General features: G+C 65.4%; 54 protein-coding genes (1 of these 54 running past the window's edge). 25 read left to right on the top strand and 29 right to left on the bottom strand.

Annotated features, from left to right (window positions below; translation table 11 throughout):
* Positions 1-26: 26 nt before the first annotated feature.
* The 3 genes from JLZ96_RS01965 to sthA all read right to left on the bottom strand — a co-directional run bounded on the left by JLZ96_RS01965 (position 27) and on the right by sthA (position 3,834).
* On the bottom strand, positions 27-1,067 hold the full coding sequence (locus tag JLZ96_RS01965; protein ID WP_027496867.1) for an alpha/beta fold hydrolase: 1,041 nt from the start codon (positions 1,065-1,067) through the stop codon (positions 27-29).
* Positions 1,068-1,292: 225 nt separating this feature from the next.
* Positions 1,293-2,237, bottom strand: a complete 945-nt coding sequence (locus JLZ96_RS01960) for a proteasome assembly chaperone family protein (RefSeq protein ID WP_201009407.1) — start codon at positions 2,235-2,237, stop codon at positions 1,293-1,295.
* Positions 2,238-2,418: 181 nt separating this feature from the next.
* Positions 2,419-3,834: a Si-specific NAD(P)(+) transhydrogenase gene (sthA, locus tag JLZ96_RS01955; RefSeq protein ID WP_094652933.1), complete on the bottom strand. Its 1,416-nt coding sequence runs from the start codon at positions 3,832-3,834 to the stop codon at positions 2,419-2,421.
* Between the two features lie 164 nt (positions 3,835-3,998).
* Here sthA and JLZ96_RS01950 point away from each other — a divergent pair, with 164 nt between their 5' ends.
* From JLZ96_RS01950 to JLZ96_RS01935, 4 genes are all read left to right on the top strand, one after another.
* A complete protein-coding gene (locus JLZ96_RS01950; protein WP_201009406.1) occupies positions 3,999-5,084 on the top strand; it encodes an S-(hydroxymethyl)mycothiol dehydrogenase in 1,086 nt (361 codons plus the stop codon).
* Positions 5,081-5,713: an MBL fold metallo-hydrolase gene (locus JLZ96_RS01945; RefSeq protein WP_045841624.1), complete on the top strand. Its 633-nt coding sequence runs from the start codon at positions 5,081-5,083 to the stop codon at positions 5,711-5,713. Before JLZ96_RS01950 ends, JLZ96_RS01945 begins: the two co-directional genes overlap by 4 nt.
* 145 nt (positions 5,714-5,858) lie before the next feature.
* Positions 5,859-6,533 (top strand): DUF5642 family protein, encoded by a 675-nt coding sequence (locus tag JLZ96_RS01940; protein WP_371129016.1) that lies wholly within the window; start codon positions 5,859-5,861, stop codon positions 6,531-6,533.
* A 169-nt stretch (positions 6,534-6,702) separates the two neighbouring features.
* A complete protein-coding gene (locus JLZ96_RS01935) occupies positions 6,703-7,818 on the top strand; it encodes a DUF4192 domain-containing protein (protein WP_201009405.1) in 1,116 nt (371 codons plus the stop codon).
* A gap of 12 nt (positions 7,819-7,830) precedes the next feature.
* Here JLZ96_RS01935 and galE read toward each other — a convergent pair whose 3' ends face one another.
* Together galE and JLZ96_RS01925 are read right to left on the bottom strand one after the other, a co-directional pair.
* Entirely contained in the window at positions 7,831-8,811 is a 981-nt protein-coding gene (gene galE, locus JLZ96_RS01930) for a UDP-glucose 4-epimerase GalE (protein ID WP_201009404.1), read from the bottom strand.
* 46 nt (positions 8,812-8,857) lie between these two features.
* On the bottom strand, positions 8,858-9,544 hold the full coding sequence (locus JLZ96_RS01925) for a metal-dependent transcriptional regulator (protein ID WP_027496875.1): 687 nt from the start codon (positions 9,542-9,544) through the stop codon (positions 8,858-8,860).
* Between the two features lie 185 nt (positions 9,545-9,729).
* Between JLZ96_RS01925 and JLZ96_RS01920 the strand changes: the two genes are divergently transcribed.
* Together JLZ96_RS01920 and JLZ96_RS01915 are read left to right on the top strand one after the other, a co-directional pair.
* The gene (locus JLZ96_RS01920; protein ID WP_052054723.1) at positions 9,730-10,998 is read left to right on the top strand and encodes an acetoin utilization protein AcuC; all 1,269 of its coding nucleotides are present in this window, start codon (positions 9,730-9,732) and stop codon (positions 10,996-10,998) included.
* A gap of 64 nt (positions 10,999-11,062) precedes the next feature.
* Entirely contained in the window at positions 11,063-13,720 is a 2,658-nt protein-coding gene (locus JLZ96_RS01915; RefSeq protein WP_032365092.1) for a bifunctional GNAT family N-acetyltransferase/acetate--CoA ligase family protein, read from the top strand.
* A 138-nt stretch (positions 13,721-13,858) separates the two neighbouring features.
* On the opposite strand, the gene JLZ96_RS01910 is transcribed toward JLZ96_RS01915, so the two are convergent.
* From JLZ96_RS01910 to JLZ96_RS01900, 3 genes are all read right to left on the bottom strand, one after another.
* Positions 13,859-14,830: a sigma-70 family RNA polymerase sigma factor gene (locus JLZ96_RS01910; RefSeq protein WP_027496878.1), complete on the bottom strand. Its 972-nt coding sequence runs from the start codon at positions 14,828-14,830 to the stop codon at positions 13,859-13,861.
* A 169-nt stretch (positions 14,831-14,999) separates the two neighbouring features.
* A complete protein-coding gene (locus JLZ96_RS01905; RefSeq protein WP_094621945.1) occupies positions 15,000-16,481 on the bottom strand; it encodes a class I SAM-dependent methyltransferase in 1,482 nt (493 codons plus the stop codon).
* A 45-nt stretch (positions 16,482-16,526) separates the two neighbouring features.
* Positions 16,527-16,895: a DUF3099 domain-containing protein gene (locus tag JLZ96_RS01900; RefSeq protein ID WP_027496880.1), complete on the bottom strand. Its 369-nt coding sequence runs from the start codon at positions 16,893-16,895 to the stop codon at positions 16,527-16,529.
* A gap of 91 nt (positions 16,896-16,986) precedes the next feature.
* Here JLZ96_RS01900 and JLZ96_RS01895 point away from each other — a divergent pair, with 91 nt between their 5' ends.
* Positions 16,987-17,223, top strand: a complete 237-nt coding sequence (locus JLZ96_RS01895; protein ID WP_027496881.1) for a DUF3039 domain-containing protein — start codon at positions 16,987-16,989, stop codon at positions 17,221-17,223.
* A 38-nt stretch (positions 17,224-17,261) separates the two neighbouring features.
* Here the strand turns inward: JLZ96_RS01895 and JLZ96_RS01890 are convergent, their stop codons facing one another.
* On the bottom strand, positions 17,262-18,326 hold the full coding sequence (locus JLZ96_RS01890) for a YihY/virulence factor BrkB family protein (protein WP_236253807.1): 1,065 nt from the start codon (positions 18,324-18,326) through the stop codon (positions 17,262-17,264).
* Positions 18,327-18,517: 191 nt separating this feature from the next.
* Between JLZ96_RS01890 and JLZ96_RS01885 the strand changes: the two genes are divergently transcribed.
* Complete coding sequence (locus JLZ96_RS01885; RefSeq protein WP_027496883.1) at positions 18,518-20,257, top strand: DEAD/DEAH box helicase; 1,740 nt, start codon at positions 18,518-18,520, stop codon at positions 20,255-20,257.
* 149 nt (positions 20,258-20,406) lie between these two features.
* Here the strand turns inward: JLZ96_RS01885 and JLZ96_RS01880 are convergent, their stop codons facing one another.
* Positions 20,407-20,601, bottom strand: coding sequence for a hypothetical protein (locus tag JLZ96_RS01880; protein WP_027496884.1), 195 nt, complete (start codon positions 20,599-20,601; stop codon positions 20,407-20,409).
* Positions 20,602-20,834: 233 nt separating this feature from the next.
* On the opposite strand from JLZ96_RS01880, the gene JLZ96_RS01875 reads away from it, so the two are divergent.
* The gene (locus JLZ96_RS01875) at positions 20,835-21,764 is read left to right on the top strand and encodes a DMT family transporter (protein WP_052053313.1); all 930 of its coding nucleotides are present in this window, start codon (positions 20,835-20,837) and stop codon (positions 21,762-21,764) included.
* 71 nt (positions 21,765-21,835) lie between these two features.
* Positions 21,836-22,195 (top strand): DUF952 domain-containing protein, encoded by a 360-nt coding sequence (locus JLZ96_RS01870; RefSeq protein ID WP_032370442.1) that lies wholly within the window; start codon positions 21,836-21,838, stop codon positions 22,193-22,195.
* Positions 22,196-22,273: 78 nt separating this feature from the next.
* Here the strand turns inward: JLZ96_RS01870 and JLZ96_RS01865 are convergent, their stop codons facing one another.
* Positions 22,274-23,602: an RNA polymerase sigma factor gene (locus tag JLZ96_RS01865; protein ID WP_201009403.1), complete on the bottom strand. Its 1,329-nt coding sequence runs from the start codon at positions 23,600-23,602 to the stop codon at positions 22,274-22,276.
* 160 nt (positions 23,603-23,762) lie between these two features.
* Positions 23,763-24,587, bottom strand: coding sequence for a polyphosphate--glucose phosphotransferase (gene ppgK / locus JLZ96_RS01860; protein WP_201009402.1), 825 nt, complete (start codon positions 24,585-24,587; stop codon positions 23,763-23,765).
* A 198-nt stretch (positions 24,588-24,785) separates the two neighbouring features.
* Here ppgK and JLZ96_RS01855 point away from each other — a divergent pair, with 198 nt between their 5' ends.
* Positions 24,786-25,685, top strand: coding sequence for an inositol monophosphatase family protein (locus tag JLZ96_RS01855; RefSeq protein WP_374758043.1), 900 nt, complete (start codon positions 24,786-24,788; stop codon positions 25,683-25,685).
* A 48-nt stretch (positions 25,686-25,733) separates the two neighbouring features.
* Here the strand turns inward: JLZ96_RS01855 and cei are convergent, their stop codons facing one another.
* Positions 25,734-26,414, bottom strand: a complete 681-nt coding sequence (gene cei, locus JLZ96_RS01850) for an envelope integrity protein Cei (protein WP_027496890.1) — start codon at positions 26,412-26,414, stop codon at positions 25,734-25,736.
* Positions 26,415-26,959: 545 nt separating this feature from the next.
* On the opposite strand from cei, the gene JLZ96_RS01845 reads away from it, so the two are divergent.
* Positions 26,960-27,262 carry a DUF4193 domain-containing protein gene (locus tag JLZ96_RS01845; protein WP_027496891.1) on the top strand — a complete coding sequence of 101 codons (303 nt, stop codon included), beginning with the start codon at positions 26,960-26,962 and terminating at the stop codon, positions 27,260-27,262.
* An 86-nt stretch (positions 27,263-27,348) separates the two neighbouring features.
* Here JLZ96_RS01845 and JLZ96_RS01840 read toward each other — a convergent pair whose 3' ends face one another.
* The gene (locus JLZ96_RS01840) at positions 27,349-27,843 is read right to left on the bottom strand and encodes a DUF3093 domain-containing protein (protein WP_032400856.1); all 495 of its coding nucleotides are present in this window, start codon (positions 27,841-27,843) and stop codon (positions 27,349-27,351) included.
* Between the two features lie 196 nt (positions 27,844-28,039).
* Here JLZ96_RS01840 and dut point away from each other — a divergent pair, with 196 nt between their 5' ends.
* Entirely contained in the window at positions 28,040-28,507 is a 468-nt protein-coding gene (gene dut, locus JLZ96_RS01835; RefSeq protein WP_027496893.1) for a dUTP diphosphatase, read from the top strand.
* Between the two features lie 78 nt (positions 28,508-28,585).
* Entirely contained in the window at positions 28,586-29,413 is an 828-nt protein-coding gene (locus JLZ96_RS01830; protein WP_032370445.1) for a DUF3710 domain-containing protein, read from the top strand.
* Positions 29,414-29,419: 6 nt separating this feature from the next.
* Here the strand turns inward: JLZ96_RS01830 and JLZ96_RS01825 are convergent, their stop codons facing one another.
* Positions 29,420-30,130, bottom strand: coding sequence for an alpha/beta fold hydrolase (locus JLZ96_RS01825; protein WP_032391623.1), 711 nt, complete (start codon positions 30,128-30,130; stop codon positions 29,420-29,422).
* A gap of 167 nt (positions 30,131-30,297) precedes the next feature.
* Between JLZ96_RS01825 and JLZ96_RS01820 the strand changes: the two genes are divergently transcribed.
* Together JLZ96_RS01820 and JLZ96_RS01815 are read left to right on the top strand one after the other, a co-directional pair.
* Positions 30,298-30,675 (top strand): OB-fold nucleic acid binding domain-containing protein, encoded by a 378-nt coding sequence (locus JLZ96_RS01820; RefSeq protein ID WP_027496896.1) that lies wholly within the window; start codon positions 30,298-30,300, stop codon positions 30,673-30,675.
* A gap of 73 nt (positions 30,676-30,748) precedes the next feature.
* Positions 30,749-31,447 carry a DUF3159 domain-containing protein gene (locus JLZ96_RS01815; RefSeq protein ID WP_051365378.1) on the top strand — a complete coding sequence of 233 codons (699 nt, stop codon included), beginning with the start codon at positions 30,749-30,751 and terminating at the stop codon, positions 31,445-31,447.
* Here JLZ96_RS01815 and JLZ96_RS01810 read toward each other — a convergent pair.
* Entirely contained in the window at positions 31,421-32,080 is a 660-nt protein-coding gene (locus JLZ96_RS01810) for a TrkA family potassium uptake protein (protein ID WP_032365054.1), read from the bottom strand. The genes JLZ96_RS01815 and JLZ96_RS01810 overlap by 27 nt on opposite strands.
* Positions 32,081-32,129: 49 nt before the next feature.
* Positions 32,130-32,795: a TrkA family potassium uptake protein gene (locus JLZ96_RS01805; protein WP_179274946.1), complete on the bottom strand. Its 666-nt coding sequence runs from the start codon at positions 32,793-32,795 to the stop codon at positions 32,130-32,132.
* 180 nt (positions 32,796-32,975) lie between these two features.
* Between JLZ96_RS01805 and JLZ96_RS01800 the strand changes: the two genes are divergently transcribed.
* The 3 genes from JLZ96_RS01800 to JLZ96_RS01790 are packed head-to-tail and all read left to right on the top strand — an operon-like array spanning position 32,976 to position 37,281.
* On the top strand, positions 32,976-34,973 hold the full coding sequence (locus JLZ96_RS01800; protein WP_032365101.1) for an APC family permease: 1,998 nt from the start codon (positions 32,976-32,978) through the stop codon (positions 34,971-34,973).
* Positions 34,970-36,241: a class I SAM-dependent RNA methyltransferase gene (locus tag JLZ96_RS01795; RefSeq protein ID WP_201009401.1), complete on the top strand. Its 1,272-nt coding sequence runs from the start codon at positions 34,970-34,972 to the stop codon at positions 36,239-36,241. Before JLZ96_RS01800 ends, JLZ96_RS01795 begins: the two co-directional genes overlap by 4 nt.
* 44 nt (positions 36,242-36,285) lie before the next feature.
* Entirely contained in the window at positions 36,286-37,281 is a 996-nt protein-coding gene (locus JLZ96_RS01790) for an iron-siderophore ABC transporter substrate-binding protein (protein WP_236253806.1), read from the top strand.
* On the opposite strand, the gene JLZ96_RS01785 is transcribed toward JLZ96_RS01790, so the two are convergent.
* Entirely contained in the window at positions 37,233-37,430 is a 198-nt protein-coding gene (locus JLZ96_RS01785; RefSeq protein WP_037219315.1) for a hypothetical protein, read from the bottom strand. The genes JLZ96_RS01790 and JLZ96_RS01785 overlap by 49 nt on opposite strands.
* Positions 37,431-37,455: 25 nt before the next feature.
* Between JLZ96_RS01785 and JLZ96_RS01780 the strand changes: the two genes are divergently transcribed.
* Positions 37,456-37,977 carry a CGNR zinc finger domain-containing protein gene (locus JLZ96_RS01780; RefSeq protein WP_057474665.1) on the top strand — a complete coding sequence of 174 codons (522 nt, stop codon included), beginning with the start codon at positions 37,456-37,458 and terminating at the stop codon, positions 37,975-37,977.
* 22 nt (positions 37,978-37,999) lie between these two features.
* Here the strand turns inward: JLZ96_RS01780 and JLZ96_RS01775 are convergent, their stop codons facing one another.
* Both JLZ96_RS01775 and JLZ96_RS01770 read right to left on the bottom strand, forming a co-directional pair.
* A complete protein-coding gene (locus JLZ96_RS01775; protein WP_027496904.1) occupies positions 38,000-38,839 on the bottom strand; it encodes an ABC transporter permease in 840 nt (279 codons plus the stop codon).
* Entirely contained in the window at positions 38,836-39,849 is a 1,014-nt protein-coding gene (locus tag JLZ96_RS01770) for a daunorubicin resistance protein DrrA family ABC transporter ATP-binding protein (protein ID WP_045841783.1), read from the bottom strand. Before JLZ96_RS01770 ends, JLZ96_RS01775 begins: the two co-directional genes overlap by 4 nt.
* A 164-nt stretch (positions 39,850-40,013) precedes the next feature.
* On the opposite strand from JLZ96_RS01770, the gene JLZ96_RS01765 reads away from it, so the two are divergent.
* Together JLZ96_RS01765 and JLZ96_RS01760 are read left to right on the top strand one after the other, a co-directional pair.
* Positions 40,014-40,769, top strand: coding sequence for a sigma-70 family RNA polymerase sigma factor (locus tag JLZ96_RS01765; RefSeq protein ID WP_027496905.1), 756 nt, complete (start codon positions 40,014-40,016; stop codon positions 40,767-40,769).
* Positions 40,766-41,524: an anti-sigma factor gene (locus tag JLZ96_RS01760; RefSeq protein WP_094621934.1), complete on the top strand. Its 759-nt coding sequence runs from the start codon at positions 40,766-40,768 to the stop codon at positions 41,522-41,524. Before JLZ96_RS01765 ends, JLZ96_RS01760 begins: the two co-directional genes overlap by 4 nt.
* A 42-nt stretch (positions 41,525-41,566) precedes the next feature.
* Here the strand turns inward: JLZ96_RS01760 and glsA are convergent, their stop codons facing one another.
* Positions 41,567-43,393 (bottom strand): glutaminase A, encoded by a 1,827-nt coding sequence (gene glsA / locus JLZ96_RS01755; protein WP_094621933.1) that lies wholly within the window; start codon positions 43,391-43,393, stop codon positions 41,567-41,569.
* A 180-nt stretch (positions 43,394-43,573) separates the two neighbouring features.
* Here glsA and dxs point away from each other — a divergent pair, with 180 nt between their 5' ends.
* Positions 43,574-45,454: a 1-deoxy-D-xylulose-5-phosphate synthase gene (gene dxs / locus JLZ96_RS01750; RefSeq protein ID WP_082832200.1), complete on the top strand. Its 1,881-nt coding sequence runs from the start codon at positions 43,574-43,576 to the stop codon at positions 45,452-45,454.
* Here dxs and JLZ96_RS01745 read toward each other — a convergent pair.
* The 8 genes from JLZ96_RS01745 to JLZ96_RS01710 form a co-directional block, all read right to left on the bottom strand.
* Positions 45,441-46,769 carry an MFS transporter gene (locus JLZ96_RS01745; RefSeq protein ID WP_201009400.1) on the bottom strand — a complete coding sequence of 443 codons (1,329 nt, stop codon included), beginning with the start codon at positions 46,767-46,769 and terminating at the stop codon, positions 45,441-45,443. The genes dxs and JLZ96_RS01745 overlap by 14 nt on opposite strands.
* A 99-nt stretch (positions 46,770-46,868) precedes the next feature.
* Positions 46,869-48,266: a sugar porter family MFS transporter gene (locus JLZ96_RS01740; RefSeq protein ID WP_032365061.1), complete on the bottom strand. Its 1,398-nt coding sequence runs from the start codon at positions 48,264-48,266 to the stop codon at positions 46,869-46,871.
* Positions 48,267-48,484: 218 nt separating this feature from the next.
* Positions 48,485-49,231 (bottom strand): SDR family oxidoreductase, encoded by a 747-nt coding sequence (locus JLZ96_RS01735; protein ID WP_201009399.1) that lies wholly within the window; start codon positions 49,229-49,231, stop codon positions 48,485-48,487.
* Positions 49,232-49,323: 92 nt separating this feature from the next.
* Positions 49,324-50,184, bottom strand: a complete 861-nt coding sequence (sigJ, locus tag JLZ96_RS01730; RefSeq protein WP_201009398.1) for an RNA polymerase sigma factor SigJ — start codon at positions 50,182-50,184, stop codon at positions 49,324-49,326.
* Between the two features lie 97 nt (positions 50,185-50,281).
* Entirely contained in the window at positions 50,282-52,387 is a 2,106-nt protein-coding gene (locus JLZ96_RS01725; protein WP_201009397.1) for a 3-hydroxyacyl-CoA dehydrogenase NAD-binding domain-containing protein, read from the bottom strand.
* A complete protein-coding gene (locus JLZ96_RS01720; RefSeq protein ID WP_032365064.1) occupies positions 52,384-53,610 on the bottom strand; it encodes a thiolase family protein in 1,227 nt (408 codons plus the stop codon). Before JLZ96_RS01720 ends, JLZ96_RS01725 begins: the two co-directional genes overlap by 4 nt.
* 72 nt (positions 53,611-53,682) lie before the next feature.
* Positions 53,683-54,963 (bottom strand): ribonuclease D, encoded by a 1,281-nt coding sequence (locus JLZ96_RS01715; protein ID WP_201009396.1) that lies wholly within the window; start codon positions 54,961-54,963, stop codon positions 53,683-53,685.
* 59 nt (positions 54,964-55,022) lie between these two features.
* Positions 55,023-55,622, bottom strand: coding sequence for a DUF3000 domain-containing protein (locus JLZ96_RS01710; protein ID WP_027496917.1), 600 nt, complete (start codon positions 55,620-55,622; stop codon positions 55,023-55,025).
* 164 nt (positions 55,623-55,786) lie between these two features.
* Here JLZ96_RS01710 and hemE point away from each other — a divergent pair, with 164 nt between their 5' ends.
* Entirely contained in the window at positions 55,787-56,860 is a 1,074-nt protein-coding gene (hemE, locus tag JLZ96_RS01705) for a uroporphyrinogen decarboxylase (protein WP_032387502.1), read from the top strand.
* On the top strand, positions 56,857-57,171 hold the start of the coding sequence (locus tag JLZ96_RS01700; RefSeq protein ID WP_032388684.1) for a protoporphyrinogen oxidase. The gene runs 1,041 nt beyond the window's last position; 315 of the gene's 1,356 nt are visible here — the first part of the coding sequence; its start codon is at positions 56,857-56,859; its stop codon lies off the right edge, out of view. Before hemE ends, JLZ96_RS01700 begins: the two co-directional genes overlap by 4 nt.

Genomic DNA, 57,171 nt, shown 5'->3' with positions numbered 1-57,171 from the left:
GACACCGAACGCCTGCGACGGGAGCGTCAGGTCGCGCTTCGCTCGTCGGACCCCATGGCCCCGAGCACGGCCATCCTGGTGCTCGAGCTGCCGCTGATCATGTCCTCGCCGACGCCGGTGATGAGCAGGTTGCGCCAGCGCACCTCGTCGAAACTGAGCGAGGGAGTCGAGTCGATGAAGTCCTCGAGGACCTGAAGGAAGCGCATCGGATCGTCGCGAAACGGGAAGTGTCCGGAATTGTCGAACACTTCCAGCTTCGAACCGGGCATGGCGGAATGAGCCAGCCGGGCGTGCGCCACCGGGATCACCGAGTCCTGCTCACCCCACACCAGCAGCACCGGCAGATTCTCGGTGAGATAACAGCGGTCCAGCATCGTGACCACCTGGCCACGCCAGTCCACCACGGCACGCAACGTCCGTAGGTAGGCCTCGTATGTCGTCGGTGCAGGCAGTTCGCTCAGCACTCGGATCAGATCGGGGGTGTCGTGCAGCATCGACCCCGGTCGCAGTGGGGAGCTGTGCAGTTTGCTCAACAGGCCGCCGGCCAGCTTGACCGCCGGTATCGCGCCCGGCAAGCGCAGCAGCTTCACCGCCTCGGACAGGAACGGCATCGACGCCAGTCGCAGAAGGGGGTGCACGTCCTTGGTCACACCGCCCGAGGACACCAACGCGAGGCGATCGACCATGTGCGGGAACTGATAGGCGAACTGCATCGCCACCCCGCCGCCGAGCGAATGGCCTACCACGGTGACGTGCTCGATGCCCAGGACGGACAACAGATCGCGCATACCGTTGGCGTACGCGGCAACGGAATAGTCGGCCCGAGGTTTGTCGGAGCGGCCGTGGCCCAGGAGATCGGGTGCGATCACCGTGTAGCTTTTGGCGAGGTGCGGGATGACCTCGTTCCACGTCTCGGAATTGTCACCGATCCCGTGGATCAGCAGCAGTACAGGGCCCTCACCGGCCATGCGAAAGGCCCGCCGATAGCCGTGAATGGTCCGAAAGATCAGCCGCGGTTCCTCGTCGGGAACCGGCCGGAGCTTACGACTGCGCGGAGTAGTGGACATTCGCGCCTCCTGATTCCCTGGTGCGCCGACGTACGGCGCAGTACGGCGTCGCTGCTCCCGAGAGCGCAGCAACACAGACGACGGTTGTGTGTTGCTACGACTCTCGCACGAGATCGCGCTCGGGGCAGAGCATCGGGCGTATTGCGGGTTACAGGTATGTTGCGATCCGCCGGGGCTGTCGCATATGACTGGATCCCACTGATTTCGCTGTGACCAGCTCCACAACTACCGGGGTGCTTGCCCGTCTCCGTCGTCGAGGCCGGCCTGCTCGGCCAGGAACCGCTCGAACTCGGCACCCAGCTCGTCGCCGCTGGGGAGCGGCTCGTCACTGGCCAACAGCGTGGACTGTTGTTCCTGCGCGGCGACATACGTGTCGTACTGGCGCTCGAGTGCCTGTACGACCGACTGCACTTCCTCGTTTCCGGTGATGTGCTCGTTGACCTGCTCCCGGACGCGAGCCGCGGCCTCGCCCAACGCTGCCAACGGTAGATCGAGGTCGGCGGCCTCACCGACGTTCTCGAGCAGCGTTTCCGCAGCCCCCGGGTAGTCCGTCTGCGCCAGATAATGCGGGACGTGTACCGAGAAGCCCATCGACTCGTGGCCGTGCTGTGCCATCCGTAGTTCGAGCAAGGACGATGCACTACCGGGCACCTGCAGCTCGCCCGCCCAGCTGTTGCCTTCCTTGACCAACGCCCTGTCGCTCGCGTGCGCGGTGACGCCCAGCGGGCGGGTGTGCGGAATGGCCATCGGAATGGAGCCGAGACCGATCGTGCGCCGCACTCCGAGCTGCTCGGCAAGCAGTCGCACTGCCGTCGTGAACTTCTCCCATCGCAGATCGGGCTCCATGCCTGCCAGAAGAAGGAAGGGGGTCCCCACGTTGTCCTTGACGGCATACAAGTTGAGCTCGGGAGCGTCGTAATCCGAGAAGTGATCGGACTTGAACGTCATGGTCGGCCGACGGGACCGGTAATCGATCAACTCGTCGACATCGAAGGAGGCCACCAGCTCGGTTTCGAGACTCTCCCGCAGATGGGTCGTCGCAAGCTTCACGGCATGGCCGGCGTCGGAGAAACCTTCCAGCCCGTGCACCAGCACGGGCCCGACTCCGTCGTTGGAGAAAATTTGAGGTGCCGGAAATTCCAGCTCGTACATCTTCGACTGTTCGGTCATGGCCGGGCCCCTTTCGGATCGACTCGTCGATGCCTCGACGCGAGCATCGGGTCAGAATACGCGGACCGTCTGCTCGAGCCGCATACACGCCGACGTCGATCGTGGTGAATCACTACCCGACAGAACAACCGCGGAACCGTCGTTCATTCCCGGTCGGCGATTCGGTCCCCGCGTCGACGCATCAGCGGTCGAAATTTGCCAGGGCTCGGATCTTGTTGGTGACGTCCAGTGCGGCGACCTTGTACGCCTCGGACAACGTCGGGTAGTTGAAGACCGCATCGACCAGGTAGTCGACGGTGCCGCCGCATCCCATGACGGCCTGACCGATGTGCACCAGATCCGTGGCTCCCGAACCGAAGATGTGCACGCCGAGAATAGAACGGTCCTCGGTGGAGACGAGCAACTTGAGCATCCCGTACGAGTCCCCGGCGATCTGGCCGCGGGCGAGTTCGCGGTATCGCGACACACCGACCTCGTAAGGAATGGATCCTTTCGTCAGATCGACCTCGGTCGCGCCGACGTACGAGACCTCGGGGATGGAGTAGATGCCGATCGGTTGGACGTCGGTGAGCTGCGCGCTCGGTTCCCCGAACGCGTGATACGCCGCCAACCTGCCCTGATCCATCGACGTCGCCGCCAACGCCGGAAACCCGATGACGTCGCCGACGGCATAGATGTGGTCCACCTTGGTCTGAAAATGCTCGTCGACGAAGATGCGCCCACGGGCGTCGGCTTCGAGGCCCGCGTTCTCGAGTTGGAGGGCCGTGGTCAGCCCCTGGCGACCCGCCGAGTACATCACCGTCTCCGCCGGGATGCGTTTGCCGCTGGCAAGGGTCGTCACCGTGCCGTTCGGCCCGACGTCCACCGCCGTGACTGCTTCACCGAAGCGGAACGTCACCGCGAGATCGCGGAGGTGGAACTGCAGGGATTCGATGATCTCGCGATCGCAGAAGTCGAGCATCGAATCGCGTTTCTCGACGACGGTCACCTTGGTGCCCAGGGCGGCGAACATCGAGGCGTACTCGATGCCGATCACGCCGGCACCCACGACGACCATCGACGCCGGGATGAACTCCAAGTTCAGAATGCCGTCGGAGTCCAACACCCGGTAGTCGTCGAATGCGACGTCGGCGGGTCGCGCGGGGGCGGTGCCGGTGGCGATCACCACGTTGGCGGCCGAGACCGTGATGCGCTCGCCCCGGGCCTCGTCCTCGACGACGATGGTGTGTGCATCCAGAAACTTGCCGACCCCGGTGATCAGCTCGATGCGGTTACGGAGCAGTTGCGAGCGCACCACCTCGATTTCCTTACCGATCACATGCTGGGTTCGGGCCAGCAGGTCGGCGGGAGTGATGTCTGCCTTGACGCGGTAGCTCGCGCCGTACAGCTCTCGCTGATTCATCCCCGTCAGATAGAGAACGGCTTCTCGGAGTGTCTTGGACGGAATGGTTCCGGTGTTGACGCACACGCCGCCGAGCATGTGGCCCTTCTCCACGATCGCCACTCGCTTGCCGAGTTTCGCGGCCGCGATCGCGGCCTTCTGGCCGCCGGGGCCCGAGCCGATGACCACCAGGTCGTATTCCATGGGTGCAGACATCGTTCATAGGTACCGCTCGCACGAGAAGACTGTGTGCCCGCTCGGTCACGAGCGTGTGAATTCCGCGGCTCGTCCCACCGAACGAATGCAGATGTCGCCACGTGACGATGCGTTGTGCGAGGCTGAACCGAGCACGCAACACACGATTTTCAGTGGAGGAATACATGCCGCAGCAGGTCCGCGCCGTCGTCGCTAAGAGCAAAGGCGAGCCCGTCTCGATCGAGACGATCACCATTCCCGATCCCGGCCCGAACGATGTCGTGGTCACCATCGCCGCGTGCGGGGTGTGTCATACCGATCTGCATTACCGCGAGGGCGGCATCAACGACGAGTTCCCGTTCCTGCTCGGCCACGAAGCCGCAGGCACCGTCGAAACCATCGGCGACGCTGTCACTCATGTCGAGGTCGGCGACTTCGTGGTGCTGAACTGGCGTGCGGTGTGCGGGGAATGCCGAGCCTGCAAGAAGGGCACCCCCTGGTATTGCTTCGACACCCACAATGCGTCGAAGAAGATGACCCTCGCCGACGGCACCGAACTGTCCCCTGCGTTGGGGATCGGTGCGTTCGCCGACAAGACCCTCGTCCACGAAGGCCAGTGCACCAAAGTCGACCCCGACTCCGATCCGGCGGTGGTGGGGTTGCTCGGCTGCGGGGTGATGGCCGGGCTCGGGGCGGCGATGAACACCGGGAACGTCTCGCGCGGGGATTCCGTCGCCGTGATCGGGTGCGGCGGTGTCGGGGATGCTGCGATCGCCGGGGCCCGCCTGGCGGGGGCGTCGACGATCATCGCCGTCGACCGTGACAAGAAAAAACTCGACTGGGCTCTCGATCTCGGTGCCACGCACACTGTCGATGCCTCGCAGGTCGATGCCGTCGAGGCCATCCAGGAGCTCACCGGTGGGTTCGGGGCGGATGTGGTCATCGATGCCGTCGGCCGCCCGGAAACGTGGAAGCAGGCGTTCTACGCCCGCGATCTCGCCGGGACCGTCGTCCTCGTCGGTGTCCCAACCCCGGAGATGGCGGTGGAGATGCCGTTGATCGATTTCTTTTCCCGGGGTGGGTCGTTGAAGTCGTCGTGGTACGGCGATTGCCTGCCGGAGCGGGATTTTCCGATGTTGGTCGATCTGTACGAGCAGGGCCGGTTGCCGCTCGAGAAGTTCGTGACCGAACGGATCGGTCTCGGTGATATCGAGGCGGCGTTCGAGAAGATGCATCAGGGCACGGTGCTGCGTTCGGTGGTGGTCCTGTGAGCGGGCAGTTCCGGGTCGAGAAGGTGGTCACGTCGGGGACGTTCGCGCTCGATGGTGGCGAGTGGGAGGTCGACAACAACATCTGGTTGGTCGGTGACGACGACGAGGTGGTGATCGTCGATGCTGCGCATACGGCCGGTCCGATCGTCGATGCGGTCGCCGGTCGTGCTGTGCGCGCGATCGTGTGTACGCATGGTCACAACGATCATGTGACGGTTGCGCCGCAGTTGTCGGGGGAGTTGGATGCGCCGATTCTGTTGCATCCGGCCGATGATGTGTTGTGGGAGCAGACGCATCCGGGCATCGGGCATTCGGTGCTCGAGGACGGTCAGCGGATCACCGTCGCGGGGACGGAGATCGTGGCGTTGCATACTCCCGGTCATTCGCCGGGGTCGAGTTGTCTGTATCTGCCCGAGGCGGGTCAGTTGTTCTCGGGGGACACGTTGTTCTCCGGTGGGCCCGGGGCGACGGGGCGGTCGTATTCGGATTTCCCGACGATCATCGGCTCGATTCGGGATCGGTTGTTCGCGTTGCCTGCCGAGACCCGGGTCAACACCGGGCACGGAGACGGAACGAGTATCGGGGACGAGTCCCCGCACCTCGAAGAATGGATCGCCCGCGGGAACTGACACCGACGACACTGCCGTAGCTTGCCTGCCGCGTTCGAGGTAGGTGGAATGAGACAGTGGTGGGGACGCCGAAGCGCTCGCAGCGGCGTCCCCACGAACTCGAAGAGGACTTCACGTGAGCCGCGCCGCACAGACCCGCCTGACCATCGCTGCCACGTCGGCGGCGATCGGAGCATTCGTGCTGGTGGGGTGCAGCTCCACCGTCACCGGAACAGCCGAGCCCACTGCCGGTGGCACCACCGCATCGCAGCCCGGCACGGACCTGAACACACTGCTCATCGACCCGGCGAGTTTCCCGGCCCCGTACGACGCGTTGGTTTTGCCCCAGCAGGCCATCTCGCAGGCCGCTCCCGATCTCAGCGGAATACCGGCCGGTGCCGAGGTCAGCCCGGCGGGGTGCAAACCAGCGGACCAGGACTTCGGCCCGACCGGTACGGCGATGATCGTCGGCACCGACAACGACAGTCGATCCACGATCTCCATCGAACTGACCGCTGTCGACCAGCCGCTCTCGGCGCGCAAAGAGCAGCTCGAACAGTGCGGCGAAGTGACCGCAACCAAGTCCGGTGCCACCTCCACGGTCACGTCCACGCTGACACCCGCACCGCCGATAGACGCCGACGACACACTCGCCGTCCGACAGACCGTCTCGTCGGGCACCGGCGGGGATGCCGTCACCCAGTCGATGTTGACCCTGATGGCGCAGGTCGACGGCGTGCGGATCTCGGCGACGTTCATGTCCTTCGGGTCCGCCACACCCGATGCGATGACGCTGGACGAGCTGTTCACGGCCGCGGTGCAGAAGGTGAACCAGAGCTGACGTTCTCCCGCCGGAGTGGCGGCCTCTCTAGCAGAGCGGACCGACACGGTCCGCTCGGCGGAGGCGGGTGGACGCCGTTTCATCCACAGAGAGTCCGGCATGCACAGGGTGCTGCTCGGCCCCTGGTCGAGCCGGGAAGGCGCCACGGAGCCTCGTAAGACTTCGAGGCATGTACACACCGACGAACTCCCACGACCCCTTCTCCGGTCGACACCGCGTACGGATCGGTGACGCGAGCGAACTGTTGGCCGCGATCCCGGCGATGCTCGGCTTCGATCCCCATCGATCGATGGTGCTGATCGCGCTCGAGGACGGCGGCACCAGCATCGGCCCGACGATGCGGCACGACCTCGTGCTGGCCGACGAAAACACCGATCGACGTGCGGGTAGCGACACTCGCGCCACGCCGGACATGCTCGACGTCATCGACTACCTGGCGGGCTACTGCGCATTCGAGAACATCGTCTCGGTGATCGCTGTGTTCGTCGACGACAGACTCGACCGCAACGAGCGAACGCACTACACACTCGACGTTCAGGATCTGGTGAACGAGCTCGAGGTCACCCTCCCGACGTTCGGTGTGCGGCTCGAAGCCGCCTTCGCAACCTCGGCCATTGCCGATGCGGCGCACTGGTGGTCGCTACAGGGACCACGGCAGCACGGTCGTATAGCCGATCCGACGGCATCGCCGCTGACGGTGGCCAGAGTGCTGGACGGCTATCCGGTGCGACGCTCGAGAGACGAGCTCGCCGAATTCATCGCACCCGGCCCGGTCGAGACGGTGCAGGCAGTCGCCGCCGAGATGGCAAAGTTTCGGCGCAGCGGTGCACTGTCGCTGACCGACCACCTGACAGCGGTGTTGTCCTACCTCGCGCGGTCTCCCTACGACTCCGAGCTCGAGACCACCGACTTCGCGCGGGTCGCCGTCGCGATCGGGCATGTGCAAGTCCGGGACGCGGTGCTGGCATTGACTCTCGGTGAGGATGCAGATGTCGTCGAGGAATTCTGGGCGCACCTCGTCCGTGTGGTTCCGAACCGCGAAAGAGCAATAGCAGCAACACTTCTTGCGTTCAGCGCCTACGTGCGAGGAGACGGGCCGATGGCCCGAATCGCGATCGATGCGGCCCTGAAGGCAGACAGCTCCCACAGTTTGGCGTCGCTGTTGGACCGGTCGCTCAGTGTCGGTGCCAGTCCTGCCCTGGTTCGCGAAGTCGCCGAGAGTGGGTTCGCCTGTGCGCGAGCCTGTGGCATTCGGCTACCGGGCGACCCGTTCGGTCGGCGCTGATCTGGAGTCTGCTCAGCGAGCCGCGTGAGAACGGTCGCCGAGCTGCTGCAGAAAGTCCCACGCATCGGACACGATGCGATCGAGATCGGTCAACTCCGGCGTCCAGCGCAGTTCCTCGACGGCACGGGCGCTCGATGCAATCAGCACGGCCGGATCACCGAGCCTGCGAGGCGCATGTTCGACGGCAATGGGCAGTCCGGTGACGCGCTTGCACGACGAGATGACCTCGTCGACGGAGAATCCCGTTCCGCTACCGAGGTTGTAGATGGAGTGCCGACCGGGCTGGGCGGCATCGACGGCGAGGATGTGCGCTTCGGCGAGATCGGCGACGTGGATGTAATCGCGGACGGCTGTGCCGTCGGGAGTGGGCCAGTCCGTGCCGAACACCGAGATCTTCTCTCGCTGACCGAGGGCGACCTGTAATACGAGGGGGATGAGATGGGTCTCGACGACGCGGTTCTCACCGAAACCCTTGTATGCGCCGGCCACATTGAAGTACCTCAGACTGGTAGCGGCGAGACCGTAGGCCGCTGCGTACGAGGTGATGGCGTGGTCGATCGCGAGTTTGGTCGCACCGTACGGGTTGGTGGGACGTGTGGGGTCGTCCTCGGTGATGGGAGTCTTCTCGGGCTCGCCGTAGGTGGCCGCGGTGGAGGAGAACACCAACTTGGGGGTGCCGGAGGACCGGATCGCGTCCAGAAGAGCCAGGGACGTCACTACGTTCCCACTCCAGTACTTGTCCGGCGACACAACCGACTCGCCCACCAACGACTGCGCTGCGAAATGCAGAACTGCATCGAAGTCGCCGCCCGTCAATACTTCCGCCGCGACGTCTTTGATGTCACCCTCGACGAAAGTGACCCCGGCGGGAACGGCATCCCGATTACCGGTGGACAGGTTGTCCACGACGACGACCTCATGGCCGCGTTCGTCGAGTACCGCCGCGCACACACTGCCGACGTACCCTGCACCACCGGTAACGAGAAGCTTCACTGTTCGATCTCCCTCACACGCGGCAGAGGCCGTCCGTGGGAAGAGATCAGACCTTCTTCACCTGAACGGCATGCGCCATTTCGTCGGATATGTCGACACCACTGTGTCCTGGCACCGTGATCGTCACCGACCCGGGCTTGGCTTCGACTGTAACCCGGGCATCGGGAACCACGCCCGCCTCGCGTAGCTGAGCGATGACCTCGGGGTCGGACTGAACGTGCTCGGCCAAGCGGCGAACGACGACCGCAGTAGGCTCGCCGAGCGGTACGTCGGTGAGACGAATGAGAGCCTCCGGTGCCAGTGTCGTCTGACCCAGACCCAGCTCTGCCAGACCAGGGATCGGATTACCGTAGGGCGAGGTCGTCGGGTTGTTCAGCACGGTGACCAACCGGCGCTCGACCTCCTCGCTCATCACGTGTTCCCAACGGCACGCCTCGGCGTGCACATCTTCCCAGCGCAGTCCGATGATGTCGACGAGCAGACGCTCCGCGAGACGGTGCTTGCGCATGACCGCGACGGCCAGGCTGCGGCCCTTCTCGGTCAGCTCCAGATGCCGGTCGCCGGCGACGGACAGAAGACCGTCGCGCTCCATTCGGGCGACGGTCTGACTGACGGTGGGACCACTCTGCTCCAGCCGCTCGGCGATCCGCGCGCGGAGCGGGATGACGCCTTCTTCTTCCAAATCGTAGATCGTCCGGAGGTACATCTCCGTGGTGTCGACCAGATCCTTCACACTCAACCCCTTCGTCGGGTTCGATCCTACCGTCAGCGGCTCTGAATCGGCGCTGCACCCGATGGCGGCGGGCGCGGCGCATCACAACCCCGGAAGCCGCTCGCCGTGGCGCGTCACAACCGGGTACCGAAGACAACACCGGAACCCGGCAACACCATCCCACGCGGCAACGTAGTTTTGTCCGTATGTCTGATCAGGCGACACGCGCCGCCGTATCCATTCCGAACCGTCCCGAGGACATCGTCGTGTGGAGCGCGGACTATCTCGGTTACCGGTGGAGCGACGACCATCCGATGAACCCGACGCGGCTAGATCTGACGATGGCCCTCGCCACCGATCTCGGTGTGTTGGCGGGCGTGGAGCTCGTCGAACCGTCGGCGGCACCGGACTCGGAGCTGCTGCGGTTTCATACCAGCGCGTACATCGAGGCCGTCAAGCGCGCGCCGTCGCAGGGTCCGGCCCTGCGAGACCCCGACGACGTCGTCCACGGTCTCGGTTCCGACGACAACCCGGTGTTCGAGCACATGCACGAAGCCAGCGCGATGCTGACCGGCGGCTCCTTGGCGGCCGCGCGGGAGATCGCGTCGGGGCGGGCCAGGAGAGCAGTGAGCATCGGCGGTGGAATGCACCACGCGATGGCCGATTGGGCCTCGGGCTTCTGCGTCTACAACGACGCCGCCATCGCGATCTCGTGGTTGCTGGACAACGGGTTCGATCGCATCGCCTACATCGACGTCGACGCACACCACGGCGATGGCGTCCAAGCAGCGTTTCTCGGTGATCCTCGGGTTCTGACGGTCTCGTTGCATCAGCACCCGGCAACACTGTGGCCGAACACCGGATGGTCGACGGAGGTAGGAACCGAACGCGGCGAGGGTTCCTCGATCAACGTCCCGCTGCTGCCCGGTACCGCGGATCGGCTCTGGCTCCGTGCATTTCATGCGATCGTTCCGGGCGCGATCGGAGCGTTCCGGCCGCAGATCATCGTCAGTCAATGCGGCGTCGACAGTCACCGCGAGGATCCGCTTGCAGATCTCGCGCTCACCGTCGACGGGCAGAACGCGGCCTTCCTGGCGATGCGCGACCTTGCGGACCGTTACTCGGAGGGACGGTGGTTGGCCGTCGGGGGAGGCGGGTACGGCCTCGTTCGGGTGGTTCCACGGGCCTGGACTCACCTGATCGCCGCTGCCCTCGGCCGCGACATCGATCCGATGGCACCCCTACCCGACACCTGGCGCGAGCGAGTGAGAACCATGGCACCGAGCGTGGATCTGCCCCAGACCATGGGCGACGGTGGGGATGTCGACTATCCCGCCTGGGACGGTCCCGGCGGATCGTTGGCCGGAACGGACGGCACCGACCGGGCACTCGAACGCGTCGACTCGGCCATCATCGCCACTCGTCGAGCAGTGTTTCCGCTGCTCGGACTCGATCCGGAGGACCCGCGTGACTGATTCCACCGGTACCGACCCGGCCGCCGAACAGGCCGCCGCGACAGACGAGAAGAGCAGCAAGGAACTGGCACGAGAGCGCGCGGAAACAGAATTTCCGCGGCACTGGGTCGCCGACGTTCTGACGTCGGACGGCGGCGTCGTGCACCTGCGGCCCATCGTGCCCTCGGACTCCGAGGCCATCGTGGCTTTTCACGGACGACTGTCGGAGCGCACCAGATACCTTCGGTACTTCGGCCCCTATCCGACGATGCCGCAGCGGGACGTTCTGAACTTCACCACTGTCGACCATCACGACCGTGTGGCCTTCGTTGCAGTACTGGGCGACGACATCATCGCGGTCGGCCGGTACGAGCGGCTACCCGAGGGCGACGGCAACTCGGCCGAGGTTGCATTCGTCGTCGCCGACGCCCACCAGGGCCGCGGACTCGGACCCATCCTGCTCGAGCACCTCGCGGGTGCGGCCGCCGAGAACGGCGTCAACATGTTCGTCGCCGAGGTGTTGGCCGAAAACCGCAACATGGTCACCGTGTTCCGGCAGGCCGGATATCAGGTGAGCCGTTCCTTCGAGGGCGGTGTTCTACGGCTGGAATTCGCCATCGATCCGAGCGAGGCGTTGCTGTCGGTGCGGAACTCTCGCGAGCGCGCGGCCGAGGCCCGTAGCGTTCGCAACGTACTCAGCCCTCGATCGGTCGCCGTCATCGGCGCATCGACCGACAGCTCCAAGGTGGGCAACGCGGTGCTGGCGAACCTGCTCGCCGGTAACTTCACGGGCCCGGTGTACCCCGTCAACGCCGACCACCGCTCGGTGCGCGGTGTCCGCGCGTACGCCACCGTGCACGACATCCCGGACCCGGTCGACCTTGCTATCGCTGCGGTTCCGGCCGATGCCATCGACGCAGTGCTCGACGACTGCCTGGACAAAGGTGTCAAAGCACTGCTCGTGGTGTCGGGTGGATTCGGCGAGACCGGGCCAGCGGGGCAGGAGAGCGAACGCAGGCTGGTGCTCGCCGCCCGTGCCCACGGGATGCGATTGATCGGGCCCAACGCGCTCGGCGTCGCGAACACCGACCCTGAGTTCGGGTTGAACGCCACATTGGCACCGCATCTGCCGACCCCGGGCAACGTCGGCTTCTTCTGCCAGTCCGGCGCACTCGGCATCGCAATTCTCGACGAGGCAGCCAATCGCCGACTGGGTCTGTCGACGTTCGTCTCTGCCGGCAACCGAGCGGACGTCTCGGGTAACGACCTGTTGCAGTACTGGGACTCCGACCCGGCGACCGAGGTGATTCTGCTGTACCTGGAGAGCTTCGGAAATCCCCGCAAATTCACCCGAATCGCTCGACGGGTAGCGCGCAGCAAGCCGATCATCGCGGTCAAGAGCGGCCGCGGAGCCGTACCACCCGCACACGCCATCGGTGCCGACATCGACGATTCCATCGTCCGAGCGTTGTTCGCCCAAGCCGGAGTGATCCAGGTCGACACCATCTCCGAACTGTTCGACTGCGCAGTACTGTTCGGCAACCAACCCCTCCCGGCCGGCCCACGCGTCGCCGTCGTGGGCAACTCCACGGCCCTGGGAGTCCTGGCCGTCGACGCCGCTCGCGCCAAAGGCTTGCATGCCGATATCCCGACCGACGTCGGACCGCAGGCCGGTCCCGAGGATTTTGCCGCGGCCGTCTCGTCGGCACTGGCCGCCTCCGACATCGATGCAGTGATCGTCGTGTTCGTGCCCCCGGTCGCGGTCGAGGTCGAACCGTTCGCGACTGCGCTGGGCAATGCGGTCCGGGGATCCGACAAGCCGGTGCTGTCGACTTTCCTTGCCACCGAAGGTATCCCGGATGTGCTGGCTGTACGCGGGCCCGGCGGGCACCCGGTTCGGGGCTCGGTTCCGTCGTATTCGAGCCCCGAACGAGCCGTGGCGGCACTCGCCGCCGCGTGGCGGTATTCGTCCTGGCGCTCGCGGCCGGTGTCGAATCTGGTTCGGCCCAAGAGCATCGACGGCGATCGCGCCAAGCAGCTGGTCCGGGATTGGCGTTCGGCAGGGGGCCAAGGGCGCTGGCTGTCGGATTTCGAGACTGCCGAACTGTTGGCCTGTTACGGCCTCGACGTCGTGGCGTTCCGCGCCGTCACCGACGAGAACGAGGCCGTCGCGGCGGCCGACGAACTGGGGTACCCGGTTGCCGTGAAGGCGACAGGGAAGCGGTGGCGGCACCGGCCCGATCTGGGCGGTGTCCGCTTGGACGTCGCCGACGCCTCGGCAGTCCGTGTGGCATACCGCAACCTGGCGGCCGAATCCGGAGAGCCGCTACTGCACGTCCAGCGCATGGCAGTCAAGGGAATCGGCTGCGTGGTGCGGGTTCAGGACGACCCGTCGTTCGGATCGCTCATCTCGTTCGGTCTGGCCGGAGTGATCTCGGATCTGTTGGGCGACCGTGCCTACCGTGTGCTGCCGTTGACCGAGGACGAAGCGGCACAGTTGATCGACGCGCCGAAGGCTGCTCCGCTGCTGTCGGGCTACCGAAACGCCGTGCCGGTCAACAAGAGTGCGCTGATCGACCTCGTCCAGCGCATATCTGCGCTGGCCGAGGACATTCCCGACATCCGTGAGATTTCTTGCGAACCGGTGCTGGCATCCGCCGACGGCGCATACATCACCGATGCGCGAGTACGAATCGGGCCCGAACCGACGAAGGCAGACCTCGGTCCCCGACGATTGCGTTGACGAGGACTGTGTCGCCGAAAACGAGAGAAGCGGCGACCGAGCCGACGTCCCGAGGGGAAAAGAACGTCGGTTCGGCCACCGCGTCGGATGGCGCGAACGGGAGTGGTCACCGTCGCTCCACCGGTCGGAGAACCGGAATCAGCTGGCGTACGAACGCAACTTCTCGGCGCGGTCACCCTGGCGAAGCTTGACCATCACCTCGCGCTCGATCTGACGCACGCGCTCGCGAGACAGTCCGAAGAGCTTGCCGATCTGATCGAGGGTGCGCGGCTGGCCGTCGTCCAAGCCGTAGCGCAGACGAATGACCTGCTGCTCACGTTCGTCGAGGGTGCCGAGCACGACGCGAACGTCGCTGTGCAGCAGCCCGGCGATGACGGCGTTCTCGGCGGACGTGGCTTCCGAGTCCTCGATGAAGTCACCCAGCGGCGCTTCCTCGTCGCTACCCACCGGCATGTCGAGGCTGACCGGATCCCGGCTGTGGTCGAGCAGATCCGCAATCTTCTCGACTGCGATGCCCGATTCACTCGACAGCTCTTCGTCGGTTGCCTCGCGTCCGAGCTGCTGATGCAGCTCCCGCTTGATCCGGGCGAGTTTGTTGACCTGCTCGACGAGGTGGACAGGGAGCCGAATCGTTCGGCTCTGATCTGCCATGCCGCGAGTGATGGCCTGACGGATCCACCACGTTGCGTAGGTCGAGAACTTGAAGCCCTTCGCGTAGTCGAACTTTTCCATGGCGCGAATCAGGCCCAGGTTGCCCTCCTGGATCAGGTCGAGCAACGGCATTCCGCGACCGGTGTAGCGCTTGGCGAGCGAGACGACCAACCGGAGGTTTGCTTCGAGCAGATGGCTGCGCGCCGCGCTTCCGTCCCGCACGATGATGGCCAGGTTGCGCTTCTTGACTGCGCTCAACCGTTTCGTGTTCTCGAGAACCTGCTTGGCGTACAGACCCGCCTCGATCCTCTTGGCCAGGTCGACCTCTTCTTCAGCCGTCAGCAACGCGGTGCGGCCGATGCCGTTGAGGTACACGCGAACGAGATCGGCTGCTGGGCTCTGGGCGTCCAGATCGGCATCGGTGGGCCGCGGACGAATCGTGGTGCTGGGGCTGGTCATGACTTGCCTCCTGGTCGGTGGTGTCTCACAGGTTCAACGCTCGGGACGCTCCGATAAGTTCCCACGCCGATCCTTGTGATACCCGCCTGACCAGGGAATACGGCGGGTCCGTCCTGAGAAGTTGCTGAGAACGTTCGCAGCGGGAACGGCAGCGCAGCCCCAGGTCCGTTCAGCGAGCCGGCAACACGAGTCCGTGCCGCACCAGACCCTGCATCAGCGTCACCGCATGCCCCGCCAGTTCGTCGGCATCCTCACCGTGCGCGGCGGCGAGCAGCTCGACCAGTTCGCCCACCGCGAGCCCATCCGGACGCAGGCCCGCCAGAAGCGCGGCACCGAGCTCGTCGACGTCGTGCTGCCACTGTGGTCCGTTTCCCCGGTGGACACGGATCGCCACTGGAGCCCAGCCCTCGTCGCCGGGAAGAAACACCCGTTCGAGCGCGGTGTTGGGGTCGAGAGTCAGTACCGAGTCGAGAATGTCGTTGTCACGGAGCCACTCGAGCCGAGAGAAATACTCGAGCGACTCGTTCCCGAGCGGGTCGGAGAACCCGTGCGTCAACTCCTCGGCGAGCAGATCCGTCGGAGAGTCCGTCTTGCGTAGATAGACGAACCCGAAACCGACGCCCTCGACACCCGCGGCGGCGAAATGATCGAGCCAGGACTGGGCCACCGCGGCCGCATCGGGGTCGCGCGGGTCCAAACCGCCGTCGCGCATCCAGGTGCCCACATACAGAGCGGGGTCTGCCACGTCACGCTCGACCACCCAGGCGTCGACGCCGTGGGCGGGAAGCCAGGACGCCACTCTCGTACGCCAGTCCTCGCCCTCGAGGTGCACCCACGACGCGAGGATGGCAGCAGTCCCACCGAGGGTGAGGTGCTCGGGTGCCTGGGCGATCATCAACGCGCTCGCGCCGTCGAGGTCGAGGCCGGAATCTCGGTACGAGTGCAGTACTTCGGCGCGTCCCACGACGAACGGGGGATTGGCGACGATTCGATCGAACGTACGTCCGGCCACCGGCTCGAACCACGAACCGTGCAGCAATTCGACGTCGAGACCGTTGAGGGCCGTCGTCGCTGCCGCCAGATCCATCGAACGCGGGCTGATGTCGGTCGCGGTCACCGTCGTTGCGTAGTCGCACGCGTGGACGGCTTGGACGCCGCATCCGGTCCCGACGTCGAGGACGGTGTCCACTGGCGAGGTCGGTGTACCGCGCAACAACGACAGCGACGCCTGGCCGACGCCGAGCACATGATCGGTGGCCGTGTCGGCGACGCGCATGCTGCCGTCGGGATCGGAGACGATCCACCGGGTTCCGTGCCCGGCGTCGAGGGGCCGGATGTCGAGCAGGGTGCGCACCGTGGATCCGGTACGAGCGAGAATGCCGGCCGAGATGGCTTCGGAGACGGTCAGCGGTGCGAGAGCGGCCGCGACCTCGTCCTCGGGGCAGTCGTCGACCAGCAGGAACAATCGCACCAAGACACCCAGATCTCCGCCGCCGAGGCTCGCATTGCGGACCGGTACCGGTTCGCTGCGTCCCAGTGCGGCGTGGGCGTCAGAGCCCAGCAACCTCAGGACGCCGTCGGCGTCGTAACCCGCGCGATCGAAGGCTTCACGGAGGGCAGCGGCGGCAGCGACCAGTGGGGACGGAAAAATCTGTGCGTTCACCGAGCAAGTGTCGCACCGCCTGTCGGCTTCCTGTCAGTCCTCGCCGGCTTCGATCACGCGGTGATTGCTCGATTCGATGGCCGGACTGTCGATGGTCCGGTAGTCGTACCGGCTCATTTCGTCCTTGGTACGCGGCGGCCGATCGTTCGCGATCAACACTGCCATCCATGGGAGCGGAATGGACAGACCGACGATCGCCATGGATATCCATGGGTTCATCCACATTCCGTATGCCAGTGCAGCGAGCACCAAGGCCGGTATGCGGAAGGACATGATGAACATGTACTTGCGGACACGCGCTTTGTGCTGCTCTTCCACCGACTGTTGCGCCTCGGTGATCAGGACGGGCCCATCCGGCGAGTCGCTGTACGCGCTTCCGTCGAACCCTGGGGTTCTCGTCATACCTCCACTGTGGCACTACCGCTCACAGATTGCATACGACGAGCTGTGCGACCGGTTCGAACACAGTGTGGCGACGGATTAATCTGTGTTCATGAGCACTCAGACGAAGGACCGTCCCGACATCGCTCCGGACGAAACCACCGACGATGACCGGCCGAAATTCTTCCATTACGTCAAGAAGAACAAGATCGCCGAAAGCGCCGTCATGGGTACCCATGTGGTAGCGCTGTGCGGCGAGGTGTTTCCGGTCACCAAGTCTGCAAAACCGGGCTCACCGGTGTGCCCGGACTGCAAAAAGGTCTACGAGGGCCTCAAGAAGGGCGAGTGACGGCTCACGTTCGACGGTGACTCCGCCGGGCCCGACCGTCACTGAGACGGTTCGGGCCGGTCGGATCGCTGCCGATCGCCGACCACTTTGATCGGGCCTGTGGCCAGACGCCGCGCTACCGCGGTCACCGGTCCCGACGGCTTGTCGTCCGCCGCTGCCTGCGCTGCGAGCCACTCACGCATTTGATCCATTCGGGTTGCTCTGGCCGGCCAGAACTCCTGGATCGTCGCGTTGAACTCGGCTCCGAGGACCACGGCGAAGCCGAGAAAGAACGTGAAGAGCAGAAACGCGATCGGAGTTGCCAGCGCACCGTAGGTGTAGCCGGTGCTGGTGACCCAGGTCAGGTACCGGCGGAGTACGGCGCTGGCAATCATGAAGAACACCCCGGCCAGCAGTGCTCCGCCGAGCAGACGATGCCAGGGCAGTGACTTGTGCAACGCCAGCTTGTACAACGTGGTCAGTCCGATGATCAGCAGCAAGCCGACGGCCGGGTAGTACAGGAAGTCGACGAGTTCGCTGCCGACGGTCAGCCACGAATCGGGCAGTATCTGCTGGACGTACACCGGTCCGAGTGCGACGAGCGGAAGCACGAACACCGCGATGATCAGGAAGCCGACGTACAGGAGCAGCGCGAAGAACCGCTGCCAGACGGGATTTCGAGCGTCGGCCTGTCCGTGTGCTTCGACGATGGAGTCCACGAACGTCGAGATCGCCGACGAGCCCGCCCACAGCGAGAGCAGAAAGCCGACCGAGACGATTTCGCCACTGCCCTGTGCGAGTACGTCTCGGACGGTCGGCGCGATGATCTGATCGACGACACTGCTGCTGAAGAGCGTGTTGCTGAAGGTGATGATCTTCGACTCGATGATGTCGACGGTGTTGGGGCCGAACCATCCTCCGACGAAACCGAGACTGCCCAGCACCCCGAGCAGAAGGGGCGGTAGCGACAGCGTCTGCCAGAAGGCGGCGGTCGCGGCCTTGCTGAAGATCGAATCGTCCCAGGCCTTGCCGAGCGTGCGCAGAGTCACTTTCCACACCGCACGTAGCGGGTTTCTCGCCGACAATCGCGGCGGCGTGGGAGTTGGGCCTGCAGACTCGCTCATGGTGCCTCCAGCATTCCTGACCGATGCCGACTTCGCCTAACGACCGACGCGCCGTGTCGCGTCCGACATCACCCCAGCGATGCGGGATCCGTCGGTACGGAGCGATAGGCTCCTCGGCGGACACTGCAGGGCTACCGAGAGCGCGAGGAATTTACATCGATGCCAGGAACCGGCGGCCAGTGAGCGCTGACATGTTCGATCCCACACCACCATCCACCGATCAGACGGCTGCGCCCGTCGCCGGCGGGGCACCTCTACGTGCCTGGCAGCGACGCGCGCTGACGAAGTATCTCGTCGCCTCGCCCAAGGACTTCCTGGCGGTGGCGACCCCGGGTGCAGGTAAGACCACGTTCGCCCTGCGCGTCGCCGCCGAACTGCTCGCGCACCGCACCGTCGATCAGGTGACGGTGGTGGCACCCACCGAGCACCTCAAGCATCAGTGGGCCGAGTCGGCGGCGCGGGTGGGCATCGCGTTGGACTCACGCTTCTCCAACTCGACCGGGCAGACCTCGAGTGACTACCACGGTGTGGTGGTGACCTACGCCCAGATCGCCTCGCATCCGTTCAAGCACCGAGTGCGCACGGAGGCCCGCAAGACTCTGGTGATCCTCGACGAGATCCACCACGGTGGTGACGCGAAGAGCTGGGGCGAGGGCATCCGCGAAGCGTTCGGCGACGCCACCCGACGCCTTGCGTTGACGGGTACTCCGTTCCGCAGTGACGACAGTCCCATTCCGTTCGTCAATTACGAACCGGATCAGGACGGCCTGATGCGGTCGAAGGCCGATCACGCGTACGGCTACTCCGACGCCCTCGCCGACGGAGTCGTTCGCCCGGTCGTCTTCCTCGCGTATTCCGGGGAGGCACGGTGGCGGGACAGCGCAGGCGAGGAGTACACCGCTCGGTTGGGCGAGCCGCTGAATGCGGAACAGACCGCACGGGCGTGGCGTACCGCCCTCGACCCACAGGGCGACTGGATGCCCGCGGTGCTGTTGGCTGCGAACACACGATTGGCACAGTTGCGGTCGGGCGGTATGCCCGACGCAGGTGGTCTCGTGATCGCGACCGACCAGACGGTGGCGCGGGCCTACGCCAAGCTGATCGAGGTGATCACGGGGGAGACGCCGACCCTCGTCCTCTCCGACGACCCCACATCCTCGGCTCGTATCGCCGAGTTCGGCAAGAGTGATCAGCGGTGGATGGTTGCCGTTCGCATGGTGTCCGAGGGTGTCGACGTTCCGCGTCTCGCCGTCGGCGTCTACGCCACCAGTGCATCCACTCCGCTGTACTTCGCGCAGGCGATCGGCCGTTTCGTGCGATCACGCCGCAAGGGCGAGACGGCGAGCGTCTTCCTGCCGTCGGTACCGGTCCTGCTCGACCTCGCCTCACAGCTCGAGGCTCAGCGCGACCATATTCTCGGCAAGCCCCACCGCGAGAAGGACGGCTTCGACGACGAGCTGCTGGCCGACGCCAACAAGCAGAAGGACGAGCTGGGCGAGGAAGAGAAGGCGTACACCTCCCTCGGCGCGGATGCCGAGCTCGATCAGGTGATCTACGACGGGTCCTCGTTCGGGACCGCGACGTTCTCGGGCAGCGACGAAGAAGCCGACTATCTCGGGCTCCCCGGCCTGCTCGACGCGACGCAGATGCGCGACCTGCTTCGCCAGCGTCAGCAGGAGCAGATCGACAAACCCGCTGCGGGCCCGGCGGTCCCCGCGCCTGCCGTCGTCAACGACAGGGCCACCAGTGCCGGCCAGTTGGCCGGCCTGAGGCGGGAATTGAACAGTTTGGTTGCGGTGTACCACCACCGGACGGGGAAGCCGCACGGCGTCATTCACGGCGATCTGCGTCGAATCTGCGGTGGCCCGCCGACGGCGATGGCATCGGCGGAGCAGCTGGGTGAGCGAATCGCACAGTTGCGCAAGATGTAGCACCCGACGGACGAGTGCTGCCGGCGGACTGTGCCGGTGACACGACAACGACGGACGGTCCAGAGACCGTCCGTCGTTGTGATCGTGCGTTGATGCAGTTGTATCGGTACAGCTGTGGCGAACTGGCGTCCCCCGACGAGTCGGTGGGGTTACACCGTGGAGTCCGATTCGGTCATCACCGTTGCGTTCACTTCACGCAAGCGGGCTTCGTGCTCGGTGGCGTGGTGACCGCAGAAGAGAAGCTCTCCACCGGTCGAGAGCACGACACGCGCGCGAGCCCCTGCACCGCACCGGTCGCACCGGTCCGCTGCTGTCAATTGTGGGCTGGTCAATGTTCCGGGCATGACTCCTCCGTACTGGCTTGCGGGTATGTCCCGTTCGCCTGGGGCCGGTCCGCCGCGTCGGTATGGCGCGGTTCGTTCACTCTGTCAGACGTATGGCGGTCACGCGTTGTTCCCGAGCGCGTTTCTTTGTGTTGTCACTAACACGAAACATGTCCTACGAGCAGGAACGCCGTGGATCCTGTTCGCTGACAGCTGATACGGAATGGGACGGGTGGCGGCAGTAGGGTCCCGGTGTGGCTTCGACTTCTTCTTCACTGTCCGGCGCTTCGAGGCTGGGTATCCCGTCGCTGTTCGTGATCGGTGCCGTATGCATGTACGTCGGTGCGGCCATCGGAGTGTTCCTGTTCGACACGGTGAACCCGGCTGCGGTGGCCTGGCTGCGGGGCTTCGGTGCCGCTGTCGTCCTGATCGCCTGGCGCAGGCCGTGGCGTCGACGCGGCGGTGCCGGATCCGCATGGACGGTACGACGCGCGGTGACCGCTGCCGCGTTCGGAGCGGCCACCATCGGCATGAACGTGATGTTCTACGAGGCCATCGCTCGGCTGCCCCTGGGTGCGGCGGTCGCCATCGAATTTCTGGGCCCGATCGTCGTCGCCGCAGCAGGATCTCGGAAGCTCACCGATGCACTCGCGGTCGTTCTGGTGGTCGCCGGCGTTGCTGCCATCGCGTCGGCTCAGTTCGAGGGCGGCGAGGTGGGATTGATCGGAATCGCGTTCGCGCTCGGTTCGGCGGCTCTGTGGGCGGCGTACATCGTGCTGGGCAAGTCCGTGGCCGACGCCGGGCAGGGGCTCGACGACATGGCCGCCGGTTTCGGAATCGCATCGGTGGTTCTCGCCGTGCCGCTGTTCGCACCGTTCGCATTCGCGCACACCGACGTTCTGAGCGACTGGCGCATCTGGGTTCTGGGCCTGGGCGTCGGATTGCTGTCGAGCGTCGTTCCGTACGTTCTCGACCAGTACGTCCTGGTCCGAGTGGGTCGGGCTCGCTTCGCGTTGCTGTTGGCGTTGCTGCCCGCGACCGCGACTGTCGTCGGTGCCGTGGTGCTGACCCAGGTGCCGACGCTGCTCGAGTCCCTGGGAATCCTTGCCGTCATCGCCGCAGTGGTGCTCGGCGGCCTGCCGGGCCGAACGCGCGGTGGGGCACCCACGCTGCCCCCGCCCTGACTTCCAGGACACGGCTCGGGGACGCGCGGGGTAGGGGACACGAGGCCCCGAGAACCCGGCACAATGGCGGTGTGACCGAACGAACCGACGTCCTCGTACATTTGTGCACCACGGAGGAGTGGTCGAGAATCCGGGGCGGTACCGAGTACACGCCGGAGTCGTTCGCCGAACTGGGTTTCGTTCACCTCTCCACGCCCGAGCAGGTGCATCTGCCCGCGAACCGGCTCTTCCCAGGACGCACCGATCTGGTGCTGCTGGCGCTGGACCCAGCGCGGTTGAGTGCGCCGGTGCAGTGGGAGCCGGGTGTGCCGTCCGACCCGCAGTCGATGCTGTTTCCGCACCTGTACGGACCGCTACCGCTCGAGGCCGTCACTGCCGCCGTCGAGTACCGACCGGGGCCCGCCGGGGATTTCGGGACGCCCGTGCTCTGACCGAAAGCCTGGCAGTCGCCAGCAACGACAAGCGACCGCCGATCCGAAGATCGACGGTCGCTTGTCGTTCGAAGATTGTCAGTCCAGGTAGTCGCGCAGAACCTGGGACCGCGACGGGTGCCGCAGCTTCGACATCGTCTTGGACTCGATCTGACGAATTCGCTCGCGGGTGACTCCGTACACCTGCCCGATCTCGTCGAGGGTGCGGGGCTGTCCATCGGTGAGGCCGAACCGCAGGCGAACCACGCCTGCTTCGCGCTCGGAGAGCGTCTCGAGCACCGACTGAAGCTGATCCTGCAGAAGCGTGAACGACACCGCGTCGACCGCGACGACAGCCTCGGAGTCCTCGATGAAGTCCCCGAGCTGGCTGTCACCCTCATCACCGATGGTCTGGTCGAGGGAAATCGGCTCGCGAGCGTACTGCTGGATCTCCAGCACCTTCTCGGGCGTGATGTCCATCTCCTTGGCGAGTTCCTCCGGAGTGGGCTCGCGGCCCAGATCCTGCAGGAGCTCACGCTGGATGCGTCCGAGCTTGTTGATGACCTCGACCATGTGCACCGGGATACGAATGGTCCGGGCCTGGTCTGCCATGGCACGGGTGATGGCCTGGCGGATCCACCAGGTGGCGTACGTCGAGAACTTGTAGCCCTTGGTGTAGTCGAACTTCTCGACTGCGCGGATCAGACCCAGGTTGCCCTCCTGGATGAGATCCAGGAACGCCATGCCGCGGCCCGTGTAGCGCTTGGCCAGCGAGACGACGAGGCGGAGGTTTGCCTCGAGCAGGTGGTTCTTGGCGCGGTTGCCGTCACGGCAGATCCAGGTCATGTCACGCCGCTGGGCGACGGGGAGCTTCTCGCCCTTCTCCGCGGACTCGCGCATCTTCTCGACGGCGAACAGTCCTGCCTCGATGCGCTTGGCGAGCTCGACCTCTTCCTCGGCGTTGAGGAGGGCGACCTTGCCGATCTGCTTGAGGTACGCGCGAACCGAGTCCGCTGATGCGGTGAGCTCGGCGTCCTTGCGGGCCTGACGCAGCGCCTCGGATTCCTCTTCGTCCCAGACGAAGTCGCCCGACGCCTTGTCCTCGGCGGTCGGCTCGCTCGTTGCGTCCTCTTCGGTGTCGTCGCCTGCGGCGACGACCTCTACGACGTCGTTCGCTGCGGCGGCAAGATCACCTTCGGAGATGTCGATGTCTTCGATTCCCGGGGTGCTCTCGTCGACGTCATCGCCGGTGGCGGGAGCTGCTGTCTTCTTCGCTGCGGCCTTCTTGGCCGGTGCCTTCTTGGCGGCGGCGCGTTTGGCCGGTGCCTTCTTAGCCGGTGCCTTCGCGGCGGGTGCCTTGACAGCAGGTTCAGGTGCCGCAGTTCCAGGTTCGGAATCTACGGTCTGACGGATATCGGTGGCTGCCACGTACGCCCTTTCGTGACGAAGTCGTGCGGCGTCACGCCAGAGTTGTTTCCGGCGGAGAGGTCTTCGGATTCGGCCGGCTGCGTACCGGCACACACCATTGTAACGACCTCTCAGGAGTTTGTTACCTACCCTCGTCCTTCGCAGGTGGCGACACCGCGTGTCAGTGCGGAGATCCAGCCGATGTACCGGTCTCGGCGGACGCGACGGCACTGTCCGCAGCGAGGGCCGCTCCGACGATCCCCGCCGTGTTCAGCAGGGTCGCGGGGACCACCGGAGTTCGGTTGGTCAGGTGGGGAATCCACTTCTCGCTCTTGCGACTGATTCCGCCACCGGCGATGAACAGGTCGGGCCACAGCAGCGCCTCGAACGTTGCGAGCACGGTGGAGACCTCTTTGGCCCATTCCTTGTAGGACAGCCCCTTGTTCTCCTTCACCGAGGACGCCGCGCGATGCTCGGCTTCCTTGCCACCGATCTCCATGTGTCCGAACTCGGTGTTCGGCAGCAGAACTCCGTTGTGCAGAACGGCGGAACCGATGCCGGTGCCGAACGTGAGCAGAACGACGACCCCGTCCTTGCCCTTGCCGCCGCCGTACTTGTCCTCGGCGACCCCGGCGGCATCCGCGTCGTTGAGGACGGTGATGTTCTCGTTTCCGACGGCCTTCGCGAACAATGCTCGCGCATCGGTGTCGATCCAGCTCTTGTCGATGTTCGCGGCCGAACGAGCCACACCGTTGGTGACCACCGCGGGCAGAGTGACGCCGATCGGTCCGGTCCACTCGAAATGAGCGACGATCTCGGCCACGGTCCGCGCGACGGCGTCGGGGGTCGAGGGCTGAGGCGTCTCGATCTTGTAGCGATCGCCCACGAGCTCACCGGTGTTCAGGTCGACGATGCCGCCCTTGATGCCGCTGCCACCGACGTCGACGCCGAACCCGTGACGCTCGGCCGTCGCCGCGGTGCTGTTGTCCGAACCTGGCTGTGTCATGTCGATGCCGCTCCTGGCCTGATCGAATTCGTGTGTGCCGTCGCTTCGGAACAATAGTGCCGTCCGTTCGCCGGCGTGACGCCGACGCTGCAGCGGACGGCTCGCCGAGTGCCGCGGTGGTGCCGCGCCGCCGAAGTGTGTTGCGATGTACGCGTGCCGAAACATGACGGAACGCAGACCCACACCGCCACTGAGCAATTGCCGCAGACGCCGGCAACCGTAGAACGGTCGGATACCGAACCGACGACACGTGATGTGGAGGCACTGCGCGGGGTCGCCGTTCGGGTTGCCACGGAGGCAGCCGAACACGTGCGAACGCGTCGTCCGCAGGTGTTCGGTGGCAGTCCCGCTGCGGAGGCAGCTGCCGTGCAGTCCAAGAGCACACCGACCGATCCGGTCACCGTCGTGGACACCGAAACCGAACGTGTTCTTCGTGAATTGTTGGCGCAGCTGCGTCCCACCGATTCCGTCCTCGGTGAGGAGGAAGGTGGCGGAGACGAATCCGTCGACGGAGTTCGGTGGGTGCTGGATCCGATCGACGGAACCGTCAATTTCATGTACGGCATTCCCGCGTACGCGGTCTCTGTTGCGGTGCAGATCGACGGAGTGAGCGTGGCAGGGGCCGTCGTCGACGTGGCCCGCGATGTGGTCTATTCGGCCGCGCAGGGGCATGGGGCGACGGCTCGGTACGCAGACGGTCGTATCGAACGGCTGCAGTGTTCGGGTGTGACCGAATTGTCGATGACGTTGTTGGCCACCGGATTCGGGTACGGATCACGACGCCGCGCGGCGCAGGGCGCGATCATCGCCGAACTGCTTCCGAAGGTGCGAGATATTCGCCGAATCGGTTCTGCAGCACTGGATCTGTGCATGGTCGCGTCCGGTGCCGTCGACGCACACTTCGAGCACGGGCTCAGCCCGTGGGACTGGGCGGCGGGGTCGCTGATCGCTGCCGAGGCCGGAGCCCTCGTCGATGTGCCCGCAGCGACGTCGTCGAGTGCGGACGGGGTCGTCACCGTGGCGATGGCCCCGGGAATCGCCGAACCCCTGACTGCCGCCCTACGACTCGTCGGCGCACTCGATCCGATTCCGAGCTGACGGACTGGCCCGACTCAGTAGCGCGATCGTCTCAGCAGCGCGATCGACTCAGCAACGAGACTGACGCGCGGCGGCGAGCAGATCGGGGTCGAGGGGCTGCGGCGCGGCACCGGGTGCTGCGCCCGCCAGCGTGCGTAGCACTTCCTCTGCGTCGTCGTTCGGCTGAATCTCGCTGAAGTAGGTGCCGAGTGCCAGATCCACCGAGTCGTCGGTTCTCGAGTCCTCGATGAGTTCTGCACACGGTGCGAGGAGCCACACTGCGCTCGCGGCACCGATACCCGCGGATCCGAATCGGATCTGGCCCTGGCACTGCATGTTCTGGTCGACGTAGACGGGATCGTTGCCCACCTGCACGTCCGGAGCACTCGCGAAGCCGTAGTCACTGAGCTGAGCCGCCACGTGTGCAGCTTGGCCGCGTTCGCCGTTGGCGTTGAACACTCGTACCTTCGATGCCGACAGGGCGGCAGGCTCGACGTCGAGAAGTGTCGTCGGGTCGACTTCCTCGCCGAGGGCAACCGGCTGCGTTCCGTCGGTGGCAGCGGTCGTGGTCGGGGTGTTGCATTCGGCAGTGGCCGATGTCGTCTCGGTGGTGGTGAACACCTTGACCCACACGACCACGGCGAGCAGAGCGAGTACTGCGAACACGGCGATGATCGGAAGTGCGCGGCGTCGACGGAACGGACGGCCGCGGTCGTCGACCGGCTGGCCTTCGGTGATCAGAGAAACCACAGTGATTCTTCGCCTTTCCGTCGGCAGTCGCCGAGACCGGTACACGGAGTCGGTTCACACCGACGCGTGCCTACTGTAGATGCCCGCGGTCCTCGGCGACGGCACACTCGGCCGCGAGCTCGCCGAAAGCAGTGCCCGCGACCCGTTTGCACCGCGAAAACCAGCAGCAGAACTGCTTCTGCGGACTGCGGAATGAAGCCGGTGATCTCGGTGTTGATGCGGCGTGCACGGAGGCAATCAAGTGATCGGCGATTCGGTTTCGGCTTTGGGGTCGGCGTCGGCTATTGTCTGGCGGCCGCAGTGCTTAAGAAACAGAAAGCTGCCGGTGAATCGTCGATCAGGTGAGCGAAATCTCGATCGAGTTTCAACCGGCGGAATTCGGGAACTACCCGGTGTAGTTTCCGGCACCGCGTGATGAACCTGTTCGATCGAGAATCAAATCGGTGGGAGCGAGCAAGCGCCCTCTTCACAGCCGACGGCCACAAGCCGACCACACCGGCAGCTTCCACCACACACACGTACGAAGATGAGGGGTTACGAGAACAATGGCAACCGATTACGACGCTCCGAGAAGAACAGAATCCGACGACGTCTCGGAGGACTCTCTCGAAGAACTGAAGGCTCGCCGCAACGAGGCGCAGTCCGCAGTCGTCGACGTGGACGAGTCAGACACCGCCGAGTCCTTCGAGCTCCCGGGTGCCGACCTGTCCGGCGAAGAGCTTTCGGTCCGGGTGGTTCCCAAGCAGGCGGACGAATTCACCTGTTCGAGCTGCTTCCTGGTGCACCACCGCAGTCGACTGGCCAGCGATGCCAACGGCGTCCTCATGTGCCGGGACTGCGCTGCCTGATCGACGGCAAGCCCTGATCGAGGGCAGGCGATGCCCGGCCGAGCGGCCGGGCAGTGAGGTTTCGCAGCGAGAGCCCGACGGCTGGGTCAGCGAGCTTCCACGCCGTGGGCACTGAGCACGGCGAGTAGATCCTCCGGCCGCTTGGTGCTGATCAACCAGTAGGGCGTCGGGTCGTCCGGGTCGTCCAGTACGACGATCACCATCTGTTTCACCCAGGTGCGGTGCTGTACGAAGGCAAGCGGGTCCAGCTGCCTTCCCAGCGCCGCACTTTTTGCTGTCGCGGGCACCACGGCTGCCTTGGACGCGACATCGAGAGGCAGATGCGCTTTGCCGACCCGTAGTTCGAGGCCGGCGGACGACGACTCGGCCGAGTCCGAGCTCGGATCGGTGGCCACCACCTGCACACGTAGCCTGCTGAACGCCACCAGAGCCCAGGCGACCAGTGGCAGGAGCAACACGTAGGGCAGCCAGGCGCGAACACCGGGGGCACCCATGTGTACTTCCGCTGCGAGTAGTACCGCCAGCGCTGCGCCGGCCACCCACCACCAGAGGGGTACCCACAGTCGTTCGGCGTAGAGCACCGACTCCGAGCCGGGGGAACCGGCACGCGAGGTGGGGTCGTCGGACTCGGGGTTCGCCCTATCGGCCTGTCGATCTGCAGTCACCCCACCCAGGGTAGTCGCCGCGCCGACGGCGAAGCAGATCAGCGTAGTCTCGTTCGACGTGAGTGACGAAGTCATCGAGTCCCGCAACACGCTTTCCGGCGACCAGCTCGAGGTGCCCCCGGACCGCCCCGGGGAGGTTCGACTTCGCCGGTTGGACCCAGATCTACCGGTTCCCACGCGTGCGCACGAGGGTGACGCGGGTGTGGATCTGCGGATCACCGCCCCAGTGACGATCGCTCCCGGCGAACGGGTTCTCGTGGGCACGGGGATTGCGGTGGCCTTGCCCCTCGGGATGGTGGGGCTGATCCACCCGCGCTCGGGCCTGGCGGCCAAATCGGGACTGTCGGTCGTCAACACCCCTGGCACCATCGACGCTGGATACCGCGGGGAGATCAAGGTCTGCTTGATCAACCACGATCTCCGGACGCCCATCGTGCTCGATCGCGGCGATCGAATCGCTCAGTTGGTGGTGCAGCGCGTCGAATTGGTCGAGTTCGTCGAAGTGGATCGACTCGACGACACCGTTCGAGGGGACGGCGGTCACGGTTCGACCGGCGGACATGCGAGTCTGGTGCAGTGACGTCCTACGTAGTGCGTCTGTCGCGACGGTCGTCGGTGTACAGCGAACTGAATGCAACCGAGAAGAAGAGAGCTGAACATGTTCGGACGGCGTAAGAAGAACGACGCCGGCAGTGCCTCCGCGTCCAGCGCGGAGCCATTCGTCGACGGCCGCGACGACGACAACGACGATGCGACCGCGGACACCACCGTCGAGGGGCCCCACGATCTCGGTGATCTGGACGAGGATCGCGAGAGCGTTGCGGCGAACCGGCTGGATCTCGGCTCGGTGTTGATCCCTCTCCCCGAGGGCGGGCAACTGCAGGTCGAGATGTCTCAGGCGGGCAGCCCGCAGGCAGTACACATCGTCACCCAGTTCGGGCGCATCACCATCGCCGCCTACGCTGCCCCGAAGTCTCCGGGGCAGTGGCGCGAGGTGGCGGCCGATCTGGCGACATCGCTCCGCAACGACAAGGCCGAGACGACCGTGGAGACCGGGCCGTGGGGCCGCGAGTTGGTCGGTGTCACCGCCAACGCCGATCTGCGCTTCATCGGTGTCGACGGGTATCGCTGGATGGTTCGATGCGTCCTCGCCGGGCCGTCGGGCGCGGTGGCGGAGGGGCAGCCCCTGGTCCAGCTCGCGCACTCGATTCTGCGACAGACCGTCGTCGACCGCGGCACCGATCCACACCCGGTGCGTACTCCGTTGCCGGTGGTTCTGCCGCAGGTGTTGGCCGAGCAACTGGCGGCTGCTGCGCAGCAGCAAGCAGCGCAGCAGGCCGCGCCGGCGCAGCCTGCTGCCCCTGATGCGAACACCGATGCGGCGCAGCAGCAGTCGATTCCGCAACCGGACGCCGAACAACCCGGTGCCGAGCGCGCTCCGCGCCGCGGGGCGTCCGGATCGGCGATTCAGCAACTGGGGGGCTGATCGGCGTCAGCCGTCGAGTGCCGCGGTCAGAGCGTCGACGGCTTCTCGGCCCAGGACCCCCGGGTCGAGTCCGATATCCGTCAATGTCACGGTCCGCAGTACGCCTCTCGGTAGGGCGCGAGCCCACTGCTCCGCCACCGCGATCGGATGCACCGGGTCGTCCACCGCGCCGACCACGACGGTCGGCGCGTCGATCCGCGCGAGACGGTCCAATTCCGGGCCTCGGTACGAGGCCGCCTCGTCCAGCGCGCGGGGGAGTGCCGGCCACTGCGACGCCCAGGATCGCGCCAGGGTGCGCGCGAGCCATTCTGGGCTCGACTCGGCCATGGTCGCCGTGACGCTGTCGAGCCCGTGTTCGCGAAGCGACCCAGCCGTGAACCGTGCACTCAGTGCAGCCGGTGAGCCGGTGGGATCGCCCGTCCACGCCGGCAGCGCCAGCGCCAACGCGACGACACTCGAGCGGTTGCGTTCGGCCCAGTGCGCCGCGACGGCTGCACCCAGCGAGATTCCGGCGACCACGACGGGACCGTGCGCGCGTACAGCGTCGTCGAGGGCACCGAGGTAGCTCCTCACCACGCCGGTCGGGTCGGGTTCCACGGCGACAGTGGTCAATCCCACAACGTCGAACGCCTGCCCGAATGCCTCCTGCGCGAACTGCGCGTCCGATCCCGTCCCCGGTAGAACGATCGCGGTGGAGGTCTCGAATCGGGTGTGCACGAGACGATTGTGCACGCCCCCGTTCGACGGCGTGGCGGTGGTTGGTCAGCGCGCCGGATCGGGTCTACAGTGGCGAAGTACCAGCTATGACGAGGGAAACTCCCAGGTCGCCGCAACTGCTCCCAGGAGTGGAGCTGCGAGACGACCCCCACCCGCAGGAGCGCACAATGGCACCCGCTGCCGCAGGATACTTTCGCCGTTTGACGCGAAAGTTGACCGAGGACATCGATCAGCTCGACGCCGAGGAGATGGCCGAATCCTCCGAAGCGTCCGGAGCCCGACGCGCCTGCGATTGCTCGCGTGGCGAAGAGGTCACGATGTTGGGTCGTCTACGCAGCGTCGAAGCGTGTTCCAAGGCCGCGAACGCCAACATCGAAGCGGAGTTCTTCGACGGCACCGACACAGTGACTCTCCTGTGGATCGGCCGGCGCAAGATTGCCGGAATCGAGCCGGGCAAGACGGTCCTGGTGCGTGGCCGGGTCGGCGAACGCGATGGGCGCAAGATCGTCTACAACCCGTACTACGAACTGCGCGACGACAACTGATCGTCCCCGGTATGGCACTCTCGTTCTCGTGACGAACAGCGACGATGCAGTGCCGCACCCGAGAACGTCGAGCATGCCGGAACCGGTACCCGACACGTCGACGCCGGACGCCGTGAAGACCGCCGCCCCCACCGTGCTCGAGCAGCTCGGCGGTGTGAGCGGATTGGTGTATTCCACACTGCCCGTGGTCGTCTTCGTCCCGTTCAACAGCTACTTCGGCCTGTCGGTCGCTCTGTGGGCGGCGTTGGGTGTCGCCGCGGCCGTTCTGGTGTGGCGGCTGGTACGCCGCAGCCCGATACAACCGGCCATCTCCGGATTCTTCGGCGTCGGCATCTGCGCTTTCATCGCGTACCGCACCGGGGACGCCAAGGGCTACTTCCTGTTCGGCATCTATACATCACTCGTCTACGGCGGGGCGTTCGTGCTGTCGGTTCTCGCCCGGTGGCCGCTCGTCGGCGTCATCTGGGGTTACCTCAACGGCAAGGGAACGTCGTGGCGTCGGGAGCGGTCTGCGGTTCGTTACTACGACGTGGCCACCATCGCCTGGGCGTCGGTGTTCGCTGCGCGCTACATCGTTCAGTCCCAGCTCTACGACTCGGACCAGACCGGCTGGCTCGCGGTGGCACGGATCGGGATGGGGTGGCCCCTGACCGGCGTAGCCCTACTGGTGACTCTGTGGGCGGTGCGTCAGGCAGATCGAGCGCTCGACCTCGCATCGAACGACGAACAGGCCGACGAGCTGCCGTCAGGTCAGACCGACCGCAGCACGTAGTTCGTCCTCCACCTCTTTCGCCGCGACGAAGAGCAACTCGTCACCGCCTTCGAGCGGATCGTCGTGCTGCGGAACGATGACACGGCCACCGCGAAGAATCGTCACCAGTGCTGCGTCCCGCGGTAGCTGGAGCTTGCGTACCGGCTTGCCCGCCAGGGGCGTGTTCTCGGGCAGAGTGATTTCCACGAGATTTGCCTGTCCCTTGCGGAACGTCATCAGGTGGACCAGATCGCCTACCGACACGGCCTCCTCCACCAGTGACGCCAGCATGCGTGGGGTCGAGACTGCGACATCGACACCCCAGGCTGCATCGAAGAGCCATTCGTTTCTGGGGTCGTTGACGCGGGCCACCACGCGGTTCACGCCGAACTCGGTTTTGGCCAGCAAGCTGAGCACCAGGTTCGCCTTGTCGTCGCCGGTAGCGGCGATCACCACGTCGTAGTTCTCGAGATGGGCGGCCTCGAGCAGACTCAACTCACAGGCGTCCGCGAGCACCCATTCGGCCTCGGGTACCGCGGCCTGATCGACGTGGTCGAGTTTGCGTTCGAGGAGCATCACCTCGTGCTCGCTTCGGATCAACTCGCGTGCAATGGATCTGCCGACTGCGCCGGCACCGGCGATGGCGACTTTCATGGCTTCCCGTTCGGGTCGATGGGGGAGGAGAACAACGTACGGGCGAGCATCAGTCGTCCGACGGCGGCGGATTGCCGGCCAATGCGATGGCCTCGGCGACGGTCCCGGAGACGGCAGCGACGTACACCTCGTCGCCTGCCTGGATCACGGTGCGCTTGTCGGGCAGCAGTCCGGTGCCGAAACGGATGACGAACGCGGCCCGCGACCGGGTCGCATCCTCGAGTACCGACAGTTTCTTGCCGATCCACGCATCGTGGAAGTCGAGCAGCACCACCGCGACGCTCCCGGACGGATCTCGCCACTTGGTGGTGGGGTCGTCCCGCAGAAGATTGTGCAGAAACCGGTCGGTCGCCCACGGCACGGTGGCCACGGTCGGGATACCGAGGCGCTCGTACACGGCGGCGCGTTTGGCGTCGTAGATCCTGGCGACGACCTTCTCGACGCCGAACGTCTCGCGCGCGACGCGCGCGGAAATAATGTTGGAATTGTCACCGGAGGATACGGCTGCGAATGCCTCCGCCTTTTCGATTCCGGCGCGCATCAACACATCTCGGTCGAATCCCATACCGACTACTCGATGCCCGCCGAAGTCGGGGTCGAGGCGCAGAAACGCGGTTTCGTCGCGGTCGATGATCGCCACCTCGTGCCCGATGCGCTCGAGCGCTCCGGCCAGCGATGCGCCGACACGGCCACACCCCATCACAACTACGTACAACGCCCAGCTCCGTCCCGATCTCGATTGCCGACCAACACTGCCGACGACATTGCCACCGTGTGCATGCGAGCACCAACGTATCGGGGATTCGTCACCGGCTCGACCGTGGGTGGGCATCGGATGGAAGTCAAAGGGCGCGTGGTTGCGCCGCCGGCGACCCGACGGCCTACGCTTCTGATCGTGTCCAAGGTCTCGACTGCCGCAAAGCGGCTGGTTCTCGGTAAGCCGTTCCGCAGCGACAAGCTCGGTCATACCTTGCTGCCCAAGCGAATCGCGCTACCGGTGTTCGCCTCGGACGCCATGTCCTCGGTTGCGTACGCACCCGAAGAGATCTTCCTGGTGTTGTCCGTGGCCGGGATATCGGCGCTCACGTTCACTCCGTGGATCGGTCTCGCGGTCTGTGTCGTGATGGCGGTGGTGGTCGCCAGCTACCGGCAGAACGTGCACGCCTACCCGTCCGGTGGTGGTGATTACGAGGTCGCGACCACCAACCTCGGTCCTGCGGCGGGTCTGACCGTGGGTAGTGCGTTGTTGGTGGACTACGTGCTGACCGTGGCGGTCTCCATTTCGGCGGCCGCGTCGAACATCGGTTCGGCCGTACCCTTCGTCGCGCAGCACAAGGTGCTGTTCGCGGTGGTGGCCATCGTGTTCATCACGTCGATCAACCTGCGCGGTATCCGCGAGTCGGGTGCCGCGTTCGCCATTCCCACATACGCCTTCATGGGCGGCATGTTCCTGATGTTGGGCTACGGGTTGTTCCGGGTCTACGTGCTCGGAGACGACATTCACGCCGAGTCGGCGACGTTCGATCTGAAAGCCGAGGACTCGCATCTGTACGGGATCGCGTTCGCGTTCCTCGTCGCGCGGGCGTTCTCGTCGGGTTGCGCGGCGCTGACCGGAGTCGAGGCCATCAGTAACGGGGTGCCTGCCTTCGAGAAGCCCAAGTCCCGTAACGCGGCAACCACGCTGTTGCTGCTCGGCGGTATCGGCATCACGTTGTTGATGGGCATCATCGTGCTGGCGCAGAAGATCGGCATCAAGTACGCGATGGACCCGGAGACGCAGCTGATCGGGGCACCGGATGGCTACCACCAGAAGACGTTGATCGCGCAGTTGGCGGAGGCAGTGTTCAGCGGGTTCCCCGTTGGGTTCTTCTTCATCACCGCCGTGACGGCGTTGATCCTGGTACTCGCCGCGAACACGGCATTCAACGGCTTCCCCGTGCTGGGCTCGGTGCTCGCTCAGGACCGGTATCTACCCCGACAGTTGCACACACGCGGCGATCGCCTTGCCTTCAGTAACGGCATTCTGTTCCTGTCCGGCGCAGCCATCGTGTTCGTCGTGGTGTTCGGAGCAGAGGTCACCAAGCTCATCCAGCTCTACATCGTGGGTGTGTTCGTCTCGTTCACCCTGAGCCAGACCGGCATGATCCGGCACTGGACCCGCCTGCTCCGAACCGAGACCGATGGCGAGCAGCGCGGCAGGATGCAGCGCTCGCGGGTGGTCAACAGCGTCGGTCTGGCCATGACGGCGACCGTTCTCGTGATCGTGTTGATCACCAAGTTCGCTGCCGGAGCCTGGATCGCGATCGTGGCGATGGTGGCCATCTTCATCCTGATGCGGATGATCAGAAAGCACTACGACACCGTGGCGCGCGAGCTCGAGAACGAGGTGTGGGACGGCGTACTACCCAGCCGCACGCACTCGATCGTGCTGGTGTCCAAGCTGCACATGCCGACCCTGCGGGCTCTCGCCTACGCACGCGCGACCAGGCCCGACACTCTCGAAGCCGTCACCGTCAACGTCGACGAGGTGGACACCCGAGCATTGGTACGTGAATGGGAGGCCAGTGACGTCTCGGTACCCCTGAAGGTCGTCGAATCGCCCTACCGCGAAGTCACCAAGCCGGTTCTGGACTACGTCAAACGAGTTCGACGCGACTCACCACGTGATGTGGTGACCGTCTTCATCCCCGAGTACGTCGTCGGTCACTGGTGGGAGCAGGTCCTGCACAACCAGAGTGCGCTGAGATTGAAGTCCCGACTGCTGTTTCAACCCGGCGTGATGGTCACCAGCGTTCCGTGGCAGCTGCGCTCGTCGGAGAAGGCCAGGCGCGAGGTGCTCGGAAATGCGCCGGGTGCATCGCGTCGCGGCTACGAACCGCCGGCGGGCAAATGACCGAGAACTGGTTCGGGCTGGTGCTCGACGTCGAACTGGGCGCTCCCGGACACGGTGGGTTCTGCGTGGCCCGTCACGAAGGTCGAGTGGTGTTCGTCCGCCACGGGCTACCGGGGGAACGCGTCATGGCCAAGGTGACCGAGGATCGCGGTGGGTCGTTCTGCCGCGCCGACGCGATCGAGATCCTCACCGCGTCTCCGGACCGCATCGACGCTCGCTGCCCCATCTCCGGGCCCGGTGGTTCGGGATGCTGCGACTATTCTCACGCGACCCCCGAAGCCGGTCGTCGACTCAAGTCCTCCGTCGTCGCCGAACAGTTGCGCCGCGTTGCGGGCATCGAGCGGGACGTTCCGGTCGAGGAGTTGCCGGGCACCGGCGACGGCACCGGATGGCGGACCCGTGTTCGGCTGGCAGTGGATTCGGGTGGACGGCCCGGCTACCACCGCTATCGAAGCAGTTCGATCGTCACGGAGTTGTCGTGCCCGCAAATGGATCCGGTTGCGTTCGACGGATTGTCGGACCGTGAGTGGCGCGCAGGTGCCGAATTGCAGGTGGTCCTCGACGGTAGGGGTGAACGCCATGTGGTGGAGGTGGCACCGGCCCAGTTGACGCGAACCGGACGCCGGTCTCCGGGCCGCCGCGGCGCGTCGGCGCGTCGAGCGGCGTCGTCCCGGACCAGGCCGGAAAAGGCTGTCATCGGCTCGGGTCGCGTCACCGAATTCGTCTCGGCGCGGCCGTGGACACTCGATGCCACCGGCTTCTGGCAGGCGCACAAGGGAGCGGCCCAGGTGTACACCGACGTCGTGCGCGACTGGGCGGACGCCGATCCGGGTGACGGCGCATGGGATCTCTACGGCGGTGTCGGCGTGTTCGCGGCGGCTCTCGCCGAGCGGGTGGGATCGAGCGGACGAGTCACCAGCGTCGAGTTCTCGCGCCGGGCCGCCGAGGACGGGCGTTCGGCGCTGCACGACCTTGCTCAGGTCTCGTTCGCGCCGGGCCGGGTCGAGCGATCGATGGATTCGTTGCCGGAATCGGTGGCGGTGGCGGTACTCGATCCGCCGCGAGCCGGTGCCGGACGCGACGTCATCGAAGGTCTCGCGACGCGGTCTCCCCGCACGATCGTCCATATCGGCTGCGATCCGGCATCGTTCGCGCGGGACGCGAGCCTCTACCGGGCAGCCGGTTACGAGCTGACGGACGTGCGCGCGTTCGACGCATTTCCTCTGACCAGCCACGTCGAATGTATCGGCCGCTTCGTCCGTAAATAGGGTTGCCTCACCAATCTTGGCGAGTCTGACGTACCGTTTCTCGGGTGAGAATTCGTCGCACCGTCGGTGCTGTGTCGGTCGCCCTGCTGTTCCTGACCGCCGTCGTCTCGTGTGGGTCGGGCGGGGACGACGGACCCGGATCGGAGGCGCCGTCCGACGGAACGGCGGCTGCGTTCCCTGTCACGATCGATACCGAGTTCGGCGGCGTGACCGTCGACAGTGCCCCGCAGCGCGTCGTCGCGCTCGGCTGGGGTGACGCGGAAACCGCACTCGCGCTCGGTGTCTCACCGGTCGGTGCGAGCGACTGGCTCGCCTTCGGCGGCGACGGCGTCGGTCCGTGGGCGGCCGGGCTCTACGACGCACCACCGCAGATCATCGGGACGCAGGAGCCGTCGTTCGAGCAGGTCGCGGCGCTCGAGCCGGATCTGATCCTCGACACCAAGAGCTCCGGTGACGCCGATCGGTACGACACGCTGTCCGCCATTGCGCCGACGGTGGGTATACCGGCGGGGGCGGACAACTACCTGACAACGCTCGAGCAGCAGGTCACGATGGTGGCCACGGCACTGGGCAAGCAGTCCGAAGGGGACGCGCTGCTCGCAGGAATCGCCGACCGTTTCGATGCAGCGGCCGCTGCCCATCCGGAATTCGCCGGCAAGACAGCGGTGGTCGGGGCCTACAGCGGCACCGGATACGGCGCATACATCTCGTCGAACAGTCGACTCGAGTTCATGAAGAAGCTCGGCTTCGTCACCAGCCCGGCCATCGATTCTCTTCCGCCGCGCGGGTTCTCGGTTCCGATTTCCGGGGAGGAGCTCGACCTGCTCGACGCCGACGTACTGATCGTCTTCCCCATCCAGAAGGCGCCGTCCGAGGTGACCGACAATCCGCTGTTCCAACGGATTCCGGCTGTCGCGGACGGTCGCTACGTCGTGTTCGACGACCCGGAAGTCGCGAAGTCCTACGCCACCAACTCGGCGCTGTCCATCGGCTATGCACTCGACACGGTGGTGCCTGCGGTGGCGAACGTGCTGGGGTGATCCACTTCGGCAACCGGGGCGAATGTCTGCGCGGGTACCGAGACGATGCGTTGAGCTCCGCAGTGGCAGCCCTGGTAGCCGACGAGGCCTTCGCTGGTGTCGTGGAGCGAGCGGGTGGTCCAGGAGTGTGTGCTGTGTTCGATGTCCATGCATCCACTGTGATGTAATGGTCTTGTGCACATCAACCCTTACGGAGAATATGCCGTGAAACTGGGCATCGACCTCCTCAACCGGCCACCCACGTCGCCGAGCGAACTGGGTGCCCGCTGCATCGACGCCGGCCTCGTTCCCGACTGGACTGCCACCGACAACGATCTCGCGGACACACTCGAGTTCCTCCGCGAGTGGGCTCGCGTGGTGGATGCAGAGACAGCCGAGGAGCGCGCCGAGGCCCTGAACGCCCTCCTTGCACAGGCATCCGCGTACCCGCGACTGACCAACCATGCCGACGACGGCTGGCACATGCACTATCGCGACCCCAACATCGCGTTGGGCGGCGTCATCAGGGCACTGGTCGGTGTCGGTACCGCGCTGCACTTGACCGGTCGCGGAATGGACAGACTCCATCGGTGCGCCGCAGCCGACTGCACGACCGCCTTCGCCGACACCTCACGTACCGGACGGCAGCGGTACTGCGGAACCGTGTGCTCGAATCGGGACGCAGTCCGCCGACACCGAGCCCGCGCCGCATCCTGACGCTTGCACCGGGAGGCGCGGATCAGGACTTGCGGTTGTACAGCCGCATCGTGATCGGTCCGAAGATCGCCAGCATCGCCGCCGACAGCACCAGAGTCACTCCGAGTTGGCCGGTGTCGACATCGCCCTGCATCAGGCCTCGAAGTGACGTCACCAGAAAGCTGACCGGGTTGACGTCGACGAACGCACGAAGCCACCCCGGCATCGTGTTGGGGTCGACGAAGATGTTGCTCGCGAACGTCAGCGGAAACAGGATGAACATCGACATCCCCATCACGGCTGCCTCGGTGCGCACGATCATGGCGATCATCGTCCAGATCCAGGACAGACAAAACGAGAACACGAGCAACAGCACTATCGATGCGATCACACCGAGCAGCCCGCCTTGCGGCCGGAAACCGAGAATCAGCCCCAAGATCAGTACGATCACCGACGCCAACGTGTAGCGCACGACGTCACCCAGCAACGCACCGACCAGCGGCGACGGACGCCAGATCGGCAACGATCGGAACCGGTCGAACACACCCTTCTCGATGTCCTTGTTCATCGTCACGCCGGTGTACATCGTGATCATCACCACGGTCTGCACCAGGATGCCCGGCAGCAGAAACTGGATGTACGCGTCGGTCGAACCGGCCAGAGCGCCACCGAACAGGTACGTGAACAACAGCGTGAACATGATCGGAAACGCCGTCACGTCGAACAACTGCTCCGGTACGTGCTTGATCTTCAGCAACGCCCGCCAGCCGAAACTCAGCGAGGTCGACAGCGACGACGGACGCTCCGGCCTCGGACCTGCGGCTGAGAGAACATCGATGATCGTCGACGCCTGTGGGGCGGATCGTTGGGCCTCGGTGGTCATGACGCGATCTCCCCGTTGTCGATTTCAGCTTTTTTCGCACCCACCGGCTCCACTCCCGCTCCCGCGTCGTGCCCGGTCAGCGCCAGGAACACCTCGTCCAGACTCGGCTGACCGAGGGTGAAGGATGCGATGGCGATTCCGGCGGATTCGAGAGCAGGAAGGATCGGTGCCGCCTGCGCCGGATTGTCCAGTCGTGCGGACACGGTGAACGGGTCGGCGTCCTCGGTCACGGTGCTGCCGACCAGATCTCGAACGATTCTCGCCGCGGCATTCCGGTGCCCGGCATCGAGCACGCGCAGGTGCAGTGAGTTCGATCCCACCGATGCCTTCAGCTCGCCCGTCGTGCCCTCGGCGATGACTTTGCCGTGGTCGATCACCGCCACGCGCCCGGCCAGGTGGTCGGCCTCGTCGAGATACTGCGTCGTCAGCAGTACCGTCGTGCCGCCTGCTACCAGTGCACGGACGATCTCCCAGACGTGATTGCGACTGCGCGGGTCCAGGCCGGTGGTGGGTTCGTCGAGAAAGATCAGCTCGGGGGTGACGATGATGCTCGCCGCGATGTCGATGCGCCTGCGCATGCCACCGGAGTAGGTCTTGACCTGTCGCGGTCCGGCGTCGGCGATGTCGAATGCTGTCAACAGTTGATCAGCGCGCGCTCGGGCGGCCGGACGTGAGTAGCCGAGCAGCCGCGCCAGCAGAACGAGATTCTCGGTGCCGGTCAGATCCTCGTCGAGCGAGGCGAATTGACCCGTGAGAGAGACTTTTCGGCGAACGGCCTCCGGCTCGGTTGCCACGTCGTGTCCCAGGACTCGTGCGCTGCCGCCGTCTATCGGAAGAAGTGTCGCCAGCATCCGGATGGTCGTGGTTTTCCCGGCCCCGTTGGGTCCGAGTACGCCGTACACCCCGCCGGACGGGATCGACAGATCCACGCCGTCGACTGCGGCGGTGGTGCCGAAATGTTTGACGAGCCCGTGGGTTTCGATGGCCGTCATGCGTGTCCGTCCCTCCATCGAGCTGTCCGCCCGATTGCCCGCGTTTGTCCGATTCTCGCACCCAGGATGAAGCCCGGTCCAATTCTGCGCAAACGAATTTCGGTCGCGGACCATCCCTCGGGGTGTTTGTTCCGAATATGTACTGCGGCGGGAAAACGCGGAGGTTTCGATATGAGGGCTACATGACCACTAGTGTCATGATCGATGAACTCGATCATGAACCCGTCTGCTGGGACGACAGTCCGATGAGCGTGCCGTTCTCCGACGCTTCCGGATCTGCGGGCACCGGCCGTGACCGAACGCCGCCCGAGTCCGAGGACAGCACCTCGGTCGAGGATGCGGTGTGCGCAGTACCGAGCCCGCAGCTGAAGAATCTGCGTGCCGAGGAGACGGACCGTCTCCGTCGCCTGATGGCCGCCGTTGCCCAGGGCGACCGGTCGGCCTTCGCCGAACTGTACGACGCCACGTCCTCCCGTGTGTACGGGATGGTGGTGCGCGTGCTTCGCGATCCGGGGTATAGCGAGGAGACCGCGCAGGAGGTGTTCCTCCAGATCTGGCGTGCGGCACCGAATTACGATCCGAGCCAGGGGAGTCCGCTGGCGTGGATCATGACGCTGGCACATCGCCGGGCGGTCGATCGGGTACGTAGCGAACAGTCGGGTACCGACCGCGAGGCGGCGTACGGTGCCGTGAGTCACACACCCGAGCACGACGAGGTACTCGAGACGGTGACCCAGCGGCTCGAATCGGAGGCGGTCGTGGCCTGTCTCGACACTCTGACCGATACGCAGAGCGAGTCGGTACGAATGGCTTATTACAGCGGGTACACCTATCGCGAGGTTGCCGAACGGCTCGGGGTGGCCGTGCCGACGATCAAATCGCGCATACGAGATGGATTGATCAAGTTGAAGACATGCCTGGGGGTGATCCCGCAATGAGTGAAGCGTCACGGCAACGACTGCTGGACGAAGCGGAGGTCTATGCCCTCCACGCGATGAGCGAGTCCGAGCGGCGCGCCATCGAATCCGAGCGAATCCGCGTCGACGAGACGACCCGGGCACAATTCGACATCCTCGTGGGTGAGATTCACGAAACGCTGGCGTTGGCTGCGGCGGCAGACGCCACTCCCGCACCCGAACGCGTGCGGGAGGCCGTGCTAGCGCGTGTCGCCGCGAGCGATCAGGAGCCGACGGTCCGAGAACTTCCGCCGAACGTCACTCCACTGCACCGGCACCGACGTGAGCGCTCGAAGACGTGGCGATACTCGTTGGTGTCCGCGGCTGCCGCGATCGTCGTCGCAGTCGGCGGTGTAGTCGTCGTCACGCAGACCATGGGCTCGGACCCGCAGCCTTCCCAGGCCGAGCAGATCGTCGCAGCGCCCGACGCTCGTGAGGCGTCCGCGGAGTTCCCGGGTGGCGGCACTGCAAAGGTGTCGTACTCGCTGAGCCGAGATGCGGTCGTGGTGACTCTGAACGGTGTCCCGGAGCCGCCCTCGGGCCGGGTCTACCAGATGTGGTTCGTCGACGGTGCGCCGCGCTCCGCCGGCGTTGTCACCGAGGATCAGCTCACGTCGAGCGACGGCACCGTGGTGGACGGCATGGGAGCGTCGACCAACTTCGCGTTCTCGCTCGAGCCTGCCGGCGGCTCGGCGCAGCCCACCGAGGTCCTCACGATGATCACGCTCGACGCCTGATCAGGGGCCAAGCACGTCCACTCGGGCGGTTCGACAGTCGGATCAGATGCCGATGTCGAACCGCCCGAGCGTCTTGACGACGGCCGCCATCTGGCCGTACGCGCCGCTGGCCAGATTTTCCAGTAGCGCCAGCTTCACTTCCGGGGCGTCCCGAGTCAGTGCCTCGAAATGCGATACCGACACGACCACCAGATCGACAGGGGTGTCGGCCACCATGTCCAGCAGGAACGGCACCGACATCAGCAGCGGCATCTCGCCGAAGCTCATCCCGGGGGAGAGCGTCGTGATGCGGTGTTTGCCCCCGTCTGCGGACACGGCCGTCGATGTCACTTCTCCGCGCAGAATCAAGAACAGACCCGCTGCCGGCGCACCACGGTGAACGATGACGTCGCCCCGTGCGTAGTGACGTTTCTCCAGATAAGGAGTCACCGAGTCGAATTGCTCGGTGGACAGACCGGCGAGCAACGGGTGCTCGGCCGGAGTGATCTCTGCCGGTTGCCGCGCGCCGGAGCAGTGCCGATCGAGCAGCAGGTTCTCTGCCCACTGGATGGCCGAGCTCAGACTCGAGTACACCCGGCCCGCCGGATCATTCGGGTCCAGGCTCGACGTCGTGTGGCCCATGATGGCTCTGGGATCCACCAGGCACACCACACAGCCGTGGTCGGCGAGATCGCGGCGTAGGTCCTCGAACATCGAACGGGCGATGTCGCTCACCTCGTCGACGCCACGAACGTCGATGACGAGTGCATCGAGATTCCGGTCGAGGTTGCCGATCTCGCGGACCGCTGTCTCGGCACCCGAGAACAGCAGGTCCCCGTGCAACTCGTAGACCCGCGCGCGGTCGCCGACTGCAGCGAGTGTGGCCTGTTCGATCTCGGATCGTCGTTTTCGCGACGGTGCCTCGGTGAGAACGTACCGACGTCGAATCGACGATTTCGCGGCCCGAGTGACGTGCAGAAAGTGCAATTCGAGTCTGGTGGAGAGTTCTCGGCAGGCAGCAACGCCGCGCACGCTGTTGCCGTGCGAATCGAGGCGGGGGGAGTAGACGGCGATGCCCATCTGCCCGGGAAGCACCGCCAGAATGCCGCCGCCGACCCCGCTCTTGGCCGGCATACCCACCCGCGCCACCCAGTCGCCTGCGCCGTCGTACATGCCACAGGTCGTCATCACCGATAGCACGCGTTCGACCAGTGCGGGTGCCAGGGCGCGCTCCTTGGTGTGGGGATTGACTCCGTTGTTGGCCATCGTCGCGGCCATCATGGCCAGATCCGCCGCCGTGACGTCGATCGAGCACTGGCGGAAGTAGAGGTCGACGGCGGCCTCCGGATCGTGGTCGATGATGCCGAAGGACCGCAGCATGTAGCCGATGGCGCGATTGCGGTGTCCGGTACGCGCTTCGGATCGATACACCGCGTCGTTGAAGCTCAGAGACCTTCCTGCGTACCGGGAATACGACGCTCGGATGCGCTCGAATCGTTCCTCCGCGGTGCGGCCGCCGATGAGCGACGCGGACGTGATCGCACCCGCGTTGATCATCGGGTTTCGGGGCCGCTCGGTGACGGCGTCCAGGCTGATCTCGTTGAACGGCTCACCCGAGGGTTCGACGTCGATCTTGCCCGCGACGACGTCGAGGCCGCGGTCGGCCAGCGCGAGTGCATAGGTGAAGGGCTTGGAGATGGATTGGATGGTGAACGGCATCCTCGTGTCGCCGACTTCGTACAGGTAACCGTCGGTGGTCGTCAGGGCGATACCGAAGCCGTCCGGCGTCACGGCTGCGAGTTCGGGGATGTAGTCGGCAACCTGTCCCGACGCGTCGTCCCGGCACAGTTCGTGAACCCGGGTCAGGATGGCATCGACGACGTTGCTCATGGGCGACACTGTATGTCGGGTGTCCGTTTCGAGCTTATTCGAGGTTAGGGGCGACTGACCCCGGGCACCTGCCTACTCGACGGTAGTGTCGGCGAGACAATGCTGGACGGGGCGACTGGGTGCAGCCACTCCGTAGACTGGTTTTTCGAATATGTTTTCCGGCCGGAGGGAGCGATCTCGTTGGGTGTCCTAGCGCGAATTCAGACGCCCGAGGACTTGCGCGACCTCGATAGTGCGGAGCTGGCCGAACTGGCTCGCGAGATCCGCGCCTTCCTGGTCGAGAAGGTATCGGCAACAGGGGGCCACCTCGGTCCCAATCTGGGAGTGGTGGAGCTGACTCTGGCGATCCACCGCACCTTCGACTCACCGCGTGATCCGGTCATCTTCGACACGGGCCACCAGGCCTACGTGCACAAGATGCTCACCGGACGCGCCGGAATGTTCGACACACTCCGCAAGCAGGGCGGGCTGTCCGGCTATCCGTCTCGGGTCGAGAGCGAACACGACTGGGTCGAGTCCTCGCACGCATCGGCATCCTTGTCGTATGCCGACGGGTTGGCCAAAGCGTTCGCCCTCAAGGGGGAGACCGACCGGCATGTCGTGGCTGTGGTCGGTGACGGCGCGCTGACCGGCGGTATGTGCTGGGAGGCGCTGAACAACATCGCAGCCGGCCGAGACCGGTCGCTGGTGATCGTCGTCAACGACAACGGCCGTTCGTACGCCCCGACCATCGGCGGGCTAGCCGATCACCTGGCAGCTCTGCGACTGCAGCCGGGATACGAGAAGATTCTCGACAACGGCCGCCGGATCGTACGACGGATCCCCGTCGTCGGCCGCGCCGCCTACACGATGCTGCACGGCATGAAAGCCGGAGTGAAGGACGCCATCAGCCCGCAGGTCATGTTCACCGATCTCGGCATCAAGTACCTGGGCCCGGTGGACGGTCACGACCAGCACGCCATGGAATCGGCACTGCGCAGAGCCAAGGCGTACGGCGGCCCGGTCATCGTGCATGCGGTGACCCGCAAGGGCATGGGCTACATCCATGCCGAGAACGACGTGGCCGACCAGATGCACGCCACCGGCGTCATCGATCCTGCGACCGGCCTCGCCCGATCCAAATCGGCTCCGGATTGGACGTCGGTGTTCTCGGCGGCGCTCATCGAGCAGGGCGAGCAGAACGAGGACGTCGTGGCCATCACCGCCGCAATGGCCGCGCCCACCGGGCTCGCGGCGTTCGGGGTGCGGTTTCCGGACCGAATGTTCGACGTGGGTATCGCCGAGCAGCATGCGATGACGTCGGCCGCCGGGCTTGCGCTCGGCGGCATGCATCCCGTGGTCGCCATCTACTCCACGTTCCTCAACCGCGCGTTCGATCAACTGCTGATGGACGTCGCCCTGTTGGGTCTTCCCGTCACGATCGTGTTGGACCGCGCGGGAGTCACCGGTGCCGACGGCGCGTCCCACAACGGAATGTGGGACATGTCTCTACTCGGCATCGTTCCGGGCATGAAGGTGGCAGCGCCCCGAGACGCCGCCACTCTTCGAGAGGAGCTGGCCGAGGCGATCGCCACCTCGGACGGCCCTACGGCACTTCGCTTCCCGAAGGGCGCGGTCACCGAAACGGTGCCTGCAGTGCGCAGGTTGGACGGAATACTCGACGTGCTGACCGAGCCGTCCGATGCCACCGGCGACGTGCTGATCGTTGCCGTCGGGGTGTTCGGGTCGCTCGCCCTCGACGCCGCGAAAAAGCTCGAAGCAGAGGGTATTTCGGTTGCCGTCGTGGATCCACGCTGGGTGCTTCCGGTCCCGCAGTCGCTGCTCAAGATGGCCGAGGACTACCGGTTGGTCGTCACCGTCGAGGACAGCGGCCTGCACGGCGGGATAGGTTCGACGCTCTCGGCCGCGCTGCGCGGTGCCGGTGTCGACGTGCCCTGCCGCGATCTCGGTGTGCCGCAACGGTTCCTCGACCACGCATCTCGGGAGCAACTGCACCACGAGTTCGGACTCACCTGCGAAACCGTGGTGCAGCAAGTCTCGCATTGGGTCAAGAGCCTCTGACGGCGTCGGCCGGCTCCGCCTCGCTTCCGACCACGACGCGGCGGCCGGCCACCGCACCTGCTGCAGCCATGGGGATCGTCACCAACAGAAGAAACACAATCGACGGTTCCCACCGCTGCGTCGCCGAATGAACGGCCCCGCACACCAGCGGACCGGCAGCAGCCAGCACGTATCCGACCGTCTGCGCCATGGAACTGAGCGACGCAGCATCACGGGCGTTCGAGGCCCGCAGGTTCATCAGCGTCAGCGCGAGCGACAACTGCCCGCCCTGGCCCAAACCGAGCAGTACCGCCCACACCAGGGCCCAGGAATCGGCCGACGACACTATCCCGAGCAGGCCCACGCACGTCGGTAGCGTCACGGCGACCGCCAACGCGCTCTGATTCCCCAACCTTGTCGCGAGGCTCGGAACCGTCAATGCAGTCAGCACGCTGCTGACCGACAATGCCGTCAACAGCAGACCGGCATCACGCGCGTCTACCCCGCGATCACGGAAGATCGTCGGTAACCACGCGATCATCGAATACGCCATCAACGACTGCAAACCCATGAATGCCGTCAACGACCACGCCACGGGCGATGTCAGAACCCCCGTGCGACTCCGAGGAGCGTCGTCGGGGACTGTCGCCGACCCGGCAACCGACCGCCCGCGCGACAGCGTTCGCCCGAAGACCGCCATACTTCCGGCGGCCAACACGACCGGAATCGACCACAGCCCCAGAACAATCCGCCAACCACCATCGAAGGCCTCGGCCAACGGAACGGACACTCCCGACGCCACTCCCGCACTGGCACTGATCACAGCGGTCAACACCCCGGTCAACAACCCCAGTCGTCGCCCCGCCGCCGCATCGGGTTCACCTGTCGAGCTCCACTCTCTGCCCCTGGGTCGTTCCGACAGGCTCCACTCCCTGCCCCTGGGTCGTTCCGACAGGCTCCACTCCCGCACCACCAGACGGACGAAAACCGGACCCAGCACATTCGCCACCGCGATACCCGCCGCCGCGACGAGAGTGCCGACCACGAGGATCGGCCACGACGGCACCGCGCGTACAGCTGTGCCGACGGCCACCAGGAACAGGCACACCACGAGAACGTGCGTGACCTGGGCGCGGCGCACGAAATGGCGTGCGGTGGCGGCGAATACACCGAGGCAGATCACCGGACCCGTGGTCAGTAACGCCATGGATGTCGAGGTCGCGGAGTAGAACTCGGCGATGTCGGAGGTGAGTGCCGACGTACTGCCGAACAGCAGGCGCAGGCTCAGTCCGAACACCACGACGGTGCCCACGGCGCATGCGATACGAAGCTTCATGTCCTACTTTCGACGGCAGATCGACCGACAGAGTGCACCCCCACCCTGCCTTATCGGTCGAGAGAACCGCGGACCCGCCGTCGTTCGGGCAACCTCGATTCAGACGCCCATCTCTTCGAGTTCCATCCCCTTGGTCTCGGTGATCTTGTATTTGACGAAGAAGAAGGAAAGGAGAGCGAACAGTGCGAAGAACGAGTAGATGAAGCCGAGTCCGATGGTGTCGGACAACGGCGGGAATGCCAATGTGATGGCGAAATTCGCTATCCAGTTCGCGGCGGTACTGATGCCCAACGCCACGGCACGCATTCGATTGGGGAACATCTCTCCGAGCATCACCCACATGATCGGTCCCCATGTTGCTGCGAAGAAGACCACGAACAGATTTGCGCCGACGAGCGCGACCGGGCCCCACGGCGACGGCAATTCCAGTTGGTCGCCGCTTCCGACGGCTTGCGTGAACGAGACTGCGGCCAGGACCAAACCGACGAACATGCCGATCGAGCCGATCATCAACAGATTTCGGCGACCGAATCGATCGACGAACAAGATTGCGACGAATGTCATCGATACATTGATGACGGACGTGATCACCGACGTGACGAACGATTGATTCTCGCTGAAGCCCACCGATTTCCACAGCGTCGTCGAGTAGTAGAAGATCGCGTTGATCCCGACGAACTGCTGCAGAATCGCCATCGTGATACCGACCCACACGATCGGCTGCAGACCGAATTTGGGTCCTCGGATATCGGCGAACGAGGATTTGGATTCTCGCCGGAGAGTCAGGCGAATTTCCCGGATGCGTTCGTCGGGGTTCACTTCGCCGGTGATGTCGCCCAGAATGCGTGCAGCTTCCTCGTCGAGGTGTTTACCCACCAGGTACCGAGGTGATTCTGGAATGAGTGTCGCGAGAAATCCGTAGACCAATGCGGGCGCGACGCCGACCAGGAACATCCACCGCCACGCTTCGAGGCCGAACCACAGATCGTTCGACGGTCCGCCTGCCGCATTTTGAAGAACCGCATCCGAGAGCAGCGCGGCAAAGATTCCGACCGTGATGGCCAACTGTTGCAGCGATGCCAATCCACCGCGATAGCGAGCCGGTGCTATTTCCGAGATATACGCCGGCGCGATCACCGACGCAATTCCGATACCCAGCCCGCCGAGGACCCTCCACAACATCAGATCGGGGACGCTGAAGGCGAACCCGGACCCCACCGAGGAAATGGTGAACAGCGCAGAGCCGAGCAGCATTACCTTCTTGCGGCCCCAACTGTCGGCCAGGCGGCCGGCGAACCAGGCTCCGACCGCGCACCCGAGGAGCGCGATTGCGACCGCGAACCCCGTGACGAACGACGACAGAGCGAAATTTTCCTGGATCGAGTCGACTGCACCGTTGACGACGGACGAATCGAATCCGAACAGAAACCCGCCGACAGCGGCGGCGATGGTGACTCCGATGACCTTTGCGGTGTGCCGATCGGTCGATTGCGTCATGGCATGAACCAGCTTTCGGGTGAACAGCGTCCATGGTGGTCATCGCCATCTTCGTCCTCGCACACACGGAATGGGAGCGAAATCGCCTCGATATTCCCGGCGTTCAGTAATCGGTTCACCGGAAACGGTGAAATGTCCGATATCGCGCTGTCGAACTCGAAGTTGCGGACGGAAAACTGCCGTAGGTCGTCCATAGCTTCGAGTTCGGCGGCAGGTAGCTATCGCGCCTGGGTGGCCGACCACTGATCGAAGGTCTGGAAACCGTGATCCGAACCGGTCGTGGTGACCAGCGTTCCGTCTCGCATCGCGCGACCGTATGCGCCGGGAATCGGGACCTCGAGCACCAGGCCACGAGCACCGATGGCCCGTGCGTAGCGCCGCACCATCTCGGCCATGCGTTCTTCACGTGGTCCACCGACGTCGGCAACCCGACCTGCCGGGGACCGCTCGGCCAGATCGATCAATCGTTCGGCAACCTCGCGGGCAGCGATCGGTTGCGAGACCATCTTCGGGACGATGCTCACCGGACCGAACGACGCGCGTGCACGGATCTGAGCGGCGAATTCGTGGAATTGAGTGGCTCGCAGGATCGTCCACGGCACCGACCCGGACCGAATCATGTTCTCCTGCTCGACTTTTCCGGCGTAGTACGAGTGCGGAGCTTTGTCTATCCCCACGATGGACAGCGCCACATGGTGGGCGACTCCAGCCTCGATCTCGGCCGCCAGCAGGTTGCGGGTGACGGCGGAGAAGAACGCCGTCGATTCCTTCGCCGAGACCGTTTGTGTTGACGCGACATCGACGACAGCGTCGACGCCGGCCAGAGCGTCGGACAGGCCGGCCCCGTCGACGAGGTCGACACCGGCCGACCGCGACAGCACGACGACCTCGTGCCCACGCTCACGCGCCACGTCGACGACATGCGTTCCGACGGTTCCTGTTCCACCGGCTACGGCGATCTTCATCGTGTGTCCACCTGTCCTGTTCGGAGTCGATCGGCTCGAGGAGTTCGGGCCTCACCTGCACTGACGACGTAGCCCACGAGAATGTATGGCCGTCACGACCAGTGTCGAAGTTTCTCCGGGTTGAGCACGATCCACACGTCGGTGACCACGGCGGAATCGGTGCGGAAACCGATCACACCGGTGACCACACCGTGTCGGCGAAGGACTATCCCGGTCAGGCCGTTGACCGATTCGATCGACCGGTCGAGGTCGGTGGACTTGACGGTGATACCCCGAACGAAGCGGGCGACCCGATCGGCCCCGCGAACCGGGTTGCGGGCCGCCGACACTCGTCCGCCGCCGTCACTGACGAGGGTGATGTCGGGGGCGAGCAGTGCGACGAGCGCATCGAGATCTCCGCCGGCGGCGGCAGCCACGAAAGCGCGGACGACGCGGTCGTGGGTGTTGGGTGCGCTCGGGCCGCGTCGATCGTCGTGCACCCGTCGCCGGGCGGCCGAAGCCAGTTGGCGGCAGGCGGCGGGGGTCCGACCGAGAACGTTCGCGATGTCGTCGAATGGAACCGCGAATGCATCGTGCAGCACGAACGCGACACGTTCTGCCGGGCTCAGTGAGTCCAGAACGACGAGCAACGCCAGGCCGACGGACTCGTGGAGGGCGACGCGGTCGGCCGGGTCCGATGTGCCGTCGTCGCCGGTCGCAAGGGCTCGGACGGGTTCGGGAAGCCATTGCCCCACATAGTGTTCCCGGCGTACGCGGGCGGATCCGAGCAGGTCCAGACAGATGCGGCCGACGACGCGGGTGAGCCACGCACGGGGGACGTCGATGGCGTCACGTTCGGCGTCTGTGAGTCGGTACCAGCGGAGCAGCGCTTCCGATGCTGCGTCCTCGGCGTCGCTGTAGGAACCCAGCATTCGATAGGCGATGCCGATCAACCGACTGCGTTCGCTGTTCATCGGATCAGACCTTATCCCGACACGAAAAAGCCGAGTTCGAGGTTATGGACGAAAATCCGGAGAAATCCGTGCATAACCTCGAACTCGGCGGGTAGAGCTAGACGCTGGCTACACCGGGCGCGAGGAAGCGCTGACCGGTCGCGGCCTCGGACGCGCCGCTGCGATCCAGGTACGGAGTGATACCGCCGTTCCAGAATCCGAAGCCTCCGCCCAGCAGCAGGCACAGGTCGATGTCCTGGGCCGCGGCAACGACCCCTTCGTCGAGCATGATCTTGATCTCGTCCGCGAAGGCGTTACGGGTTCGCTCGAGAACCTGTTCGGCCGTCGACGGTGAATCACCCTGCGGCCACAGTGCGGCCACCTCGGGGTCGACGACCTGGCCCTCGGGTCCGTAAGTCCACACGCCCGGCTTCTTCGCCTCGACGAGCGCACGGAATCCGGCGGAGTCCTTGAATCGCTCCGGGTACGCCTCGGCCAGCGTTTCCGCGGTGTGCAGAGCGACTGCCGGTCCGACGAGTGCCAGCAACGTCAGCGGGCTCATCGGCATGCCGAGTTCGCCCACCGCGCCGTCGGCCACATCGAACGGGGTGCCCTCGTCGATGGCGCTGATGATCTCGTTCGACGCGCGCGTGACGAGACGGTTGAAGACGAATCCGGGGAGATCCGCCGACAGCACGGCCGACTTCTTGAGGGTCTTGGCCGTCGCGAATGCCGTTGCGAGAGTGGCGTCGTCGGTCTTCTCGCCCTTGACGACCTCGAGCAGCGGAAGTACGGCCACGGGGTTGAAGAAGTGGAAACCGACGACCCGCTCGGGGTGTTTCAGATCGGCCGCCATCTTCGTGATCGACAGCGAAGACGTGTTGGTCGCGAGAATCGTTTCGGCAGAGACGAATTCCTCGACCTCGGCGAACACCTTCTTCTTCACGTCGAGGTTCTCGAAGACTGCCTCGATAACGAAGTCGGTGTTCGCGAATGCGGACTTGTCGATCGATCCGGACACCAACGCCTTCAAGCGATTTGCGGCGTCGGGGGACAGGCGCTTCTTGCCGAGCAGCTTGTCGATCTCGCTGTGAACGTAGCCGACGCCCTTGTCGATGCGCTCCTGATCGATGTCGGTGAGAATCACCGGCACCTTCAGCTGGCGCACGAACAGCAACGCGAGCTGGCTGGCCATCAGACCGGCACCGACGATGCCGACACCGGAGATCTTGCGGGCGAGCGACTTGTCGGGCGCACCGGCGGGACGCTTCGCGCGCTTCTGAACCAAGTCGAAGGCGTACAAACCGGCACGCAACTCGTCCTTGACCAACAGCGTCGACAGCGCGTCGTCCTCGGCCGCGAAGGCCTTGTCGAGAGACGCGGAATCGGTGATGTCGGTGTTCTTGGCCAGCTCGAGCAGGTCGACGGCAGCGACCGGTCCCGGTGCGAAATTGCCGGTCTTGCCGGCCACGATGCCCCTGGCACGGGCGATGGCGTCGTCCCAGGCCTGCCCGCGGTCGATCTCGGGACGAGCAGGGGTGATCTCGCCCTTGATGACCTGAGCGGCCCACGCGAGGGACTGCTCGAGGAAGTCGGCTCCGCCGAAGAGGGCGTCGGCGATGCCGAGGTCGAGTGCCTGCTGCGGCTTGAGGACGCGGTTCTGGTTCAGTGCGTTCTCGACGACGACGGTGACCGCGTTCGAGGCTCCGATGATGTTGGGCAGCAACTGAGTTCCGCCCCATCCCGGGACCAGGCCGAGGAAGGCCTCGGGCAGGCCGAGCGCGGCGGCGTTCTCCGCGACGGTCCGGTAGTGCGAGTGCAGTCCTACTTCGAGTCCACCGCCGAGTGCGGCACCGTTGATGAAGGCAAACGTCGGAATCGTGCTCTCGCGCAGGCGACGGAACACCTTGTGGCCGAGCTGCCCGATCTGCAGCGCCTCGTCCTTGGTCTTGATGTTCGGCACACCGTTGAGGTCGGCACCGACGGCGAAGATGAACGGCTTGCCGGTGACGGCGATGGCCATCGGGTTCGCTGCGAATGCCTCGTCCAGTGCGGCGTCGAACTTGGCGAGTCCGCCGGGACCGAAGGTCGACGGCTTGGTGTGATCGAAGCCGTTGTCGAGGGTCACGAGGGCGATGGAGCCGTCGAGCCCCGGTACGGACACGATCTTGGTGAACGCGTTCGTGACTACCTCGTCCTCGAACGCCGTCGTGATGTCACTCATGCCTTGGCTCCTGAGTAGTCAGCGTGGTTGGGGTTCTCCCAGATGACGGTGCCGCCCATGCCGAGACCGATGCACATGGTCGTCAGGCCGTAGCGGACGTCGGGTTGCTGGGCGAACTGACGACTGAGCTGCGTCATCAGGCGGACGCCCGAGGAAGCGAGCGGGTGGCCACACGCGATGGCGCCGCCCCACTGGTTGACGCGGGGGTCGTCGTCGGCGATGCCGTAGTGCTCGAGGAAGGCGAGAACCTGGATGGCGAAGGCCTCGTTGATCTCGAACAGGCCGATGTCGTCGATGCTCAATCCGGTTCGGCCGAGCAACTTTTCGGTTGCGGGAACCGGGCCGATGCCCATGACGGCGGGGTCGACGCCGGCGAAGCTGAAGCCGACCATCCGCATCCCGATGTTCAGGCCGAGCTCGTGCGCGGTGTCCTCACCGGCGAGGATCGCCGCGGTGGCGCCGTCGTTGAGTCCCGCGGCATTGCCTGCGGTGACGCGACCCGCGGGCCGGAACGGCGTCTTGAGCTTGGCGAGATCGTCGACGGTGGTGCCGGGGCGAGGTGGCTCGTCCTCGGTGGCCAGGCCCCATCCTGCGGCGGATTTGGTGGCGACCGGAACGAGAGTGTCGGCGATGTAGCCGGCTTTCTTGGCCGCGTCGTACTTGTTCTGGCTCGCGACGGCGTAGGCGTCGGTGCGGTCCTTGGTGATGCTCGGGAACCGGTCGTGCAGGTTCTCGGCGGTGTTGCCCATCACCAGTGCACTGGGATCGACGAGCTTGTCGGCGAGGAAGCGCGGGTTGGGGTCGACACCCTCACCCATCGGGTGGCGGCCCATGTGCTCGACGCCACCGGCGATGACGACGTCGTACTGGCCGAATCCGATTCCCGATCCGGTGGTGGTCACCGAAGTCATCGCACCTGCGCACATGCGGTCGATCGCAAACCCCGGGACGCTGCGGGGGAGCCCGGCCAGGAGAGCGGAGGTCCGGCCGATTGTCAGGCCCTGATCGCCGGTCTGTGTGGTCGCAGCGATCGCGACCTCGTCGATGCGCTCGGGAGGAAGATTGGGGTTCTTGCGGAGAAGCTCGCGTATCGCTTTGACGACGAGGTCGTCTGCGCGAGTGTCGGCGTACATGCCCTTGGGGCCTGCTTTGCCGAACGGGGTACGGATGCCGTCGACGAAGACAACATTCCTCTGTGAGCTGGTGGACGGGGGTACAGACACGCTTTTCGATCCTCCCGACAGATGCGGACGACTCGTCCGGGTGCCCGGACGCGCCACCCACTGTAGCGGGTATTACCCGTCGGTAACTTGGGAAGGGTGCAGTGCCTTCGTCAGAACCGGCACCACCAGCGAGCGTTGCCACGGCCGAGCCCCACCCTCGGTCAACCGAGCGTCGATCATCTCTCCTGGGTCGACGCCGTCGTCGTCGGGAGTCTGCCAATCCCATACGAGTCGCCGAAGTAGATCCGGCATCAGCAGGTTCTCGACCGGTACCGACACCGATTCACTCAGCTCGGTCATCGCCGCTCGCACATCGGCCAGTCGGGACGCTGCGTCCGGATCGCGGCGGGCCCATCGGTTGACCGGGGGCGGCCCGTCGAACGATGCCGCCATCGACGGCAACTCCGCGGTGGGCAGCGCCCGTGCTCGGGTCAGGGCCGAGGCCCACAACCGAGAGGACCGACGCTGACGGGGGCCGCCGAAGACCGGTAGCTGTTCGAGTTCGCGTGAGGACTTCGGATCGGCCGTCGCCGCGGCGACGATCGCCGAGTCGGGCAGGACCCGGCTGGGCGCGACGTCGCGCTTGGCCGCCAATTCGTCTCGGGTGGTCCACAATTCGCGGACGGCAGCCAACGTTCGTGGTGACTTGATCGCATGGATTCCCGATGTCCGACGCCATCTGTCGGTTTTCGGTTTGGGCGGACCGAGGGCGAGGATGTGGGCGAATTCCTGTGCCGCCCAGTCCGTTTTGCCTTGTCGTTCGAGCTCCGCGGCCATTTCGTCGCGAAGCTCGAGCAGAACTTCGACGTCGAGGGCGGCGTAGTTGAGCCAGGTGTCGGGGAGGGGACGGGTGGACCAGTCGGCCGCGCCGTGCCCCTTCTGCAGGGCCAGGCCGAGGGTTCGCTCGACTATCGCACCGAGGCCGACGCGGTCGAATCCTGCCAAGCGGCCGGCGAGTTCGGTGTCGTACAGCGTGGCGGGGACGAGCCCCAGTTCGGCGAGACCGGGCAGGTCCTGGTCCGCGGAGTGCAATACCCATTCGAGCGGGTTGATGACCTCCGCCAGTGGCGCGAGGTCGTCGGTGACGGGAATGGGGTCGAGCAACACGGTGCCCGCGCCCCGGCGGCGGAACTGCACGAGGTACGCACGTTGGGAGTAGCGGAAGCCGGACGCGCGCTCGGCGTCGACAGCGAGGGGCCCGTGGCCTGCGGCGAGTGCCTCTGCGGCTGCGCGAACGGCATCGACGGTGTCGACGACGTCGGGAACCCCGTCAGCGGGGGCCAACAACGGAACGGCGACAGGCTCGTCCGCTTCTACATCCGACGCGGCGTCCGGGGAACTCTCGGCTGACATGAGATGTGACTCTAGGCCCTGGGGCCGAACGGACCGGCAACTATGTACGACTGGAACTGCTATGTCCGACTGGAACTGCGCTGACCGAGGGTGGTGATGCCCGCGGGCGGCAGGCCCGCGGCGTAGGCGAGCACCTCGCAGAACGCCTCGACGTGGGTCGAGAGATCCTCGGACGTCGCCGTCCAGGACGCGCGAAGTTCGAGTTGGTGAGCCTTCGGCGGGCCGGCGATGTCGCCGTACCGTACCGAGCTGGTCGAGGTGACCGTGCCACCGAGCGCGTTCAACGGTTCCGATCGCGATTCGAGGGCGTCGACCAGCCAACTCCAGCCGACCTCGGGGAGCAGCGGATCGTCGGCGAGGGACTCGTCCACGTCGGCCTGGATGTACGCGACCAGGCGGTGAGTGCCGTTCCAGGCCTCGGCACCGTCGGGGTCGTACAACAGGATCAGACGGCCGAACGCGTCGCCGTCGCTCTGTTCGTCGATCTGCTCGGAGTCGGCGTGCTTGACCTCGGCACCGATCGCATAGCTGTACGGAGCGAGTCTCTGCGGCGGCCGAATCGGACCGATTTCGATTGCCGGGTGTACCTGCGCCCGATGCATCGCGTCGATGGCGGCGCGGAAAGGCGCAGGTTCGGCGTCAGATCGGTGCTCGGTCACGTCACCGGACGTTAGACGCGTCACGTTGCCCTGCGATGGAGGCGCGCCGAGCCGTGATCGAACTGCGCCGAGCGTCCGTCGAACGATCCGAGTGTCCTGAACTGCGATGAGTGTCTCGCCCTCGAGGGTAGCGGCGGTTGTCGCACGTGGCAGCATGGACGGTGATGAACGCCGAATCGCACACCGCAGCCCCCGCCCGACGAGAACTTCCGGAGGCGCCGTTTCTGGCCGCGATCGACGGTCGACCGACGTCGAGGCGGCCGGTGTGGTTCATGCGTCAGGCCGGCAGGTCCCTTCCGGAATACCGCAAGATCCGTGCAGGCATCGGGATGTTGGACTCGTGCTTCCGGCCCGATCTGGTCGCCGAGATCACCTTGCAGCCCGTACGTCGTCACGACGTCGACGCAGCGATCCTCTTCTCCGACATCGTGGTTCCGCTCAAAGCCGCGGGCATCGATCTCGACATCGTCGCCGGTACTGGACCGGTGGTTGCGCATCCGGTGCGTTCGGCTGCGGACGTCGCGGCTCTGCCCGTCCTCACCTCCGACCAGGTGCAGCCGGTGGCCGACGCCGTCCGCATTCTCACTCGTGAGCTGGGAACCACCCCGCTGATCGGATTTGCCGGCGCACCCTTCACTCTTGCGTCGTACCTGGTCGAGGGTGGTCCGAGCCGCAATCACGAGAAGACCAAAGCTCTGATGCGGTCCGATCCGGCCACGTGGCACGCCTTGCTCGACGCATTGGCCTCCACCACGATCACCTTTCTGCAGGCCCAGCTGGCTGCGGGCGTCGACGCCGTTCAGGTGTTCGACTCCTGGGCGGGTGCACTCTCGCTCGCCGATTACCGCGAGTACGTATTGCCGCACTCGACACGAGTGTTCGACGCCGTGTCCTCGGCCGGCGTCCCGAAGATCCACTTCGGGGTGGGCACCGGAGAACTGCTCGGTGCCATGGGCGAGGCCGGTGCCGACGTGGTCGGGGTCGACTGGCGGATTCCGCTCGACGACGCGGTGCACCGGGTGGGCCACGGCAAGGCTCTGCAAGGCAATCTCGATCCCGCAGTGCTGTTCGCGGGCTGGGACGCAGTCGAGGCCGAGGTCCGACGCATTGCCGCCGAGGCGGATCGTGCGATCGCGGCCGGTGCCCGCGGCCACGTGTTCAATCTCGGCCACGGCGTGCTTCCCGATACCGATCCCGACATCCTGACTCGCGTCGTCTCGTTGGTGCATTCGTTGTGACCGTCCGGCGTTACGCCGTTGTCGGCGGCGGAATTTCCGGCCTCGTCGCGGCGTATCGCTTGCGGCAGGCGTGCGGGCCCGACGCAGAGATCACTCTCGTCGAGGCATCGTCCCGGGTGGGCGGCACCCTGCGCACCACCTCGGTCGGCGATCAGTCGCTCGATGTCGGTGCCGAGGCATTCATCGGTCGCCGCCCGGAGGTGCCCGCGCTGCTTGCGGAACTGGGGCTCACCGATCAGCTCGTGCACCCGTCGACGGTGCGACCGCTCGTCTTCTCCGGTGGTCGCACTCATCCACTTCCGGTGGGCACC

Source organism: Rhodococcus sp. NKCM2511 (assembly GCF_014905595.1).
GTDB classification, from domain to species: Bacteria; Actinomycetota; Actinomycetes; order Mycobacteriales; family Mycobacteriaceae; genus Rhodococcoides; species Rhodococcoides fascians.
This window is presented reverse-complemented; position numbering and strand designations above follow the sequence as displayed.

What these genes read in the sequence shown, in the direction of transcription:
- JLZ96_RS01775 (WP_027496904.1), bottom strand. Translation starts at nt 38,839, where the DNA reads ATGACCACCGAGGCCCAACGATCCGCCCCACAGGCGTCGACGATCATC.
- JLZ96_RS01770 (WP_045841783.1), bottom strand. Translation starts at nt 39,849, where the DNA reads ATGGAGGGACGGACACGCATGACGGCCATCGAAACCCACGGGCTCGTC.
- JLZ96_RS01715 (WP_201009396.1), bottom strand. Translation starts at nt 54,963, where the DNA reads ATGTCAGCCGAGAGTTCCCCGGACGCCGCGTCGGATGTAGAAGCGGAC.
- JLZ96_RS01785 (WP_037219315.1), bottom strand. Translation starts at nt 37,430, where the DNA reads ATGGACATCGAACACAGCACACACTCCTGGACCACCCGCTCGCTCCAC.
- JLZ96_RS01885 (WP_027496883.1), top strand. Translation starts at nt 18,518, where the DNA reads ATGTTCGATCCCACACCACCATCCACCGATCAGACGGCTGCGCCCGTC.
- hemE (WP_032387502.1), top strand. Translation starts at nt 55,787, where the DNA reads ATGAACGCCGAATCGCACACCGCAGCCCCCGCCCGACGAGAACTTCCG.
- JLZ96_RS01960 (WP_201009407.1), bottom strand. Translation starts at nt 2,237, where the DNA reads ATGACCGAACAGTCGAAGATGTACGAGCTGGAATTTCCGGCACCTCAA.
- JLZ96_RS01725 (WP_201009397.1), bottom strand. Translation starts at nt 52,387, where the DNA reads ATGAGTGACATCACGACGGCGTTCGAGGACGAGGTAGTCACGAACGCG.
- JLZ96_RS01745 (WP_201009400.1), bottom strand. Translation starts at nt 46,769, where the DNA reads ATGAAGCTTCGTATCGCATGCGCCGTGGGCACCGTCGTGGTGTTCGGA.
- glsA (WP_094621933.1), bottom strand. Translation starts at nt 43,393, where the DNA reads ATGAGCAACGTCGTCGATGCCATCCTGACCCGGGTTCACGAACTGTGC.
- JLZ96_RS01880 (WP_027496884.1), bottom strand. Translation starts at nt 20,601, where the DNA reads ATGCCCGGAACATTGACCAGCCCACAATTGACAGCAGCGGACCGGTGC.
- JLZ96_RS01740 (WP_032365061.1), bottom strand. Translation starts at nt 48,266, where the DNA reads ATGACGCAATCGACCGATCGGCACACCGCAAAGGTCATCGGAGTCACC.
- JLZ96_RS01910 (WP_027496878.1), bottom strand. Translation starts at nt 14,830, where the DNA reads ATGACCAGCCCCAGCACCACGATTCGTCCGCGGCCCACCGATGCCGAT.
- JLZ96_RS01895 (WP_027496881.1), top strand. Translation starts at nt 16,987, where the DNA reads ATGAGCACTCAGACGAAGGACCGTCCCGACATCGCTCCGGACGAAACC.
- JLZ96_RS01935 (WP_201009405.1), top strand. Translation starts at nt 6,703, where the DNA reads ATGTACACACCGACGAACTCCCACGACCCCTTCTCCGGTCGACACCGC.
- JLZ96_RS01965 (WP_027496867.1), bottom strand. Translation starts at nt 1,067, where the DNA reads ATGTCCACTACTCCGCGCAGTCGTAAGCTCCGGCCGGTTCCCGACGAG.
- sigJ (WP_201009398.1), bottom strand. Translation starts at nt 50,184, where the DNA reads ATGAACAGCGAACGCAGTCGGTTGATCGGCATCGCCTATCGAATGCTG.
- sthA (WP_094652933.1), bottom strand. Translation starts at nt 3,834, where the DNA reads ATGTCTGCACCCATGGAATACGACCTGGTGGTCATCGGCTCGGGCCCC.
- JLZ96_RS01845 (WP_027496891.1), top strand. Translation starts at nt 26,960, where the DNA reads ATGGCAACCGATTACGACGCTCCGAGAAGAACAGAATCCGACGACGTC.
- JLZ96_RS01765 (WP_027496905.1), top strand. Translation starts at nt 40,014, where the DNA reads ATGACCACTAGTGTCATGATCGATGAACTCGATCATGAACCCGTCTGC.
- JLZ96_RS01795 (WP_201009401.1), top strand. Translation starts at nt 34,970, where the DNA reads ATGACCGAGAACTGGTTCGGGCTGGTGCTCGACGTCGAACTGGGCGCT.
- JLZ96_RS01950 (WP_201009406.1), top strand. Translation starts at nt 3,999, where the DNA reads ATGCCGCAGCAGGTCCGCGCCGTCGTCGCTAAGAGCAAAGGCGAGCCC.
- JLZ96_RS01735 (WP_201009399.1), bottom strand. Translation starts at nt 49,231, where the DNA reads ATGAAGATCGCCGTAGCCGGTGGAACAGGAACCGTCGGAACGCATGTC.
- JLZ96_RS01820 (WP_027496896.1), top strand. Translation starts at nt 30,298, where the DNA reads ATGGCACCCGCTGCCGCAGGATACTTTCGCCGTTTGACGCGAAAGTTG.
- ppgK (WP_201009402.1), bottom strand. Translation starts at nt 24,587, where the DNA reads ATGACACAGCCAGGTTCGGACAACAGCACCGCGGCGACGGCCGAGCGT.
- JLZ96_RS01900 (WP_027496880.1), bottom strand. Translation starts at nt 16,895, where the DNA reads ATGACGAGAACCCCAGGGTTCGACGGAAGCGCGTACAGCGACTCGCCG.
- JLZ96_RS01760 (WP_094621934.1), top strand. Translation starts at nt 40,766, where the DNA reads ATGAGTGAAGCGTCACGGCAACGACTGCTGGACGAAGCGGAGGTCTAT.
- JLZ96_RS01810 (WP_032365054.1), bottom strand. Translation starts at nt 32,080, where the DNA reads ATGAAAGTCGCCATCGCCGGTGCCGGCGCAGTCGGCAGATCCATTGCA.
- JLZ96_RS01830 (WP_032370445.1), top strand. Translation starts at nt 28,586, where the DNA reads ATGTTCGGACGGCGTAAGAAGAACGACGCCGGCAGTGCCTCCGCGTCC.
- JLZ96_RS01815 (WP_051365378.1), top strand. Translation starts at nt 30,749, where the DNA reads ATGCCGGAACCGGTACCCGACACGTCGACGCCGGACGCCGTGAAGACC.
- JLZ96_RS01890 (WP_236253807.1), bottom strand. Translation starts at nt 18,326, where the DNA reads ATGAGCGAGTCTGCAGGCCCAACTCCCACGCCGCCGCGATTGTCGGCG.
- JLZ96_RS01920 (WP_052054723.1), top strand. Translation starts at nt 9,730, where the DNA reads ATGTCTGATCAGGCGACACGCGCCGCCGTATCCATTCCGAACCGTCCC.